At 59.6% G+C, this 57,508-nt stretch carries 50 protein-coding genes, 1 tRNA gene and 1 pseudogene (1 of these 52 only partly in view); 23 read left to right on the forward strand and 29 right to left on the reverse strand.

The annotated features are described in order from the left end of the window. On the forward strand, positions 1-818 hold the 3' portion of the coding sequence (locus tag PY649_RS15865; protein WP_285869498.1) for an RNA polymerase sigma factor. Its footprint begins 451 nt before the window's first position; the window shows 818 of its 1,269 coding nt (coding positions 452-1,269); its start codon lies off the left edge, out of view; the stop codon is at positions 816-818. Between the two features lie 106 nt (positions 819-924). On the opposite strand, the gene PY649_RS15870 is transcribed toward PY649_RS15865, so the two are convergent. Continuing rightward, positions 925-2,319, reverse strand: coding sequence for an MFS transporter (locus PY649_RS15870; RefSeq protein ID WP_285869500.1), 1,395 nt, complete (start codon positions 2,317-2,319; stop codon positions 925-927). A gap of 120 nt (positions 2,320-2,439) precedes the next feature. Here PY649_RS15870 and PY649_RS15875 point away from each other — a divergent pair, with 120 nt between their 5' ends. From PY649_RS15875 to PY649_RS15900, 7 genes are all read left to right on the forward strand, one after another. Then, complete coding sequence (locus PY649_RS15875) at positions 2,440-3,435, forward strand: LysR family transcriptional regulator (protein ID WP_285869501.1); 996 nt, start codon at positions 2,440-2,442, stop codon at positions 3,433-3,435. A gap of 158 nt (positions 3,436-3,593) precedes the next feature. Beyond that, positions 3,594-3,875, forward strand: a complete 282-nt coding sequence (locus PY649_RS35055) for a GNAT family N-acetyltransferase (protein WP_432761364.1) — start codon at positions 3,594-3,596, stop codon at positions 3,873-3,875. A 128-nt stretch (positions 3,876-4,003) separates the two neighbouring features. After that, positions 4,004-5,113: a hypothetical protein gene (locus PY649_RS15880; RefSeq protein ID WP_285869502.1), complete on the forward strand. Its 1,110-nt coding sequence runs from the start codon at positions 4,004-4,006 to the stop codon at positions 5,111-5,113. A gap of 394 nt (positions 5,114-5,507) precedes the next feature. Continuing rightward, complete coding sequence (locus PY649_RS15885; protein ID WP_285869504.1) at positions 5,508-6,077, forward strand: PE-PGRS family protein; 570 nt, start codon at positions 5,508-5,510, stop codon at positions 6,075-6,077. Positions 6,078-6,206: 129 nt separating this feature from the next. Continuing rightward, entirely contained in the window at positions 6,207-7,943 is a 1,737-nt protein-coding gene (locus tag PY649_RS15890; RefSeq protein ID WP_285869609.1) for a type I secretion system permease/ATPase, read from the forward strand. Then, positions 7,940-9,376: an HlyD family type I secretion periplasmic adaptor subunit gene (locus PY649_RS15895; RefSeq protein ID WP_285869505.1), complete on the forward strand. Its 1,437-nt coding sequence runs from the start codon at positions 7,940-7,942 to the stop codon at positions 9,374-9,376. The genes PY649_RS15890 and PY649_RS15895 overlap by 4 nt, the downstream gene beginning before the upstream one ends. Positions 9,377-9,489: 113 nt before the next feature. Continuing rightward, entirely contained in the window at positions 9,490-9,768 is a 279-nt protein-coding gene (locus tag PY649_RS15900; protein ID WP_285869507.1) for a transposase, read from the forward strand. A 1-nt stretch (position 9,769) separates the two neighbouring features. Here the strand turns inward: PY649_RS15900 and PY649_RS15905 are convergent, their stop codons facing one another. Continuing rightward, positions 9,770-10,510 (reverse strand): LuxR C-terminal-related transcriptional regulator, encoded by a 741-nt coding sequence (locus tag PY649_RS15905; protein ID WP_285869508.1) that lies wholly within the window; start codon positions 10,508-10,510, stop codon positions 9,770-9,772. A gap of 536 nt (positions 10,511-11,046) precedes the next feature. On the opposite strand from PY649_RS15905, the pseudogene PY649_RS15910 reads away from it, so the two are divergent. Then, a pseudogene (locus tag PY649_RS15910) lies at positions 11,047-11,190 on the forward strand (transglutaminase family protein); the annotation flags it as partial. A 61-nt stretch (positions 11,191-11,251) separates the two neighbouring features. Here PY649_RS15910 and PY649_RS15915 read toward each other — a convergent pair. The 11 genes from PY649_RS15915 to PY649_RS15965 form a co-directional block, all read right to left on the reverse strand. Further along, entirely contained in the window at positions 11,252-13,666 is a 2,415-nt protein-coding gene (locus PY649_RS15915) for a phosphoketolase family protein (RefSeq protein ID WP_285869509.1), read from the reverse strand. A 70-nt stretch (positions 13,667-13,736) separates the two neighbouring features. After that, the gene (locus PY649_RS15920; RefSeq protein WP_285869511.1) at positions 13,737-14,921 is read right to left on the reverse strand and encodes an acetate/propionate family kinase; all 1,185 of its coding nucleotides are present in this window, start codon (positions 14,919-14,921) and stop codon (positions 13,737-13,739) included. A gap of 199 nt (positions 14,922-15,120) precedes the next feature. Continuing rightward, positions 15,121-15,246: a cytochrome bd-I oxidase subunit CydX gene (gene cydX / locus PY649_RS15925; protein WP_285869512.1), complete on the reverse strand. Its 126-nt coding sequence runs from the start codon at positions 15,244-15,246 to the stop codon at positions 15,121-15,123. A 21-nt stretch (positions 15,247-15,267) separates the two neighbouring features. Further along, the gene (gene cydB / locus PY649_RS15930) at positions 15,268-16,422 is read right to left on the reverse strand and encodes a cytochrome d ubiquinol oxidase subunit II (protein WP_285869514.1); all 1,155 of its coding nucleotides are present in this window, start codon (positions 16,420-16,422) and stop codon (positions 15,268-15,270) included. Between the two features lie 5 nt (positions 16,423-16,427). Further along, entirely contained in the window at positions 16,428-18,029 is a 1,602-nt protein-coding gene (locus PY649_RS15935; protein WP_285869515.1) for a cytochrome ubiquinol oxidase subunit I, read from the reverse strand. Positions 18,030-18,110: 81 nt separating this feature from the next. Next, positions 18,111-19,802 (reverse strand): thiol reductant ABC exporter subunit CydC, encoded by a 1,692-nt coding sequence (cydC, locus tag PY649_RS15940; protein ID WP_285869517.1) that lies wholly within the window; start codon positions 19,800-19,802, stop codon positions 18,111-18,113. Next, the gene (gene cydD, locus PY649_RS15945; protein WP_285869519.1) at positions 19,799-21,544 is read right to left on the reverse strand and encodes a thiol reductant ABC exporter subunit CydD; all 1,746 of its coding nucleotides are present in this window, start codon (positions 21,542-21,544) and stop codon (positions 19,799-19,801) included. The genes cydC and cydD overlap by 4 nt, the downstream gene beginning before the upstream one ends. Before the next feature lie 3 nt (positions 21,545-21,547). Beyond that, positions 21,548-22,123, reverse strand: a complete 576-nt coding sequence (locus PY649_RS15950) for a GbsR/MarR family transcriptional regulator (protein WP_285869520.1) — start codon at positions 22,121-22,123, stop codon at positions 21,548-21,550. Positions 22,124-22,464: 341 nt separating this feature from the next. Then, complete coding sequence (locus PY649_RS15955; protein WP_285869522.1) at positions 22,465-22,992, reverse strand: arsenate reductase ArsC; 528 nt, start codon at positions 22,990-22,992, stop codon at positions 22,465-22,467. Positions 22,993-23,170: 178 nt separating this feature from the next. Beyond that, entirely contained in the window at positions 23,171-23,584 is a 414-nt protein-coding gene (locus PY649_RS15960; RefSeq protein WP_285869523.1) for a DoxX family protein, read from the reverse strand. A gap of 178 nt (positions 23,585-23,762) precedes the next feature. After that, on the reverse strand, positions 23,763-24,557 hold the full coding sequence (locus PY649_RS15965; protein WP_285869524.1) for a polysaccharide deacetylase family protein: 795 nt from the start codon (positions 24,555-24,557) through the stop codon (positions 23,763-23,765). Positions 24,558-24,811: 254 nt separating this feature from the next. Between PY649_RS15965 and PY649_RS15970 the strand changes: the two genes are divergently transcribed. Both PY649_RS15970 and PY649_RS15975 read left to right on the forward strand, forming a co-directional pair. Continuing rightward, complete coding sequence (locus tag PY649_RS15970) at positions 24,812-25,258, forward strand: hypothetical protein (protein WP_285869614.1); 447 nt, start codon at positions 24,812-24,814, stop codon at positions 25,256-25,258. After that, the gene (locus tag PY649_RS15975) at positions 25,255-27,222 is read left to right on the forward strand and encodes an AAA family ATPase (protein ID WP_285869525.1); all 1,968 of its coding nucleotides are present in this window, start codon (positions 25,255-25,257) and stop codon (positions 27,220-27,222) included. The genes PY649_RS15970 and PY649_RS15975 overlap by 4 nt, the downstream gene beginning before the upstream one ends. Before the next feature lie 230 nt (positions 27,223-27,452). Here the strand turns inward: PY649_RS15975 and PY649_RS15980 are convergent, their stop codons facing one another. The 5 genes from PY649_RS15980 to PY649_RS16000 all read right to left on the reverse strand — a co-directional run bounded on the left by PY649_RS15980 (position 27,453) and on the right by PY649_RS16000 (position 32,540). Continuing rightward, complete coding sequence (locus PY649_RS15980) at positions 27,453-28,769, reverse strand: alpha/beta hydrolase (protein WP_432761365.1); 1,317 nt, start codon at positions 28,767-28,769, stop codon at positions 27,453-27,455. Positions 28,770-28,915: 146 nt separating this feature from the next. Continuing rightward, positions 28,916-29,707, reverse strand: a complete 792-nt coding sequence (locus PY649_RS15985) for a hypothetical protein (protein WP_285869527.1) — start codon at positions 29,705-29,707, stop codon at positions 28,916-28,918. A gap of 134 nt (positions 29,708-29,841) precedes the next feature. Beyond that, the gene (locus PY649_RS15990) at positions 29,842-30,477 is read right to left on the reverse strand and encodes a hypothetical protein (protein WP_285869528.1); all 636 of its coding nucleotides are present in this window, start codon (positions 30,475-30,477) and stop codon (positions 29,842-29,844) included. Positions 30,478-30,548: 71 nt separating this feature from the next. Further along, positions 30,549-31,979 (reverse strand): DUF1254 domain-containing protein, encoded by a 1,431-nt coding sequence (locus tag PY649_RS15995; RefSeq protein ID WP_285869530.1) that lies wholly within the window; start codon positions 31,977-31,979, stop codon positions 30,549-30,551. Between the two features lie 288 nt (positions 31,980-32,267). Next, positions 32,268-32,540, reverse strand: coding sequence for a hypothetical protein (locus PY649_RS16000; protein ID WP_285869531.1), 273 nt, complete (start codon positions 32,538-32,540; stop codon positions 32,268-32,270). 141 nt (positions 32,541-32,681) lie between these two features. On the opposite strand from PY649_RS16000, the gene PY649_RS16005 reads away from it, so the two are divergent. Together PY649_RS16005 and PY649_RS16010 are read left to right on the forward strand one after the other, a co-directional pair. Beyond that, on the forward strand, positions 32,682-34,391 hold the full coding sequence (locus PY649_RS16005) for a tetratricopeptide repeat protein (protein WP_285869532.1): 1,710 nt from the start codon (positions 32,682-32,684) through the stop codon (positions 34,389-34,391). Positions 34,392-34,444: 53 nt separating this feature from the next. Then, the gene (locus PY649_RS16010) at positions 34,445-34,879 is read left to right on the forward strand and encodes a DUF2721 domain-containing protein (RefSeq protein WP_285869533.1); all 435 of its coding nucleotides are present in this window, start codon (positions 34,445-34,447) and stop codon (positions 34,877-34,879) included. Positions 34,880-34,958: 79 nt separating this feature from the next. Here the strand turns inward: PY649_RS16010 and PY649_RS16015 are convergent. The 4 genes from PY649_RS16015 to xylF form a co-directional block, all read right to left on the reverse strand. Then, positions 34,959-35,035 (reverse strand) — tRNA-Arg (locus tag PY649_RS16015). 168 nt (positions 35,036-35,203) lie between these two features. Then, positions 35,204-35,986, reverse strand: a complete 783-nt coding sequence (locus PY649_RS16020) for an ATP-binding cassette domain-containing protein (RefSeq protein WP_120704920.1) — start codon at positions 35,984-35,986, stop codon at positions 35,204-35,206. A gap of 15 nt (positions 35,987-36,001) precedes the next feature. Further along, a complete protein-coding gene (locus PY649_RS16025) occupies positions 36,002-37,330 on the reverse strand; it encodes a sugar ABC transporter permease (protein ID WP_285869534.1) in 1,329 nt (442 codons plus the stop codon). A 290-nt stretch (positions 37,331-37,620) separates the two neighbouring features. After that, the gene (gene xylF, locus PY649_RS16030; RefSeq protein ID WP_285869535.1) at positions 37,621-38,661 is read right to left on the reverse strand and encodes a D-xylose ABC transporter substrate-binding protein; all 1,041 of its coding nucleotides are present in this window, start codon (positions 38,659-38,661) and stop codon (positions 37,621-37,623) included. Between the two features lie 222 nt (positions 38,662-38,883). Here xylF and PY649_RS16035 point away from each other — a divergent pair, with 222 nt between their 5' ends. The 3 genes from PY649_RS16035 to PY649_RS16045 are packed head-to-tail and all read left to right on the forward strand — an operon-like array spanning position 38,884 to position 43,305. Then, the gene (locus tag PY649_RS16035) at positions 38,884-40,125 is read left to right on the forward strand and encodes an ROK family transcriptional regulator (protein ID WP_285869610.1); all 1,242 of its coding nucleotides are present in this window, start codon (positions 38,884-38,886) and stop codon (positions 40,123-40,125) included. Between the two features lie 10 nt (positions 40,126-40,135). After that, entirely contained in the window at positions 40,136-41,560 is a 1,425-nt protein-coding gene (locus PY649_RS16040) for a cytochrome c family protein (protein WP_285869536.1), read from the forward strand. Next, entirely contained in the window at positions 41,557-43,305 is a 1,749-nt protein-coding gene (locus tag PY649_RS16045) for a CRTAC1 family protein (RefSeq protein WP_285869537.1), read from the forward strand. Before PY649_RS16040 ends, PY649_RS16045 begins: the two co-directional genes overlap by 4 nt. Positions 43,306-43,385: 80 nt before the next feature. On the opposite strand, the gene PY649_RS16050 is transcribed toward PY649_RS16045, so the two are convergent. From PY649_RS16050 to iolG, 4 genes are all read right to left on the reverse strand, one after another. Next, positions 43,386-44,009, reverse strand: coding sequence for an ATP-dependent Clp protease proteolytic subunit (locus PY649_RS16050; protein WP_285869538.1), 624 nt, complete (start codon positions 44,007-44,009; stop codon positions 43,386-43,388). A gap of 44 nt (positions 44,010-44,053) precedes the next feature. Then, complete coding sequence (locus tag PY649_RS16055) at positions 44,054-44,413, reverse strand: SRPBCC family protein (protein WP_285869539.1); 360 nt, start codon at positions 44,411-44,413, stop codon at positions 44,054-44,056. After that, positions 44,410-44,724, reverse strand: coding sequence for an ArsR/SmtB family transcription factor (locus PY649_RS16060; RefSeq protein ID WP_285869540.1), 315 nt, complete (start codon positions 44,722-44,724; stop codon positions 44,410-44,412). Before PY649_RS16060 ends, PY649_RS16055 begins: the two co-directional genes overlap by 4 nt. 210 nt (positions 44,725-44,934) lie before the next feature. Then, positions 44,935-45,927, reverse strand: a complete 993-nt coding sequence (iolG, locus tag PY649_RS16065) for an inositol 2-dehydrogenase (protein WP_285869541.1) — start codon at positions 45,925-45,927, stop codon at positions 44,935-44,937. Between the two features lie 247 nt (positions 45,928-46,174). Here iolG and PY649_RS16070 point away from each other — a divergent pair, with 247 nt between their 5' ends. Beyond that, the gene (locus PY649_RS16070) at positions 46,175-46,435 is read left to right on the forward strand and encodes a hypothetical protein (RefSeq protein ID WP_285869542.1); all 261 of its coding nucleotides are present in this window, start codon (positions 46,175-46,177) and stop codon (positions 46,433-46,435) included. Here the strand turns inward: PY649_RS16070 and PY649_RS16075 are convergent, their stop codons facing one another. Together PY649_RS16075 and PY649_RS16080 are read right to left on the reverse strand one after the other, a co-directional pair. Continuing rightward, positions 46,436-46,906, reverse strand: a complete 471-nt coding sequence (locus PY649_RS16075; protein ID WP_285869543.1) for a hypothetical protein — start codon at positions 46,904-46,906, stop codon at positions 46,436-46,438. It lies immediately after the preceding gene. Positions 46,907-47,005: 99 nt separating this feature from the next. After that, on the reverse strand, positions 47,006-48,013 hold the full coding sequence (locus PY649_RS16080; protein WP_285869544.1) for a LysR family transcriptional regulator: 1,008 nt from the start codon (positions 48,011-48,013) through the stop codon (positions 47,006-47,008). A 272-nt stretch (positions 48,014-48,285) separates the two neighbouring features. Between PY649_RS16080 and chvE the strand changes: the two genes are divergently transcribed. The 6 genes from chvE to araD all read left to right on the forward strand — a co-directional run bounded on the left by chvE (position 48,286) and on the right by araD (position 56,628). Further along, positions 48,286-49,350 (forward strand): multiple monosaccharide ABC transporter substrate-binding protein, encoded by a 1,065-nt coding sequence (chvE, locus tag PY649_RS16085; protein WP_285869545.1) that lies wholly within the window; start codon positions 48,286-48,288, stop codon positions 49,348-49,350. A gap of 105 nt (positions 49,351-49,455) precedes the next feature. Beyond that, positions 49,456-50,994 (forward strand): multiple monosaccharide ABC transporter ATP-binding protein, encoded by a 1,539-nt coding sequence (gene mmsA / locus PY649_RS16090; RefSeq protein ID WP_285869546.1) that lies wholly within the window; start codon positions 49,456-49,458, stop codon positions 50,992-50,994. Continuing rightward, positions 50,991-52,205 carry a multiple monosaccharide ABC transporter permease gene (gene mmsB / locus PY649_RS16095; protein ID WP_285869548.1) on the forward strand — a complete coding sequence of 405 codons (1,215 nt, stop codon included), beginning with the start codon at positions 50,991-50,993 and terminating at the stop codon, positions 52,203-52,205. Before mmsA ends, mmsB begins: the two co-directional genes overlap by 4 nt. A 116-nt stretch (positions 52,206-52,321) precedes the next feature. Beyond that, positions 52,322-53,320 carry an AraD1 family protein gene (gene araD1, locus PY649_RS16100; protein WP_285869549.1) on the forward strand — a complete coding sequence of 333 codons (999 nt, stop codon included), beginning with the start codon at positions 52,322-52,324 and terminating at the stop codon, positions 53,318-53,320. Between the two features lie 65 nt (positions 53,321-53,385). Beyond that, the gene (locus PY649_RS16105; RefSeq protein WP_285869550.1) at positions 53,386-54,819 is read left to right on the forward strand and encodes an aldehyde dehydrogenase family protein; all 1,434 of its coding nucleotides are present in this window, start codon (positions 53,386-53,388) and stop codon (positions 54,817-54,819) included. 63 nt (positions 54,820-54,882) lie between these two features. Beyond that, positions 54,883-56,628 (forward strand): L-arabinonate dehydratase, encoded by a 1,746-nt coding sequence (gene araD / locus PY649_RS16110; RefSeq protein WP_285869551.1) that lies wholly within the window; start codon positions 54,883-54,885, stop codon positions 56,626-56,628. Positions 56,629-56,696: 68 nt separating this feature from the next. Here araD and PY649_RS16115 read toward each other — a convergent pair whose 3' ends face one another. Further along, entirely contained in the window at positions 56,697-57,446 is a 750-nt protein-coding gene (locus PY649_RS16115; RefSeq protein WP_285869552.1) for an SDR family oxidoreductase, read from the reverse strand. Positions 57,447-57,508: the final 62 nt, after the last annotated feature.

The following is a 57,508-nucleotide window of genomic DNA, read 5'->3' on the forward strand; positions in this document are numbered from 1 at the left end:
TTCTGCTGCCGGAGGCAACGATCGCTCAGCGCATTGTGCGCGCCAAACGGACCCTTTCGGAATCCGGGCTAGCCTATGAGACACCCCGCGGCGAGGAGCTCTCACGACGGCTCGCTTCCGTGCTGGAGGTCGTCTACCTGATTTTCAATGAGGGCTATACGGCAGCGCGCGGCGAGGACTGGCTGCGGCCGCAACTCTGTAACGAAGCATTGCGCATGGGCCGCATCCTTACCTCCATTGCACCGAACGAACCGGAAGCGCATGCGCTGCTGGCGCTGCTGGAGTTGAATGCCTCGCGGACCGCGGCGCGCACCGACGCGGCTGGCGAGCCGATCCTCCTGCTGGAACAGAACCGCGCCCTTTGGGATCAGCTGCAGATCCGACGGGGACTGCGGGCACTCGCACGGGCGAGGGACCTCGGCGGCGCGGGCGGTCCTTACGCCTTGCAGGCGGCCATTGTCGCCTGCCATGCGGAAGCCCGGACGGCCGAGGCGACCGATTGGGCGCGCATTGCCGGGCTTTATGGGGAGCTGGCGGCGGTTGTGCCTTCTCCGGTCATCGAACTCAATCGCGCCGTCGCGGTTGGCATGGCGGAAGGGCCGGTAGCGGGGCTGGCGATCGTGGATCAGCTTGCAGACGAGCCGGCGCTTAGGGGATATCACCTGCTGCCCAGCGTTCGTGGCGACTTGCTTCAGAAACTCGCTCGCTACGAGGAGGCGAGAGCCGCTTTCGAACGGGCCGCCGCGCTCGCCGGAAACCTGCGAGAGCGCGACTTGCTGATGCGACGTGCCGCTGAGGCGGCATCGCTGTCGTCATAGTGGTAGTCGCTCACAGGGCAGCTTCGGACCACCACCTTCAGGGCGATCGAAACTATCTGATCGCGAATACCCGCGCCCAAAGCGGCGCGGGTATTCGAATCGCCGGTTATTCTGCTGCTTGGTAGGCGCCAGAGCGCGATGTCCTTGGTCCGACGGCAGCAAGCAATGTGACGAGGGCAGCCAATATGGCAACGAAGGCAGTACCGGCGATGTAAGGATTCCAGCCGAGGCTCGGTGCCGCGCTGAAGACGGCGGATGCCGCGGCCAAGACGATGCCGCCCCCGATCTGGAAGGAGGCAAAAAGCATGCCTGAGGCCAAGCCTGACTGGTCTTCTCCGACGTCAGACAGCGCGGCGACCTGAATCGACGGATAGGTCATGGCATAGCCGACGCCCAGCAGTAGCTGCGAAATGGCTACGAGCACGATCGTATCGATCTGGCCGGCCGACAGTACCCAGAAGAGATAACTGATGGCCTGAAGTCCGACGCCGAATGTCATCAGTAAGGTCGTGCCCCGGTTCTGCCCGATCGTGGCGAAGCGAGGGGCGAGGAACATGACGCAGACGCCGCCGAGGGCGAAGGCGAAACCGGTGGCGAAGGCCGACCAGCCGACGACTGTCTGATAATAGAGCGTTGCGATGAACTGGAAGCCGACATAGGCTCCCTGGAACAGGGCAGCGATGGCATTGGCATGGCTGAGCCTGGCGCGCCGGAACATTGCAAGCGGCACCATCGGATCGTGATGACGTGACTCGACCAACAGGAACAGCAGGATCAGGATGAGCGCCGCAACGAGCGATCCCCAGGTCGCGAATGCCTGCCAGCCATCGGCGGCGGCGTTGGTAACGCCAAAGACGAAAAGCAGCAGGCCAGGGGTGATCGTCAAGGCGCCGGCCCAGTCGAAGCGGGGACGCGGACCGCTTCGCTTATGATCGGCAGGAAGGACGAAGGGGGCGACGATCAAGGCTAGGACGGCGACGGGAGCACCCATGACTAGGGTCGCGCGCCAGCTGATGAGGGTTGCTGCACCACCAAGTACCATACCGAGCACGAAGCCGGCGGCACCGGTGGAAGAAAATACGCCGAGCGCTTTGGCACGGGCGCTGCCTTCTCCGAAGACAGAGAGCAGCAGTGCGAGGGCGGCCGGCGCGGTGAAGGCGGCGGCAATGCCCTTGATGAGGCGCGCAGCGATCAGGGTCGGGGCGCTGTCGACGAAACCGCCGGCAATGCTGGCGGCGGCAAAGACGCCGAGCGACCAGAGAAACACGCGGCGGTGGCCGAAGAGATCAGCGACACGGCCGCCGAGCAGCAGAAAACCACCATAGCCAAGCACATAGGCGCTGACGGCCCATTGCAGGGACGTCGCCTGCATGCCGAGCTCTTTCTGGATTGCAGGCAGCGCCACCCCAATGGTGGAGACGTCCATGGCATCGAGGAAATTGGCGGCGCATAGCAGCAGCAACGCCAATCCGGCCCCGCTTCGAGTTTGGGAAGAATTCATCGGGATCGTTCCTTTCTATGCTGCCGCCTCTTGGGAGGTTGAAAACGGCAGGGAACGAGAAAATGTACAGCTTCTAACCCTATTGCAAATTGATAGTAACCATGTCAGGTATTACTGGTGATGATGAATGACGCCACGCTCCGAAAGATCGACCTCAATCTGCTGCTCGCCTTTTCCGTGCTCATGCAGGAACGGAATGTGAGCCGTGCTGCCGAACGCCTGCTGCTCGGCCAGCCCGGCTTGTCTGCCGCGCTGCACCGGTTGCGCGAGACGCTCGATGATGAATTGTTCGTGCGCGTCGGGCGCGGCCTGCAGCCGACGCCGCGCGCTCTTTCGATTGCGCCAGCCATCGAGGATGCGCTTTCAGGCATCGAGCGCGCCATACGCCCGCCGGCCGCTTTCGATCCGGGAAGCTGGCAGGGCGAGTTTCGCATCGGACTATGCGACAACCTCGAATCGTCATTTTTCGGGCCGCTGGCGGCGCGGATGCGGAAGCTGGCGCCTGGCGTTCGGCTGGTCAGCGTGGCGTTTGACAGGCGCGACGCTGCGCGTTTGCTGGACGAGGGAGCCTACGAGTTCAGCATCTCCGTACATGACGAACCAGCCTCCTGGCACATTCGCGCGCCTTTGTTCGAACAGGCCTCATTGTGTATCTATGACGCCCGGCATCTGACATGCTCGACGCCGCTGAGCCTGAAGCATTTCGCAAGCGCGCCGCATGTGACGGTATCACTTGAGGGCACCATATCGACCAACGTCGATGTCGCTCTTGCGCGCCTCGGGCACCGCCGTCAGGTGGTGGCGACGGTGCCGCGTTTTTCCGCCTTGCCGCCGACATTGCGCGCTATTCCGGCCATTGCGACAGTTCCGGAGTCCATCGCCCGCTGCATGGCGCCACTTCACGATCTGACAATTTCGGCCGTGCCGTTCGAGTTGCCGGCGGACTCGATTACAATGCTCTATCGGCGGGTCGATCAGGCCGACAGCCGTTCGCTCTGGCTGCGTCGCTTGTTCGTGGAAGTCGTGACGGAAGCGCTGGCGGCGAGCGGCTGCAGAATAGGCGTTTCCACGGCTGCCTGCTGCTTCGATCAGGTTCCTTTGGCTGAGGCGGTGTGAATCTGCGCAACTACGACCTCGTGCCGTTGCTCCGCAATCTCCATGGCAGTCCCGAGCGAATCGAAGAGGGCGCGACGGTACTCTCGTGATATGAATCACGGGCGTAATCATCGAATTAGAGGTGAAACTTTCGAGGTGAGGCAATGGGTTGATCGGGTTTGGCGGCGCTACGCTGTCGAAAGAATTCGATAGTCTCAACCTATCCTATCATATGGACCGGAAAACGGGGACACGGCTACGCGACCGAATTGGTGAAGGACGCTTTGCCGTTTTCATTCAATGATTTGCATGCTGACCTGGTCACCGGCCTCGTTCGTTCCGCCAGTGTCGCTCCTAGGCATGTTCTGGAAAAATACGGCTTCACTTTCGAACGCGAAATCATGTTGCACGGTACGCCCAGCAATCTCTTCGCGGTCGTGCCATACAGCCAAACGGTATGACCCCCAAATGGCTGTCATCCTGCCCATATGGGCGTAGACGAATTGCAGGCTCTTCTTTTTGCCCGTCCCATTCCACAATGGGGTACGACAATTCGCGCCACGCGTGAGTGTGCAAGGGGGAGACCGCGATGACGGAAACTCGTCTCACAGGAGAAGACCCGTCCAATGCGAGCATTGGTCAAAACGTGATCTCCGGAACCGGTGCAGGACATCTGGCGCTGGTTCCCACATGGATGCCTTTGGACATCGCGCCCAGCGCGAACGTCAATTCCGCAGGAAGCGGTGGCGATGGTATTGCGACCGGCATCATCAGCAGCAATCCCCTCGCCATCTTCACCCCATCCAACACGGCGATAGCCGGCCCTCATGCGACAGCGGACGCCTTTCAGGGCAATGGTGCGCTTTTCAATCAACACTCCACCGAAATGGCCGGCCTAGGCGGCGATGGCGGCAGCGGCAATGTCGCGATCGGCGGTACCGGCAGCAGTTCCGTCAACCATGCCGGAACCGGCGGCAACGGCCTCTTTTTTGGCGGTATGGTGAGCTCCGATGTTGCCGTCTTCGCGCCGGTGAACACCGCCGTCGCTGGTGGCCAGGGATCCATCGCGCATTCGGACCAAGCGAATGACGCAGTGTTTCTGCAGGGCGCGACCCAGATCGGCGGCATCGGCGGCTCGGGTGGCAATCACAATATTGCCGCCGGTGGCGGCGGGTCGGAGAGTGCGGCTTCAAACGCTTTACATTCGCTCATTCTCACCGGCGACAACTATGCCGGCCATGGTGGCGATGGCCATTTCATCGGCAGCATGATAGACGTGAACGTTGCCGTCTTTTCGCCGATCAACATCGCGGTCGGTGCCGCGGGCGGCTCTGCGGAAGCCCATCAGACGAACGATGTGATGTTCGACCAAGGTGGTATCCAGATGGCGGGTATCGGCGGCAACGGCGGCGGATTCAACCTATCGTCGGACACGATCTTCACCGGGAACAGTGTGGGTGGCGGCGGCGGATCAGGCTCTGCGAACGGTAGTTTCGTCGATGTCAGCATCGGATATTTCCATCCCATCAACATCGCAGTTCCTGCCGGCGGCACGGCCGATGCCCAGCAGATCGACCATATCCTGACCGATCAGCATACGCTGCAGTTGGCGGGCCTTGGCGGCCATGGCGGTGAAGGCAACCTGACGGATGCCCATTCGGCCCTCGTCGACGATATCCTCAATTTCATGCACAGCTAGATTGGCGCAGCCTTTTAGGAAACTGCCCTACCTATTTGTTTTTCCGCAGTTGCGGACGGAAGAACCGCTTCGCACATTTTTTGAAATGCTTCGGAAGCATGTTCGCAGGAACGCGCGTCAATCGTACCAATTCCGCGTTCTAACTCTCAATGGAAGCGTTCGTAGGCGGCATCGTCTCTTTCATCGACCCCGGCACCTGCATTCATTTCGGCATAGCCGTTTGGGATACATCCTCTTTCCCGGCCATACCCTATCCAAAGGGACGTCTCCTAATATCCGGCTGGATCACAGGTTGAATCGCGAGCACTCTCTGGAGGCGGTTTTATTGCCTGGTAATGACGTACCGGCATCGGCCGTGGGAGATATACGGACCGAATAGGAGAGGAGTGACACTATGCCTATTCCACTAATAACTGACACGATCAATTTCACCGATCCCACTGCAGGCAACGCAAATGCCGGCAATGGCGGCGATGGCAACGGCCATGGCGATATCAGCTACGATCCCAGTGCCCAGATCAATAACTACCAGTATGTGTATGGCGCGGACACTGATCTCCATAATGGCGATCACGTTCACCAGACGGCTGACTGGGACGCCGGCGGCGGCGGAGCTGGCGGACTTGCCCAAGCTTTTAACGCCGCGCTCTCCGCACTCACCGCCACCGGTGGAGCAGGCGGGAACGCCCAGTCCAACGGTAACGCGGGCCTTGGGAGCGGCGGCGACGTAGCAGCTGTTTCTGCAGCCACGACAGCCTCGCAAAGCACTACGTCGTTGATCGACCAGCATGCCACCATCATATCCGGCATGGGCGGCAATGGCGGTAACGGCAACACAGCCTTAGGCGGCAGCATCTCGGCTGCTTTGGTTCATACCGATACGCTCAGCACGTCCGTATCGAACGCTTTCGATCATTTCGATAATACCGACGGCAGCATCGACGTGCACCATCTCGGTAACTGATCGATTATGCCAGCCGACCCATGAATTTGGGTCCTGAGGATCGCGGGTTTCGGCCAGCGATCCTCGTATTTATGACAGTTCGACCAAGCGCATTCGCCTTGTCATAGTCCAAAGCTGCGAGATCTGATGATGTCAACAAGTCTTGCACAATCCCAGCGCCCGCAGACTCCACTGGTCATGGCCCTCCGGGCCTGCGCCGGGGCTTTCGGTTTGGTCTTCCTCTATAGTTGCGGCTACAACCTCTTTCTTCTCGCCCCTTCCATCTATCTCTTGCAGATATACGACCGGGTGATGTCAAGCCGCAGCACCGATACGCTGCTGATGCTGACGCTCATCATTTCCGTTGCGGTGGTGGTTGGCTCCACTTTGGACATCGTGCGCAGGGCAGCGCTTTCGCGCATCGGTAGCTGGCTGGATCATCGGTTGCGTCCGGATGTCCTGAACGCGTCGTTCGAATATGCCTCACGTGCCGATACCAGCGTGGCAAGCGATTGTTACCGCGACCTTGCCACATTACGTCAATTCCTCGATTCGCCGGCAAGTGCGCTCCTCTTCGATGTTCCCTGGGCGCCGGTATTCCTGCTACTGCTCTTTATGGTCCACCCCTTGCTGGGTGCGATCGGGGTTGTTAGCGCAGTTGCTCTTTTGTCGCTCGCCCTGCTGACGGAGTTGGCGACGCAGCAGCCGATCGCGCAGGCCAATCTTGCGCTGTCGCGGAGCTATATGCGGCTTGCGACGGCCCTTCGATATATTCAGGTGATCCGAGCCATGGGAATGCAGGATGGCGCGGCACAAATCGTCTACCGCGATGCCGAGGCGGCCAGAAGAGCGCAGGACACCGCCATGCATCGGACCGAGATCATTTTGGGATTCTCGAAGTCCATCAGGACGTTAACCCAAATTCTTGTCATGGGAGCGGCTGCATGGCTGGTACTCGAAGATAACAGCAGCCCCGGAATCATCTTTGTCTCGAGCCTGCTGCTCGGCCGCGGTCTTGCGCCGGTCGAGGGCGCAATCGGCGCTTGGCGCTCCTTTGCGTTTGCTCGCCATTCCTTCAATCGTCTCAATAAGATGCTGATCGTTGTTGCGTCGCAGGATGATGCCCGAACGATACCCACGCCCGACCCCAGCGGTCTCGTCTTGGACAATGTCGGCTATGCCCCGCCGTTTGTCGATCGGCCGATATTGAAAGGCGTCACGCTGCGCCTGATGCCAGGTGATTGCGTCGCGCTCATCGGCCCGTCAGGGTCAGGCAAGTCGACGCTCGGCCGGATCATGGCCGGCGTCCTGCACCCGACGAGCGGATGTACGTTTCTTGGAGGCGTTGACGTACAGGCGCTGCGCCTCTGTGGCAACACGCATCATGTCGGCTATCTGCCGCAGGATATCGAGCTTTTCGGCGGAGCCATCAAGGACGTTATCGGGCGCCTGGACGGCACGGATCCCACCAAGGCCATCGAAGCGGCAAAGCTTGTCGGGCTGCACGAAACGATCATGCGGTTACCGCACGGCTACGAGACCGATATCGGCGACGGGGGGAGCCTGCTGCTGCGCGCTCAGCGGCAACAGCTCGGACTGGCGCGCGCGGCTTACGGAAATCCGGCGCTTGTTGTGCTCGACGATCCGAATTCCAGTTTGGACTATGAAGGCGAACGCATCTTGTTCAATGCGATCGAACGCATGAGATCCAAGCGAATGATCGTCGTCATCATTACCCATCGGATGGGCGTTCTGCCCGTCACCAACAAGATCGCCATTGTCCGTAATGGCATGGTCAACGCGTTCGGAGAGAGCGAGCATATATACGATACCTACCTTCGTCCTCCATCGCCGGCGCCGACCCTGGAAGGAAGGGCTGTGCCATGACCGTCATCCGTGCCGCTCCGTCCAAATTCATAAGCCCGTCAAGCCCGAGCAGCCGGTCCGCCCAACGATTAGAGGCTGCCAAGAAGTTCTGGAGCTATTCACCCGTTCTTGATGCGGATTTCACGACTTTGGCGCCGGCGTCGCCGATGCCGGTGCTGCGTTCGGTGAAGCGAACGGGCAACCTGCTGATTTGCGTGTTTATCCTCGGTTTCGGAATATGGGCGATGCTGGCTCCCCTCAAGAGCGCTGCGGTCGCGGCCGGCGTCGTGGAGCCGGAGTTCAGCCGCAAGACCATCCAACATCTGGAGGGTGGCATCATACGGCAGATTCTCGTCAAGAACGGCGATTCTGTCATCGCGGGGCAGGTTCTGATCGAACTCGACGATACCAAGTCGCGTTCGGAACGCGACAGCATTCAAGGGCAGCTCTGGGACGCCGAGGGCATGCATGCGCGCCTGTTTGCCGAGCAGAACGGTAGTGATGAGATCACCTTTCCGCCGGACCTTCGGGCGTTGATGAACAGTAATCCGGCGGTCGAAGCCATTATGAGCGGGCAGCACAGGATATTCGAGACCCGCCGCCAGGTCATGCAGTCCGAGATCGCGATCACGCAGGAGAGGATGAGGCAGGTCCAGCAGGAAATCATCGGGCTCGGCGCGCAAAAGGCGTCGCTCGTCGACAGGGCCGAAATCTCGCGGCAAGAAATGGAATCGGCCACGAGTCTCGTCAGCAAAGGGGCGGAGAGGAAGAGCAGGATCTTCAATCTGGGGCGCGAGAAGGCTGACATCGATGGCCAGGCCGGCGAAGTGGACGCTCAGATATCGCGCGCCTATCAGGTGATCGGGGAGGCCCAGGCCAATCTGGTGAAACTGCAGAACGATCGGCTGAATGAGGTCGCCCAAGGCCTGCGCGACACGGAAAGCCAGATTCTGCAACTGAGCGAACGTTTGCGGGAAATCGACGATCAGCTTTCAAGGACCGATATCCGGGCTCCGGAGGACGGGGTGATCATGGACCTGCACGTTCACACGGCAGGTGGCGTGGTCGGCGCGGGCGAGCCGCTTCTCGATCTGGTGCCGCGCGAAGCCCGTCTTGTGATAACCGCACATGTGCGGCCGGAGGATATCAATTTGGTGCGTCCGGGGTTGGAAGCACAAGTTCATCTTCTACCTTATAATCAGCGGCGAGTTCCGCTGCTGAAAGGTACGGTGGACTATGTTTCCGCGGATCGCCTCGTCGATAAGCAGACCGGCCTGGCCTACTATGCTGCGACGATCCGTGTGACAGATGAACGATTGGCGAAGATGCACGATGTCGCGCTGGTTCCGGGCATGCCCGCCCAAGCATTGATCGAAACGGGCAAGAGCAGCGTCGCGTTTTATGCAATCAGACCGCTTCTGGACAGCTTCAACAGAGCGTTCCGCGAAGATTGAAGAACTCCAGAGCATACGGCTTGGAAATGCGACGCGAATATGGATTGGTACTCCCACCATTCCTTCCTGGCGCCTCTCAATTTCTCGCATGTCGCCGTCGAAGGGACGCAATGATGGGTAAGAGAAAATTCAATGATGACAGGATCATGGACATTCTGAAGGAGCATCAGAGTGGCATGACGGTGACGGATGTGTGCAGTAAGTACGGGATTAGCGAGCCGACATTCTATCGGTGGCAATCCCTGCAGCTCAGGAATGCCGGCTTCGACGTCAAAAGGCTGAGGGCCTTGGAAGAGGAGAACCGGAAGCTCAAGAAGCTATTGGCCGAAACCATGCTCGCAGCAGCGACGTTGAGCGAGATGCTTGAAAAAACATCCAAGGAAAGCGCGTAGCCTACTGCGCCGTCACATCATGGCCGTTGGTTAGCACCCGATAACCCAGACGGGCGACGACTTCGGTTCGGTTCTGGACTTGCAGCTTGCGCATAATGTGCTGCACATGCATTTTCACCGTGTGGCCCGACAGATTGAGCTTCCCCGCAATGACCTTATTCGAGCAGCCGCGTTGCAGCTCGGCAAGCACATCGGTTTCGCGCGGCGTGAAGTCGGCAAGATCCAGGCGATGCGCACGCGTCTCTATCATCCTTTGATCGTCATCCTGAGAGTCCGTGTGCCTAGGAAGGCCGTTCGTCAGCATGTCTAGCGGCTGCGGGCAGAATATACCGCCCGCGAGAACGAGCCGCAGCCCGGCAAGGGCGATCTCTATGGGAATTGAGGTCGTGAAAAAGCCGCGAATGCCCATTTTCAGCGCTTGAGATGCGATGGAAATATCATCCGAGCCCGACAGCAGCGCGATAGGCGCTTCGGAAAAGCGTTCCGCGATAGCCGTCAGATCGTCAAGGACACTGACGCTCTCCACGCTTCTGCCACCCAGATCCAGAACGACCAGGCGGACATCCATTCCGAGAGCCCTATCAAGACTCTCAGTAGAGACCATATCAACAAGATCCCAGCCGGCGAGTTCGTGCTCAAGAAGTTTCACGATGGTCGTACGGGCAAGTGTGTGATGGTCGATGATGATCACGGTCGGCGCATCGCGTCCGATCCGGCGTTTCGTTCGTGAATTGATGGACACGTGTCGCCCCCCAAGGTTAAATGCGCTCCATCTCGCGAGAAATATTATACCCGTTGTTGTGTCATGTCATGATAAAATGGGGATTAATCCGAGTGCAACCCATTGTGGCGAGACGCAAGAATTTCTCTAATCACAACTATGGGCTGCCGTTCTATAAACCCGTCAATTGACAGGGGTGCCGCGGCAGCTTTTCAAGGTGGCGCAGCTCGGACATCGGCAACCAGGACGCGATCGCAGCCGCGTGGCAATAGGCCGGGGGTCGAATTTGAGACGGTTGGTATTGAAAAATATGCATGTCCAGGCCGCCCGGCGTGATATCGGCGAAGGGATGACTTCAAGGGCGGGTGGATCGCTGAACCGCATATCTACACCCGGTCCCAAAGGCGATATCGACGAGCGTTTATGATTCAAACGCCGAATGATGGTCGCCATTTCTAGTTGTAACACGGCAAGGATGCATCTCCTGAGCGCGGTCTAGGTTGTGCAAAATAACACAAGAATCTGTGACGTCCTCTCAACAAGCTTGCTGGATTTTGAATACGGTTGATGCCCCACATAACACGCCGCGCATGGGCCGGATTTTGATGGCGAAGGTCGACGCCACCAATGTTGCCATGTCGACGGCCTTCGGGCCGGCGACACTTTTACGCTTCGAGGTGATCACGGGGGAGGTGCGTTAAGGCAAGGGTCTTATACGCCTGGTTCGTCACCTGCTTCCTTCCGCTGTCGGGTCAGGCCCGTTCAGGCGATACGTGTTCCATTGCCGTCATAAGGCCATTTCCAGTTGTTGATTTCCGGCATGTCCTCGCCGTATTGGCGAACATAGTGGTGGTGCGCTTCGAGTTTGCCGCGGAAAAGCTTGATCGCATCAGCCGCTTTTTCCTTCAATCCCGGCACGCGTTCGATCGCCTCGATGGCGAGATGGTAGCGGTCGAGTTCGTTGAGAACGGTCATGTCGAACGGTGTTGTCGTCGTCCCTTCCTCGATGAAGCCGCGGACATGAATGTTGTTGTGGTTCGTGCGCCGGTAGGTCAGGCGGTGGATCAGGTAGGGATAGCCGTGATAGGCGAAGATGACTGGCCGATCGGGCGTGAATAGCTCGTCAAAGGCTTCGTCGGTCAGGCCGTGCGGATGGTGTTCCTTGGACTGCAATGCCATCAGGTCGACGACGTTGACGACGCGGATCGACAGTTCCGGAATGTTCTGGCGGAGAAGATCGACCGCGGCAAGCGTCTCCATGGTCGGCACGTCACCGGCGCAGGCCATGACGACATCGGGCTCCACCGTGCTCTGTTCGTTGCCGGCCCAATCCCAGATACTGATGCCGGCCTCGCAATGTCTGGCGGCTTCATCCATCGACAACCATTGCAGTTCCGGCTGTTTGCCGGCAACAATGACGTTGATGCGGTCATAGGTCTTCAAGCAATGGTCGCCGATCCACAGCAGCGTATTGGCATCCGGCGGCAGATAGATACGCACGGTGTCGGCCTTCTTATTGGCGACGAGGTCGACGAAGCCGGGATCTTGATGGCTGAAACCGTTATGGTCCTGCCGCCAGACATGCGAGGTCAGCAGATAGTTCAGCGAGGAAACCGGTTTGCGCCACGGTAGCTCGCGCGAGACTTTCAACCACTTGGCGTGCTGGTTGAACATCGAATCGATGATGTGGATGAAGGCTTCGTAGCAGGAAAACAGGCCATGGCGACCGGTCAGCAGATAGCCCTCCAGCCAACCTTGGCACAGATGTTCGCTCAGCACTTCCATCACCCGACCGTCACGCGCCAGGCCGACGTCATACGGCTCGATTTCTTCCATCCAAACACGATCGGTCACTTCGAAGACGCTGCCAAGGCGGTTGGACTCTGTCTCGTCAGGACCGAAGATGCGGAAATTGGCATTGTCGGCATTGAAGGTCAGGGTATCGCGGAGATAATGGCCAAGGATTTCCGTCGATTGCGCCATCGTTCTGCCGCGCTCTTCGACGGTCACTGCATAATCGTCGATGGCGGGCATTAAGAGTTCTTGACGCAGGAGACCGCCGTTGGCATGGGGATTGGCGCCCATGCGTCGTTGGCCCGTCGGCGCCAGCGCGCGCAAATCGTCCTTCAGACGCCCGTCGATGTCGAAGAGATCCTCCGGATCGTAGCTTTGCATCCAGTCTTCCAGGATATTCCGATGGCCGGCATCCTCGCGGCAATTGGAAACCGGCACCTGATGCGCCCGCCAGAAGCCCTCAACCCTCTTGCCGTCGACTTCCTTTGGGCCTGTCCAGCCCTTCGGGCTTCTGAACACGATCATCGGCCAGCGCGGGCAGAAATTGCCGGGCGCACCGTGGCGGGCCTCATGTTGAATGGCGCGGATACGATCGAAGGTCTGTTCGAAGGTCGCGGCCATGGCCTGATGCATCTTGTGCGGTTCCGAACCTTCGACGAAGAACGGCTCGTAGCCGTAGCCGATGAAAAGATGGCGCAGATCCTCGTCGCTGGCGCGGCCGAGAAGGGTGGGGTTGGCGATCTTATAGCCGTTGAGATGCAAGATCGGCAGCACGGCACCGTCACGTGCCGGGTTGAGGAACTTGTTGGAATGCCAGCTAGCTGCCAGCGGGCCGGTTTCGGCTTCACCATCGCCGACGACGCAGGCCGCGATCAGATCGGGATTGTCGAAGACGGCGCCATAGGCGTGGACGAGGGCATAACCGAGTTCGCCGCCCTCATGGATCGAACCGGGCGTTTCCGGCGCGGCGTGGCTCGGAATGCCACCTGGGAAGGAGAACTGGCGGAAAAGTTTGCGCATGCCGTCCACATTCTCGGAAATATCCGGATAGATTTCACTATAGGTGCCTTCGAGATAGGTATTGGCGACCATGCCGGGACCGCCATGGCCGGGGCCACAGACATAGATGATATCGAGATCGCGATTGCGGATGATCCGATTGAGATGAGCGTAGATGAAATTCAGTCCGGGTGTCGTGCCCCAATGGCCGAGCAGGCGGGGTTTGATATGCTCGGCCTGCAGCGGCTCGCGCAGCAACGGATTGTCGAGAAGATAGATCTGCCCCACCGAGAGATAATTGGCCGCGCGCCAATAGCGGTCGATCAATGCCAGCTCGGCGGCATCAAGCACGCCGGTAGAATCTGCGGTTACCTGCTTTTCCATGTGATTGCTCCGATTCAATGTGGTCGAATGCGAAGCTAACGCCCATGGAGCGCGGTGGTTATGATCTGGATCACTCACCTGCCAAAATCGACAGGGCCTCATCGGCAATGATCTGCTCTTCGTCCGTCGGAATGACGAAAGCAGCAACGGAGCTTAATGATGTGCTGATGATGGGCGCGTTGGTTGCGTTCGCGTCATTGTCGATATCTACGCCGAGCCACCGCAGGCGGTCGCCGATCGCGGCACGAATTTCCGGCTGGTGCTCGCCGATGCCGGCGGTGAAGACGAGGCCGTCCAGGCCGCCAAGCGTTACCATCATGCGGCCGATCTCGCCGGCAATGCGCAGGCAAAACAAGTCGATCGCCTCTCGCGCTTCCGCACGCGCGTCCTTAAGCAAATCGCGCGTGTCGGCGCTGATGCCGGAGACGCCGATCAGACCGGAATGGTGGTAGAGCATGTCTTCCGCATCCTTCAGCGTCGTGCCCTTCGACCTAAGCAGATGCAGCAGCACGCCGGGATCGAGCGTGCCGCAGCGCGTCGCCATGGGGATGCCATCCAACGTCGAAAATCCCATGCTGCAATCACGGCTTTCACCGTTATCGAGGGCGCAGAGGCTGGCTCCGCTGCCAAGATGGGCGACAACGACCTTGCCGGCGGCCGCCTTGGGGGCGCGCTTCCGCAGTTCCGTGGCTATGAAAGCATAGGAAAGCCCGTGAAAGCCGTAGCGCTTGATGCCCTCATCGTGCAGCGCGCGAGGGAGAGCGAAGCGACGAACGAGATCGCTCTGGGTGGCGTGGAAAGCCGTGTCGAACGAGGCGGTCTGCGCGAGTGCCGGCCGTAGATGTTTGACTGCGCGGATCAGGCGCAGCGCCTGCGGCTGGTGCAGCGGCGCAAGCGCAGTCAGCCCTTCGATTTCGCGGATACTGACGTCATCGAGGCGCACCGGACCGGTGAACATATCGCCCCCATGGACCACACGATGACCGATGGCGCTTAAGGTGGAGAGGTCGAAATGCTCGCCGAGGATGCCAAAAGCTTCCTCCACGACTTCTTGCAACTGTTCGCCTGTGTCCGTTTGCAGAGAGCGTTCGAAAGATGTCGGACCTTCCGTCAAATGGAAGGAGAGGGGGCGGCGACGGAAATCGATCAGTCCCTTGCCGATGCGGTGCGCTTGATCCGTCTTGATTTCGAACAGGCCGATTTTGACCGTGGACGACCCAGCATTGAAAGTCAGCAGCAGGTTTCCGTTCCGCATAGTGCCAGCCTCATCAAAGGAATATCCGTCAATCGAGAAGTGAACGCGTCGGCTCGCACAAAGCGAGGACCGGCACCGTCAGCCTGCGAGAAAACACGGCGGCAAAAGGCAATTCGATTGCCGTTTGTTCCGTTGGAACTGGGCAGTCAGGCCAGGCGCGACGGCAAAGCCGCGCCCGGAGCAATTTGAAAGACCGGCCTCAGCGAGCCTTCTTCGTCAGTTCTTTCGCCCTTTTATTGTCCTCGACGATTTCATACCACATTGCGTTGAGGACGGCGAAGGCTGCGGCGAGAGGGAAGCCGAGAAGCCAGGCAAAATACCACATGTTCTTTCTCCTATCGTCAGATCAGTAGGCGTGGTGGCTCTTGTCGCTGACCGTCCCGGCGTCGATCTTGCCCCAGAGCACCCGGTATACCCAGGCGGTATAGAGCAGGATGATCGGCAGGAAGAGGACCGACACGACCAACATGATGAACAGCGTCATATGGCTCGAGGATGCGTCCCAGACCGTGAGACTGGAGCGCGGGTCAAGCGAGGAGGGCAGGATAAAGGGGAACATCGAGACGCCGACCGTCGAGATGATGCCGAAAATGGCGAGTTTGCTGAAGAGCAGCGGCGCCACTTGACGGCGGGCAAGCATCGACAGAAGGGCCGCGATCGGGCCGAGGAGACCGAAGACCGGAGCAATCATCATCCAGGGATGTCTGCCATAATTGGTGAACCAGGCGCCGGGCGCGCGATCGACGGTCTTCAATAGCGGATTGGACGGACCGATCGTGTTGATCTCGCTGGTGATGTGATAGCCGTCGATGCCATACCAAAGGGCGAGGCCGCCGAGAGCGAAGAGCACGATAGTTGCGAGCGCTGCCAGGCTGCCGTAACGGCGAGCTCGATCGGCGACGACGCCGTCCGTCTTCAACTGCAGCCATGCCGCGCCATGCATGGCGAGCATGGCGACGGAGAGCAGACCGCAGAGCAATGCATAGGGATTGAGCAGTTCAAAGAACGAGCCCTCGTAATAGATCCGCATGTCGTCGGCGAAGCGGAACGGCACACCCTGCAGGACGTTGCCGACGGCCACGCCGAAGATCAGGGAAGGAACGAAACCGCCGATGAACAGCGCCCAGTCCCAGCCTGCCTTCCAGCGGGCACTCTCGCGCTTTGAGCGGTATTTGAACGCCACCGGCCTGAGGATGAGCGCGAAGAGGACCGCGAACATCGCCAGATAGAAGCCGGAGAAGGAGACCGCGTACAGCGGCGGCCAGGCGGCGAAGATGGCGCCGCCGCCTAGGATCAGCCAGACTTGGTTACCTTCCCAGGTCGCGCCAATCGCATTAATGGCGATGCGCCGCTCGGTATCGGTCTTCGCAACGAAGGGCAGGAGCGCACCGATACCGAGATCGAAGCCGTCGGTCACCGCAAAGTTGATCAGCAGAACGCCGAGCAGTACCCACCAGATGATGCGCAAAGTTTCATAGTCGATCAGTTGATGCAGGATCATGATGGTTACTCCGCAGCAGAAACGAGGGTTTCGGAAACAAGGTCGGCTTCCGGCTCGTCGTCCGGTTCCGGGCCATTGCGAATGGCTCTGATCATCAGGCTCATCTCAATGACGATCAGCGCGGTGTAGATCGCGGCGAAACCGAGGAGAGTGAGAAGCACGGCGCCGGCCCCGAGATTGGAGACGGCGGCGGCGGTCGGCAGCACGCCCTCGATAATCCAAGGCTGGCGGCCGAACTCGGCGACGATCCAGCCGAACTCGATGGCAACCCAGGGAAGCGGGATGGCAAAGACGGCGATCCTGAGCAACAGGGGGTAACGGTCGAGCTGGCGGCGCGCGGACAACAAGAAGAAGGTCGCCGTCAGCAGGATAAAGAACATACCGAGACCGACCATGACGCGGAATGTCCAGAAGAGGGTGGGCACATTCGGAATGGTATCGCGCGCGGCCTGATCGATCTGCGCATCTGTCGCCTGGCGCGGATCGTCGACATAGCGCTTCAGTAGCAGGGCGTAGCCGAGTTCATGGCCGATATCTTCGAAGGAAGCGCGCGCCTGCTCTATGGAGGTATCCTGCGCTGTGGCACCGGCAGCCGCGGGCTGGGCGGCGCGGATCTTCAATAGTGCGTCGTAGGCCTTGATGCCGTCGCGGATGCGGGTCTTGGCCTGTTCCTCGAGCTGGTTGATGCCGGGAATTTCGGTGGTCAGCGAGCGGGTACCGATCAGGCCCATGACCCACGGGATGTGCACGGCAAAATGGGTTTCGCGTGCCTGCTGGTCCGGGAAGCCGAAGGCGGTAAAGGCGGCGGGTGCCGGCTGGGTCTCCCACATGGCCTCGATCGCCGCGAGCTTCATTTTCTGGTGCTCGGTCGAGAGATAACCGCTTTCGTCGCCGAGAACGACGACCGACAGCGCCGAAGCCAGGCCGAAGGAGGCGGCAACCGTCATTGAGCGCTTAGCGATCTCTATGTGGCGGCCTTTCATCATGTACCAGGCCGAAACTCCGAGCACGAAGATCGAGGCGCAGACATAACCGGCCGACACGGTATGGACGAACTTTGCCTGGGCGACGGGATTGAAGACAACATCGAAGAAGCTCGTGATCTCCATGCGCATGGTCTGCGGATTGAGCGCCGAGCCGACCGGATTTTGCATCCAGCCATTGGCGATGAGGATCCAGAGCGCGGAGAAGTTGGAGCCGAGCGCGACCGCCCACGTAGTGACGAGGTGTCCGACCTTGGAGAGCCTGTCCCAGCCGAAGAAGAACAGGCCGACGAAGGTCGCCTCAAGGAAGAAGGCCATCAGGCCCTCGATCGCCAGTGGCGCGCCGAAGATGTCGCCGACGTAATAGCTGTAATAGCTCCAGTTCATGCCGAACTGGAATTCCATGACGATGCCCGTTGCGACGCCAAGCACGAAGTTGATGCCGAACAGCGTGCCCCAGAATTTGGTCATCTGGCGCCAGATCTGGCGTCCAGTCATCACATAGGTCGTCTCCATGATGGCAAGCAATACGGAGAGGCCGAGCGTCAGCGGCACGAACAGGAAGTGATAAAGCGCAGTCATGGCGAACTGCAGGCGCGATAGCGCCACGATGTCGAGTTCCATAGTCATTCTCCCACGGTCCCACGGGGGTTGGTCTGTACGGCGCTATTCGACGCGCCGTCTTTTCACGGTCAGTTTGCCGCCTCAGTCCGGTCGCAGCCGGTCCAGGATGGCATCGAATTCTTGTTCGCCACGTCGCGCCATCGCTGTGATGCGGCCATGTTCGAGCATGGCGATACGGTCGGCGATCGCGGCTTCACGGCGGATATGCGTGGCGATGACGAGGCTGCGGCCGGCGGCGTTGGTGGCAATCTCTCCCAACACGGCGCGGGCAGTCTCGGCGTCGAGCCCTTCAGTCGGTTCGTCGAGCAGCCAGAGCGGCGTGTCGCGCAGGAATAGACGGGCCAGCGCGAGCCGGCGCGATTGACCGCCCGACAGGCCGGCCCCGCCTTCGCCGAGACGCGCCGAAAGCTTTTTCGGCAGTGTCTGGATATCGTCGAGAAGGCCTGCGGCCTCCAGCGCCTGACGAAGCCGTTCGTCGCTTGCGAGCGGGTCGGCGAGCAACAGATTGTCGCGGATCGTATCGTCGAAAAGCTCAGTGCGCTGTGTCAACGTCGTTGCCCTGAGGCGGGTGATCGTTCCGGACGCCGGGGCAATTTCGCCGGCAAGCAGCGCTAGCAGGGTCGATTTTCCGGCGCCGCTTGCGCCGACAAGGGCAAGTCGCTCGCCGGCAGCCAGCGACAGGGAAAGGCTTTTGATCGCCGGATGCCACGCTTTCTCGTAGGTCGCGCTGACTGCCTGCAACTGGAATGCATAGGCTTCGGGTGGCTGCATGATTTCAGAGGCTACATCTTCCGTCGCCAGGCGCGGGGCGATACGTCTGGCGGCGAGCAGCGTGCGGCCGAGCTCCAACGCCCCGCGACGCAGCGCCGCAAACGGTTCTGTCGCAGCGAAGGCTATCAGCAAACCGAAAGCGGCGGCTGGCGCACCGATGGCGCCGTGTTTTGCCAGCGCGGCCACGGTCAGGAGCGTGGCTGTCAGCAGAAGCGTCGAGGCGAGCGAAAAGCTGGTATTGACGATATTTTCGATCCTGTTCAATTCATGATCCGCTTCGGCGAGCCGCCGGTCGGTATCGTCGATCGCGACGCGTTGCGCCCGCAGGCGGCCGGCCATGGCAAGATCTGTCTGGCCGGCGACCAGGTCGATGACGCGCGCCCGCAGCGCTTCCATCGCATGGGCGCGGCGGCGTCCCGGCTTCATTGCCATCCGGCCGGCGATCAAAGGAATACCGAGGCCGATGGTAACGAGCCAAAGGCCGACCAAAATACCGAAGATCGGCTGCATCAGGCCCAGCGCAACGCCGATAGCGAGAGCTGACAGCAGGGCGACGCCCGCCGGTAGCAATACGCGCAGGTAAAGCGAATCCAGCGCATCGATATCGGCCGTCAGCCGGAACAGCAGCTTGGCCGGGCGGCGCATCATATCGGCGGCGCTGCCGGATGCTGCCCAGCCGCGAAAGAGCCTCTCGCGCAAGGCCGCGAGAACGCGCAAGGTCACGTCATGGGTCACCAGTCGCTCGCCATAGCGCGCTGCCGTACGGCCGATGGCGAGCAGGCGGATGCCGGCCGATGGCGCGAAGACGTCGAAGACGATGGCACTCGTGGCCGAGACGCCGGCAAGCGCGGTCGCGGTGATGAACCAGCCGGAAAGGCCCAGTAATCCGGCGCCCGCCAGCACGGCCAAAGCCGATAGCGCGGCGCCGAGGCAAAGACCGCGTCCACGCTCGGCATGAAACAGGCGGACGACCGGCAGAAGCGTTGAGAGGCTCCGTTTCATGCGGCAATCCCCTTGCGTTGGGTTTCGAGATGGATGGTGCGGTCGAGGCGTGCCGCAAGCAGCGGATCATGGGTGGCGACGATCAGCGTCCGGCCCTCTGCCAGCGCCAGCAAAGCCTCGGTCACATCGGCTGCTGTTGCGGCGTCGAGGTGGGCGGTCGGCTCGTCGGCGAGGATGATGTCGGCGTCGTGATTGGCGGCCACGCGAGCCAGCGCCAGCCGCAGCGCCTCGCCGCCGGAGAGGCCGAGGCCGCCTTCGCCGACCGCGGCTATCTCGTTCGCAGCGACCACGCCGTCCAGGCGCACGGCGCGAAGGGCATCCTCAATGGCGCCATTGTCGATACCGGCGCGCCCCAGGCTGACATTTCTCTTCAGGCTGCCAGAGAAAATATGTGGCCTCTGTCCAACCCAGGCCATGCGGGAGCGAAGGGCGGCAGCGCTGTTCTCGGTCAGCGCGACGCCGCCGATCTTGATCGTGCCGGCTTCCAGCTGCGCAAGCCCCGCAATCAGGGAGAGGATGGTGGTTTTGCCGGAGCCGCTGGCGCCCCAGAGCGCGACATGGTCTCCGGCTGCAATGTTGAGATAGAGGTTGTTGATTATTGCCGGAAGATCCGGTGCGTGACGGAAGACCAGTCCGTCGATCTGCACGGATGGAGCCGCGGGCACGCCCTTTACGCCGTCTTGGTCGGCGGTATCGAGGATCGCAGGTCCTTGCGACGATAGGGCGTCGAGTGCTGCAAGCGCCGCTTCGCCGTTGGCGCGATCGTGCCATACGGCTGAGAGTTCGCGCAGGGGCTCGAAAAAGGCCGGTGCGAGCAGAAGGATGAAAAGGCCCTGCGTAAGAGTGAGCCGACCATTCCATGTGCCGATGTCTATCGAACCCAGCAGGCTGAAGCCGATATAGACAGAGGTCGCGGCAACGCCGAGGGCGGCGAAAAGCTCGAGAACAGCGGAGGATAGAAAGGCGATTTTCAGCACCGCCATCGTGCGGTTTCGCAACGACTCCGCATCGGCGCGCAATCGTCCAGCCGTTATATCGACGGCGTCAAGCGCCCGGATCGTGGCGAGGCCGCGCAGGCGATCGAGCAGAAAGGCGTTGAGGCCGCCGGTTTCGGCCAGCTGCTTTTCGCTGGCGGCTTTGGCGCGCCAGCCGATCAGGGCCATGAAAATTGGAATGAGCGGCGCCGCGATCAGCAGTATAAGCGCCGCAACCCAGGAAATCGGAAGGATGCAAGCGAAGAAGACGAGCGGCACCGTGCTCGCCTTCATGCGTATCGGCTGAAAGCGGGCGAGATAAGGCACCACCGCCTCGGCCTGTTCGCCGACGACGCTCGCCGCCAAGCCCGAGGCCGGCCTGCCGGTATCGAGGGGCGATCGGGCTGCAAGTGCCGCGACTGCGCGATTGCGTCGTGATGTGAGCTCGCCTCTCGCCGCGCGAAAAGCAATGCGTGTTCCGGCGGCATCGACGGCAGCACGCACGACGCCGAGCGCCAATATCGCAAGTGCTGCAAGTGCCACCTCCGTCGTGCTGCCGCCATCGCTTATGACACCGACGCTGAAGGCGAGGAGAGCTGCTTGCGGAATCCAGATCAGCGCCGCAATAGTCTGCAGGCTCGCGGCAAGCCTAAGCCCTGCCGGCTTTCGTTTCGCTGTTGCAGGATTTCGCTTCGCGCTTGGGGCGGCGTCGCCCGCCGTGCGTGTTTCTTCCTGACTGATGTCAGGATCGAAGAAGGCAGCCGTCATTATTCAATCCTCTTTCGCCGTCTTGGAACGCCGGCGGCCGAGCGAGACGACGCGGTCCTTGGTCTCCAGCAGCTTCGTCACCTTCGAGCCGAGCAGCAGCAGGGTCGCAAGCCGCTCGGTCTCCAGCTGCCTGACGTCGTCGTACCAATTGGTCAGCCGCTCGATCAGGCCGTACATTTCGTTCATACGCCCCTGGGCATAACGTTCGGCATCGCTCGCCGGCTGCTGCATCAGGGTTTCACGCAGCATCGAGAGCGTCGGATCGACCTCGCGCTTCTTGCGCTCTTCGGCGAGCGTGCGCAGGATCTGCCAGACATCGTCCGGCGTCGTAAAGAAATCGCGGCGGTCGTCCGGCTTGTGCCTGAGCAGCACGAGATTCCAGGTCTGTAGTTCGCGCAGGCTCATGGAGACATTCGAACGGGAAATGCCGAGCGCTTCGACGATTTCGTCAGCGCAGAGCGGCGCCGGGGAGACGAAAAGAAGGGCGTAGATCTGTCCGACGGTGCGGTTGATGCCCCAGCGCGAACCCATCTCCCCGAAGTGAAGCACAAAGGACTGTACGAGAGGCGGAAGATTCATGGCTGCATCCTGTTGTCAGTGATTTCAGAAATTTCTGAAAAAACTGTAAGTCTTTCTGTCCTGTTTGCAATCGATATGTTGCCCATGCGTCAATCTGTGTGAGCAAACTCTCGCCTATGCTGTGATTATGCCGGACATGGAGCGAGCAGGCTTTGACTGAAATCAAAGCTGTCGCCACCAACCACTCTTGCGTGGCTACGACTCAACCTGTCGACATACGCGGCGACATCATGAAAGCTATGGTCGATCATTTAGAGGGGCGCCGGAGGCGCTTCGCCTATGGGCTCTCCCACCAAGCGCGCGCCATCACTTATTCGGCTGGCGCGGCGAACCGGAGAATATCAGCCCGCTTTGGCTGATGATGTCGATCCTTCCATCTGCCCGATCTCGTGCAGATGCGCTTCCAGCGCTAGCCGGTCGATCGAGGCGATTGGAAGGTTGACCAGGAGCATGATCCGATTTTTCAGATAGCGAGCGGCCCGCGCGAAGGCGCGCGCCTTTTCGACTTCGGTGCCTTCGACAGTGGAGGGGTCCTCGATGCCCCAATGCGAGGAGGCGGGATGGCCGGGCCATACCGGGCAGGCCTCACCTGCCGCATCGTCACAGACGGTGATGATGAAATCCATCTGCGGCGCGCCCGGCTTTGCGAAAACATCCCAGCTTTTCGAGCCGAAGCCGGAAGAGGGATATCCAAGGGCATCAAGTGTCTTGGTGGCCCAGGGATTTATCGTGCCCTTGGGAGAGCTGCCAGCCGAAAAAGCGTGGAAACGGCCCTTGCCCTCGGTGTTCAAGATCGACTCTGCCAGGATCGAGCGGGAAGAATTGCCCGTGCAGAGGAATAGAACATTGTAGACGCCACTATCGCTCATTGCGCTTTCTCCCCCATGTATCGTTTTTGTAAAGAAGGTGACGGTCACAGTAGCTAGGCGTCCGGATGGCCGGCATCGCATCCCCTTTCAGGAAGCGCGCCGACTGCCAGAAGCATTAAAGTCACAACTATACATGATAAAAGGACAAATGCGTCACGCTAGAAGGAATTAGCGGTGATTAAATCTCGGCATTTGACTGAAGCATGCCGACGCGAACAGCAAATCTTTCTCCAGGACCGTGAACTGCCGCAAAGAGCAGGCCGGCGAGAAAGACGAAGTGATCGATGAAGAAGCCGAATTCCGCCTGGTTCCCGCTCCAGCGGTTTGGTCCGTGGAAGCTGAAGGCAAGGAAGATGACGTAGATGCCGGCTGCCAATGCTGCCTCCGAGAAGAAGGCTCCCGTCAGCAGGCAGATCGCCAGCGCGCTTTCGAAGAAGGCAGCGATCCAGGCGAGAAACAGCGACATCGGGAAACCGGCCGAGGCAATAAAGCCGGCGGTCGATTGCATGTCGGCGAATTTGAAGGCGGCCGCCATCACGAAGACGGCGCCGAAGATCAATCGGGCCAGGCAGATTGCGATTGTCTTGCTCATGTCGATATCCTCCGCTTTTTGACTATTCGGCGATCCGCGATTCCGCATCGCCGTTCTGACCCAAGGACGAAGGATAGGCCACGTTCCCGACATGACGGGGAAAAAATGTTTTTGCGTTGGAGGTCGGATCGCGCGATCCGAACTCTCATGAGGTCCGGTTCGCGTTTCCGCACCAAAATTACTTCGCCGATGAGCGAGCGGAAATTCCGGTATATGGGTTCGGGTCATATTGCTTTATGTCGCCAAACACATAGCCCCGTTGCTTTAATTGCTGAATGAGGGCCTTGAGCTTTTCCTTGCCGTCGAAACGATCCTGAAACATCTCATCATGCATCAAGAGGATCATCTCATTGCGTTTCATGAACCGGCCATAGGCGAAGAGATGATCGATTTCGCCGAGCAGGAGATCGACGGATTGTACCGGCTTGCCGTCTCCCGAATGCGCCCATTCGAAGTCCCATCCGTAGATCAGGAACTTCATCGCAGCCACATAGTCGTAATCGACCACTTCGCGCTCGTAGCGGGCAGGGTCCATCGACAGATCGTCCTTGGAATAGTTGATCAGGCGAAAGACGTCGCGTCCGGGCAGGCGGGCATAGACCCAGGGCGTCAGGCCAAGCACGGCATTGGCCTTGAGCATGTCCGCAACGACGGCGTCGGTGTTGGAGTAATAGTCCCTATAGTGATTGTTCGCGTGGCTGTAGCTGTGGTTTCCAACCGTGATCAAAGGCAGGGCCTTGGCGCGCATCAACAGCGCCCTTTGCTCGCCGCTGGATTCGACATGAAGCCCGACCATGAACATCGCCGCCGGCACCTGTTCTTCGGCAAGCACATCCAGAACATTCGCCGTCCCCGACAATGGCCCGTCATCGAAGGTGAGATAGATAACCCGCCCAGCCGCATCGGCCGGCAAGGCGCTGCAAAGCAAGGCGAGCGCCGCCAGTGTCGTGCGAAGGTATTTGCCAATTGACATGGATAGCGCCCCTCGTTTCCCGGCTCGTTATCGCATGTCTATAGCGGCTGTTCCATTAAGACTGCTTAATAGTCTCCTCATCGGGTCGGCGAACCGGCGCATGCTTTCAAGGCGCGATCGGCCTTTTCCTCCGCAGCATCACATGGTGGGTATAGGCAACGATGATTTTCCGTCGGTCGCAGAATGTGGATCACAATCTCCGAGGGGAGGCGCCGGCGCGAAGATATCAAGGTTCGAGCCGGCGAAGGTGATGGATGCGCAAGTCAGTTGGGATTCCGGTCGCCAGGAACTCTATGGGGAGTGTTCGTTCGGACGGCTTCCATGCTGTTGAAAAGTTCTTGAATGAGCTGCGTTATCCGCTCCGGGGAAGTCCCCTTGGCGCGTTCTTCCTCGATCCGGCGTCTGACAAGCATTTCCAAGTTCGTCATGTCTATCATCTCCGTTATCCGGCGCGACAGAAGTGTCATCCTCAAAGGGCGGAGGGGCAAGTTACAGTTTTTTCATGGATGTTTAGGGGGTGGGGATGGATAGAAGGCTGCTCGTACTGCGGTGGAGATGGAGCGGTGCGTGCGCAAAAGTTGTTGGCGGCACAGCACAACGTCGTATTTTTCTTCCCTACAGCAGCAAATACTGCCACCATAGCGAGAAAATTGATTTTTCTTCCGGATATTGTTGCGAAAACCAGGTGTGATTGCAAATGAAGTTAATTAAAGCGCACGTAACCAACTTTCGTTCGGTGGAAGATTCCGAGCCATTCGGGATTGAACAGGTCACCTGTCTTGTGGGGAAAAATGAGGCTGGCAAAAGCGCCTTGTTGCTGGCACTTGCTGCACTCAATCCACACCCCAGCACCCCTGTGGTATTCGATAAGGAGCGCGACTATCCTCGTCGACATCTCACTGCTTACGAGACGCGCCACAACGGGCGCGATGCGGTAGCGGTTGAAACCGAATGGGCACTGGATGCGGACGATATAAATGCTGTGGCCGCTGTGCTTGGTGACGGCATCATGACGTCTCAAACGATTACTGTTCGTCGAACTTATAATTCCGCAGGCACGATCTGGACGCTGGACGTCGATCAGAAGCGCGTAATCGACAATCTTCTCGCGTCGAAGGGATTCGATGATGCTCAACTTTCCGCGCTGAAGATTGCCACTTCTCCTGCAGAGCTTGCCAAGAAGATAGAGGCAATACCCGAGCTCACGGAACCGCAAACTAAGCTGGTTGTGTGGTTGAAGCAGCAGAGTACCTTTCTGGGTGCAGTGCGTAGCTGCTTGGAGCCGCACTTTCCGACGTTCATGTATTTCTCGAACTACGACCGGATGGAAGGGGCTGTCCAGTTCGAACTGTTGCAGCAGCTCAAGGCAAGCAACCAGCTTCAGCAGGACGAATACAGCGGTGCACGCCTCTTTTTGGAATTCATGGAATACGCTGGTGTCCCGCTGGAAGACATCCTGAAGGTAACGACGTATGAAACCTTCAACGCGAAACTCCAGGGAGCTTCGAACAACATAACGGATCAAATCCTGGAGTACTGGACGCAAAACCCGGATCTGGAAGTCCGCGTCGATGTCAGTCCGGGCAAGACGGGAGACAGACCGCCGTACAATGCCGGGACGGTAGGTCGTGCCCGCATATATAATCATCTACATCGCGTCGATACACCATTCTCCGAAAGAAGCGCCGGGTTTGTGTGGTTCTTCTCTTTCCTGGTCAAGTTTGCGCAAGTGAAGGCAAGCGGTCGGCCAGTCGTCTTGCTGCTCGACGAGCCGGGACTGACATTGCATGGAAAGGCGCAAGGCGACCTGCTGCGCTATTTCGATGAAAAGCTCGCGCCGTACCATCAGATCATCTACTCGACCCATTCGCCGTTTATGGTCGCGCCGGACAAACTGCTATCCGCGCGAGTGGTTGAGGATGTGGTCGATACCTCAGGTCCACGCCGTACATCCAAGGGAACAAAGGTTCGCAGCGACGTTCTGTCGAAGGATCCCGATACGTTGTTTCCATTACAGGGCGCGCTGGGATACGAGATCACGCAATCCTTGTTCGTCGGCAAACACACATTATTGGTCGAGGGCGCTTCAGACATATTGTATCTTCAGGCGTTGTCAGATGCTTTGAAGGCGCGGAAGCGGAGCGGACTCGATCCAAGATGGACGCTTTGTCCAACTGGCGGAATTGGCAACGTCAAGGCTTTCGTATCGTTGTTCGGTGGCAATAAGCTAGATATTGCGGTTCTTGCTGATCAGACAAAACCGGACACCAAGAAAATCGAGGAATTGCGACGCAGCCAAATTCTTCAGTCTGGTCGTGTGTTCACGATCTCCGACTTCACCGACAAGGAAGAGTCCGACATCGAAGACTTGTTTGATCCCATGCTGTTCGCTTCAATCCTGAACGGCTGCTATAACTTAACTGGAACGAGCAAGCTCACAGCGACATCTCTCGACGAAGCCGACCAGGCCACCGCAAGATTGGTCAAGAAAGCCGAAGCAGTGTTTCGCGTTCTCCCCGAGACGGTTCCCATGTTCGATCATTTCACACCGTCGGCATGGTTAATCCGAAATCTTGAGATCCTGGACGGCACTGGCGAAGAAGTTGAATCCAGTCTGCGACGAGCCGAAAAGCTGTTTCAAACGTTGAACGGCCTGCTCGTTTAGGACCAAGAGACGCGTGCCAGCCGGGTCGGGACGGCGACCGATGTGATTGGGATGTGCCACTTCTACATCGTGGGGGCAACATCTTAGTTGGGTGCGTGAAATTGAAGCACGACGTCTACCCGATGTAAGATGTGTTGAGCCAGAATCTTCGGCAGTGCCGCTAAAAGTTGCCGCACTCCGACGTAAGGGAATGCGAAGCAACGATGTAGCGCCCGCGATCCCCCTGCCGGCTACGGATTACAGTTTCCCACCGTTGTCTGGCTGGTGGTTCCACACTTGCTTTTAGCGATATCTGATTTCGGCTTGCCGGCAGAGCCGACAAGCGTGCCGGCATAGTTGCCGTAGTTCTGCCGGGTGTTCTGATCGACGATCGCCGCGGGCGCGGAAACGATCAGCCCTGCGGCGGTCCCGACCGTCTGCGCGGCTCCGGTCGTTGCTACCAGGATATTGTCGCCAATCCCAACCCTGCTGTCGGTCAAGATCTGTCCGTTGGACAACCGTCTGCCGATCAGTTGCACGATCTCGGGAGACTCCGCGAATTTGGTGTGGTGGAGACTGTCACCCTCCTTGAGCTTCGTGAGATCGATGACAGTAATATTGTTTGCTATCATTTCTTCCTTGTAGGGCGACTTCTCCGGATCGATCGCCCCCAGCCTGTCGACGTCGCCCCAGAGGCGGCGGGAGACGGCAAGCGCGCGGTCGTCGCGGGAAACAAAGAGTGTGAAGCGCGGCCGTTGTTTGCCCATATCGGCGATCTGTGAGCCGAAAACGTCGACGTCGACATCCGGCGCCGCCAGCATGACGTTCTTGAACTTTGCCGGCAGCCCGCCGTTGCGAATGGCCATCTGGCGCAAGGATTCCAGCGCCAGCCAGTTGCCCATCGAGTGAGCCAAGATCGATACTTCCTTCACCTGGGGATCACGCGCCAGATACTGGAACAAATTTTCTACTGCGTTTCTCGTATAGTTCGTGCTTTCGCGATCGTAACCGTAAGCCAGCAGGCTCCCGCGTGACGGCCATGTCGCGAGGACGGGCACGCTATGCGCACCAGAGTCGTGGACGATCTGCGCGAAACGGAAGACCGCGTCGTCAAACCGGTTGTTGAATCCGTGTATGAAGACGAGAACGCTGCCGTCCGGGCTCTTGCGCACCTGGGCGCTCAGCCACTTTTCAGCGGTGCCGCGGTCTATTTCATCAGCCTTCAGCGTTGCAAAATCCGTCGCCGGATTTGGTGGCAACCGTCGCGGCCAATCTACGTCTCCCGGCTTATGGGCCTTGGCTGGTGGAATCGAAACTGTAATGTCCGCGAAGTTCGCGGTGCGGGAGCGCTCGCCGTTGAACATCTCGCCGGGCGATTTTGCGCGACTGCGGGTCGTCGCGACAAGCATCTCAACCTGACTTGCCGAAGGACTGGCCGCGACCGGCGCGAGCACTCCAGTCGGGTGGCCCGCACAGGCGCTGAGCAAGGCCATGAGAGCGACGACACAAGGGAAGTGGGACCACGAACGCCCACCACGTTTGGTGTTTCGGGAGAGATGCCGCATCAATCTAATCACCTAGTGTCGTTGCAATTTACAGTCGGCACATATTGCCGTCCCCACTTCTTCAGGGGCCGGCGGTCGTCGGTGCGTCACTCGAATGCGCTGGGGTCGTGTCCGTCCCCAGCGGTTGATACGGCGACTGTCGCATCAAACTAGAAATGCATGACCAGCCCGAGGATCGGCCCCTGTTCGACGACGTCGAACTCGAAGCCATCGTTTTTGAAGTCGACGCCGATAGCCCGGTATCCGGCCACAGCCGAGATGGTCTGATTGAATTTGTAGCCGACCGTCGCGGCAACGTCCCAGTCGATGTCGGCGCCACCGCCCCCGACCAGACCCCATCCCGCTAGAAAGACGTTCGGTGTCAGGGAATAGGATCCCTTGAGCCCGCCAACGGCGTCTACCCAGGTGTCTCCATCGCTCCTTGATCTGCCGTCGAGAAATCCACCACTCAACGAGATCTTGGTATCGACAGACCAGATACGAGCGCCTCCAACCACGTCGAGATTGCCGGCTGAATCTTCCAATACGGAATATCCAACCCCCAGCAACCCGCTGAAGACTTGCGAATCGAGGTTCGCCTTGTCGGCGAAAACGCCGAACGGGGTCCCTTTGCTACCGGATATCTTCGTGTACAGGAGATCGCCGAACACGCTGTATCGGTCGTAACGGGCCTCTCCGATAGCCATGGCGCCGAAGTCGAGGTGGTCCCATATGTCGCCGAACGAGGCGTCGACATGAACAGGCGGCAGGCCGAATTGCCCGACGTCACCCGATATTCCCGCCGCCCAGAAGTAGGGGGCGAAGGTAAAGGTCCAGCCGCTCTCGGTCTTGATCTGCGCAGGCGCGGCGGAAACCGTCTGGGCGAGGTCGGCGGCAAATGCGGCGCTGTTCAGCAACAGCGCCGCACCGAAAGAAATTATCCAAGTAAGTCTAGATCTCATTGCAATCCTTCCAGGCGGTCCTTCCAGGCTCCGAGAGCGGTTCAGCTTTTCACGGAATGTCAGAACCGCTCTATCTATTTGTTCTTACACAATTTTCGGACGGAAAGCCCCTGCGCGGCTTTTCTGAAATCGCCCTAGTAGCACGGCGGATATGGATAGTAGCCACATACCGGCCGGCCGTAGGCAGCTGCCGCTCCCGCGGCTGCTCCGGCATACCAGGCGCCCCGGTACGCGGCTCTGCGCGCCGCCCCCGCGAAGGACAGCGGCGTGAACGGCATCCCGATGATGTCTATGAACGCCGAAGCCGGGCCATCCGCGCTGGTAATGTTCCCTTCGAGAACGTCGACGGCGAAAGTCAGCGTGTCGCCCTCAAGCGTCGGCGACTTCAAGGTGACGACGACATCTTCGACGGATCCGCCGGCTTTGCCCAGAACCGACACGGTTGCGTTCGGCGGGTCATTCGCGAAGCTGTCCGAGCCCTTGGTCCACTCTTCTATCAATTGGGACGTCAGCGCATGGCCCGCGGCGCGAACCGGACGGTCGGCGAACATGATGGAGTTCGGCGAGACACCGGTAAAGACAAGCTTCCCGTCGGCAAGGCGCGCGCCCCTGGAGTTGATCACGATCAGAGCCGGTTCGATCTTAGGCTTCGCGCTGCCAATGGACTTCGTGGCGGGAGCGGAGATTGCGTCCTCTGCCAGGGCGGCTCCGGTGGAAAGGGCGAGTCCCGCAAGAGTCATCGCCGCAAATACGATGTTTCTGAAGGTCATGAGAATTCCTCCTTCGAAATGGATAGGACTGACGAGACCCATCGTCCGATGGGGACGATGGGTCGAGCAGGCTAGCCGACCTCTTTCACAGCCGGGATAGTCCAGGTACCGTCGAGGATCGACGGGTCGTTCTCGTTAGGCCAATACAACCTCATCATTAGGTAGAACTTGCCCTCCGGCGCAGGCAGCCAGTTCGATTCCTTGCCGGCTCCGGGCGAGTCGTGCTGCAGGAAAAGGTCCAACGAGCCGTCGGCGTTGTACTTCAGGTCCTGGCGGGGACTGATCGAGTAGCGATTGATGGGATTGGCGACGAAGAAGTAGTTCTCGTCGTACATGGTGACCGACCAGAAGCCGGAGACCGGCGGCGTCTTACCCTTCTCGAAGTGGAGGACGTAGTTCTTCTTGCCCTCGTACGCACGATGATCGGCGTCCCTTTGGGATGTCGGATAGACGGCGTCCTGGGGCCGGTTGGCGCCGAGACCGATCGCCGTGACGAGCGCCCGCATGAGATAGTCGGTGCCGTAGAGGCCGGTCTTCGTCGTGAACGCCCAGCCGTCGATGTTCTTGACCTGGTCGTTGATCTTGAACTGCAGCATGATGCGATCGAACCCGACCGTCGGGATCCGGTCACGGAAGTCGGCCTTCAACTTGCTGGCATCGAAGTCCTTGCCTGCGACCAGCCCAATCTGTTCAAAACGTTCGAGCGCGGGAGCATCCGCGTCCGACGGCGGGTTCGTTTTCATAAGTTCTGCGAGAAGAGTGAAGTATTCGACCGCACTCAGCCGGTTGACCTGGTCGCGCACCGCCGTTTTCATGTCGATCGAAGGGTCGACCTTTCCGGGTGGAGGCGTGTAGTCCTTGCCATAGGCGCTCAGCGGGACCAGCTTGAATTCGTCCTGCAGCTTGTGCACCTCGGCGTAGTCTTCCTTGGTGCCGGTGCAGTAGATGCGGCCCAGCAGCCAGACCATGTCGGTCGGAGACTCGTATTTCGTCACGCCCTCCGGCAGAGTTCCGGTCCAACCGGGAGCTGTGATGGCGTAGGTCTGCGGTCCTGTGCCCGTCGTCCGCTTGCCCGGCACCTGGAACACGTTCGTCCATCCGTCGAGCATCGGCAACAGGAAGTACCGCCCCTTCATGTCCGGCACGCTCAGCACATATGGCTCCTTGCCGACGTCGAAGAAGGAGGTTGTGTAAAGCGTGTCGGCATTGGGTGCCGTGACGTCCCTGAAGGAGGCGTTCGGGTATTCGCGCAGTTTGATGATATGGCCCATCGGGCCGCGGGTGCCCTTTACCTCGGGAACATTGGTAACAACCCGGCGGGTCATCTCCATTGTCACCAGCGGATAGCCGTAGATGTATGCGTCGGTTGCAATCCAGAAGTCTTCGAGGCCTTCCCCGATATGCAGTCCCCCTTCGCCGAGTTGGGCGCGAGCGGGCGAGATTGCCGTTCCGGCAAGGAAGCTGAGGCCGGCGAAAGTCAGGTTACGACGGGTGATCTTCATCTTGTGAGCTCCTGCTGCGGTCTAGGAGTTGCAGGATGCTGATCGAACCACGAGTTGTGGAGGTATCTTACAGTACTTTACTGTTCGACGTGGGGTAACCTCGCCTGATTTCCGGCCCGATCCGTCGAAAGTTCGTACCAATGCAATATCATTCTGATGTCACCGGGATGCATCAATCGGGTTCTCTTTTGATCGGTGTCGACTGCAACTGGGGACGACTAAGGGCGGCCTGATGACAGCGCCACCAGCTCACCCGCAGGTCGTTTTGCGAGAGTCCGGACCCATGCATCAGCCCGGTCGACGCTTCTCCTGCAGTGCAACCTCTATTTCCTTGAGTAGTCGTTCGACGATGTCCTGCCACTCGGCCCGCCTTTCCGAACGGACCGTCGGAGGGAACTGATCGACGTTGGCGAGAGCGGCTTCGGCGACCGCGAGTTCCTCGCACAGATCGACGAAGGTCTGATCTGTTTCGAGCGTTCGATGGATGGTGAATTCATGCTCGGAAAACCGGCGAAGTACCGACGACAGAATTGCTTGCCTGCTTTCCGTTTGAGTCTTCATATCTCCACCCACCTCTTAATTAGTATACTCGGAACTCTTGCCGCGCCCATAAACGACATGTAATTAACATGAACTATCAGGGGTAAAGTTCTGAGCGGTCGAGCCACCATGAGATGTATGGCTCGGCGGGAGGCGTTCGTGATGGAAGCGGAAACCCAGAAGGGTGCCGAAGGCCCCAGCATCCCTCCAGGCGCCTGCCGCGCCCAGCTTGCCCGAATTCTCGACAGTGCCGATTTTGACGCCACCGATCGCGAACGGCGATTTCTAAGCTTCGTCGTGAACGAGACGTTGTCCGGGCGCGGTGAACGCATCAAGGCCTACTCGATAGCCGTCGAGGTATTTGGTCGCGACGCCTCCTTCGATCCACAGGCAGATCCCATTGTCCGTGTTGAAGCCGGCCACCTGCGGCGGGCGCTCGAACGCTACTACCTGACCGGCGGACTGGCCGATCTCATCCGCATTAGCATACCGAAGGGTGGCTACGTTCCGTCATTCTCCCTGCATGGCACTGGGCGTACCGACGTCGTCCCTGAGCCTCCCCCCAGTGCGACAGTAGGACCGGCACCGGCAAGCATAGGCTCCACGCTGCCGATCATGTTTGCAACGGCGATATTGGTGGCTGTCGTGTTAGCGCTGTTGTGGTGGGTCCATGCTCCTCGATCCGTCGCGAGTAGGCCGGAAATCCCACGCCTGGCGGTCGAATGGTTTGAGGACCTGTCTGACAAGGGAGATTCCGCGGCCCTGGCCCGCGGTTTCACGCAGGAGGTTGTCGGCGGACTTTCGAAATTCAAGGACATCGTCGTCGTTCAATCTCCCAGCCCGGAGGTCGCGCGACAAGTTCGATACGTGCTGCGGGGAAGCTTATATATGTCCGCCGAAGCTTTCCGATTGCAGGTCATCCTCCGCAGCAATCCGGACGGAACCGTTCTTTGGGCCGAGAGCTATGACGGTCCAGCCACGGTTCACGATCTTCTGAAATCCCAAGCAGACATTGCCGGCAACGTCGCGACGGCCCTGGCGCAGGCGTACGGTGTCATCTTCCAGGCGGATGCGAAGCTGGCGGTTCCCAACCCTCCAGATGACTGGGCCGCATACGCCTGCACGCTTTCCTACTATTCCTACCGCGCGAATTTCGATGCGGCGGTTCGATCGTCGGTTCACTCTTGTCTTGAGAAGGCAGTCGAACGTTTTCCCGACTACGCGACCGCCTGGGCGCTTCTGTCGCTGATCCTCATTGACGAGGCGCGCTTCGGCTACCCGATCGATCCGGTCAGGTCGCCGGCATTGATCGAACAGGCCCTTGCCGCTGCCCGCCGCGCGGTGGAGTTGGAGCCGTTGAATGTGCGTGGCCTGCAGGCGGAGATGTTCGCGCTCGATCTGAAAAAGGAAGTCGATGCGGCAATGCAGGTGGGCAAACGGGCGTTGTCCATCAATCCCAATGATACTGAGCTAATGGGCGAGTATGGGTATCGCCTAGCGCTGTCTGGGAAATGGAGCGAGGGGTGCGCCCTGGTGACGAGGGCGCGGGAACGCAATCCGGCACCGCTTGCCTACTATGAAGCGGGGCTTGCCCTTTGCTCGTATTTCAGTGGAGACCACGAGCAGGCCGCCGCATGGATCAGAAAGGCGAACGTCCCGGGAAATGCTCTTTATCACGTGATCGCCGCTGCGATTTTCGCCGAAGCAGGTTATCAACCCGATGCCAATCGTGAGCGCGACTGGCTCGTAGAGCATGAGCCGGCTCTGGTGCAAAATCTCAGGCAAGAAGTAGCGTTGCGCTTTAACCGTTCCGAGGATATTGCCCTTTTCCTGGGCTCGTTGAGGAAGGCTGGCTTGCAGTTTTCAGAGTGACAATCAGGCGGCGCCGCAAAGGCGGGCAAGTCAACAATAGTAAGGGAAGTGTAATGCTGACCGAAGTCGCAACCGCCGAACAGATTTCCCGCGTGATCTCTCAAGCGACTGCCCCGGCTTTCCTGCTGGGCGCGGTCGCGGCATTCATCTCGGTCTTGATCACGCGCATGAACCGGATCGTGGACCGCAGTAATTTTCTAGGCGCTCTCCCTGAAGACCACCCCGGCCGCAATAATCTAAAGCTTGTCCTTCCACGATTGAAGCGGCGCGCAAGGCTGCTCAATAAGGCCATAGAATGCGCAGTGATAAGCGGGATATGCACCACCGTGCTTGTCATACTGGCATTCGCCAGCTCGTTTTTGAACCTCAGACATGAATATGGCGCGGCCATCATGTTCTCAATCGCGCTTATGTTCTTCGCCGCTTCCTTGGTGGCATTGCTACTCGAGGTGCGGGCCGCACAGCACGACTTAGATTTTTATGTATAAGGGGAGGTTGTGCCGCGTTTGTTGCTATGACGAAAAGCGGCCAGCGCGCCATATCAACTTCAACGGCAGCTGAATTAAATGGCGCACCCGACAGGATTCGAACCTGTGACCTTTGGAATCGGAATCCAACACTCTATCCAGCTGAGCTACGGGTGCATGCCTTAGGCGGTTTGACTCGCCTGTCCGATGTGGTGGTTCTTAGCCTAGGAAGCGTTTGGCTTCAATGCGGAAAATGCGGGAAATCACATATCGGCTTCTGCGAATGAAAAAGGGCCGCGATCGTTTGAGGTCGCGGCCCTGTTTGTTTGCTTGAGAGTATCGGGCTTAGCTTTTCATCGCGCCGGGGCCGGGGATGGCTTTGGGGGGGACCTTGCCGAGGATGATCATGCCGAGGACTTCGTCCTTGGTGACGTCTTCGGTGCGGGCATGGCCGACGACCTGGCCGTTCTTCATCACCGAGACGCGGTCGGCGAGGTCGAAGACATCGTGGATGTCGTGGCTGATGAGGAAGATGCCGATGCCGTCCTTCTTCAATTCCTTGATCAGGTCGCCGACCTGCGCGGTTTCCTGGGGGCCGAGAGCCGCCGTCGGCTCGTCCATGATCAGGATGCGGGCGTTGAAGAGGATGGCGCGGGCGATCGCCACCGACTGGCGCTGGCCGCCGGAGAGCGCCTTCACCGGCTCCTTGAAGCGCTTGAAGTTGGGGTTCAAGCGGCCCATCACCTTGCGGGCCGATGCTTCCATGGCGACGTCGTCGAGCGTGCCCCAGCGGGTTTGCAGCTCGCGGCCGAGATAGAGATTGGCGGCGGCGTCGACATTGTCGGCGACGGCCAGTGTCTGGTAAATCGTCTCGATGCCGTATTTCTTGGCGTCGCGCGGCGTGCGGATATCGGCCGGTTCGCCATTGATCAGGATTTCGCCGCTGTCGCGCTTGTAGGCGCCGGAGAGGATTTTGATCAGCGTCGATTTGCCGGCGCCGTTATGGCCGAGCAGCGCCACGACTTCGCCGGGGAAGAGGTCGACCGAGGCGTTGTCGACGGCGTGAATGCCGCCGAAGGAGATGGAAATGTTCTTCATTTCCACAAGCGGAGTGGTTTGATCCGTCATGGTTCAGAATTCCTTTTACTTGGCGCGCGAGCGGTAGACGATGTCGAGCCAGACGGCGACCACCAGGACAACGCCGACGACGACGTTCTGAATTGGCGTATCGACATTGGCGAGACCCATGCCCGACTGCAGCGATTGCATGACCAGGGCGCCGATCATGGCGCCGGCGACCGTGCCGCTGCCGCCGGCAAGCGACGTGCCGCCGATGACGGCCGCGGCGATGGTGAAGAGCTCGTAGGTCGTGCCCTGCGAGTTGACGGCCGAGTTGAGACGCGCGGTGGATATAGCGGCCGAGACGGCGGCGAGGAAGCCCATCAGCGCGAAGATCCTGACGATGACCCATTTGGTCTTGATGCCGGCGAGCTCGGCAGCTTCCGGGTTGCCGCCGATTGCGAAGACATAGCGGCCGAAGCGCAGGCGCGTGGCGATGAAGGTCATCACGATGCCGATGAAGACGGCGATGAGGACGGGAACGGCGATGCCGTAGGGAATGTCCAATCCCGTCTCCGGCCAGGGAATATTGTGATCCGTGGCGTAGCGCTTGGCGATGCCGATCGGCCAATCATAGCTGTTGAAGAGATAGACGGTGCCGAGGACGAGCAGGGAGCCGAGGGCGGCAAGGAAATATTCCGCCCAAAGCGGACGGCGCGGAAAGTGAAAGCGCTTTCTTTGCTGGCGCGAGCCGATGATGCCGGCGATGATCAGCAGGCAGGCGGCCACACCCACCACCCAGCTCCAGGTCGCGCCGATCGAACCGGTGGCGCCGCCGCCGCCCATGACGACGAAGGTGGAGTCCATCGGCGCTACCGTCTGGCCGCTGGTGACATACCAGGCAAGGCCGCGCCAGACGAGAAGTCCGCCGAGCGTGACGATGAAGGAGGGGACATTCATGAAGGCGGTGATCGCGCCCTGGAAGGCGCCGATGGCCGTGCCGATCGCCAGGCCGCAGATCAGCGTGATAATCCAGGTCCAGGAACTGTCGAAGCCGAGATATTGCGGCAGCCACTTGGCCTGCATGACGCCCATGATCATGGCGACGAAGCCAAGCAGCGAGCCGACCGAAAGGTCGATGTTGCGCGTGACGATGACCAGCACCATGCCGGTGGCGAGGACCGCGATTTCGCAGGTCTGCACCGAAAGGTTCCAAAGGTTTCTGGCGGTGAGGAATTCCCGGCCGTCGAATATCCGGAGATAAAGATCGAAGCCGATCCAGATGATCAGCAGCGCTCCGATCATGCCGAGCAGGCGGGTATCGATTTCGGTGGCACGCAGGAAGCGGGTGATTGCTCCGGCTTCTGCGTCGCGGGGACCGCTCGATGTTGTGGACTGTGTCATGTCGGCCATCGCTTTGCCGTTCTCCACTGTTGGGCGCGGTCTGCGATGCCTCCAAGGCTATCGCTGGCAATACCGCGCCGATCTCAAAAATGCGTCATCGCCGTGCGGCCGGTCTTCGTTCCGGTCCCGATGACCGCCATCCGGCGGGCCAATGGGATATGCGATGGCGCAGCACGATGCGGGAAGCGTGGGTCTCCGATTGCAAGGGAGAGTTGTCTGCTCCTGATCCGCATTCGACGCCGCAACGGAGTGCCGCTGCGGCGTCGGTATTATGATCGGGTCAACCGTTCAAGGACAGCTTATTTGCAGGCTGCGACGGCGCCGGCTTTTACGCCCTGGCAAGCTTCAGCCTTGGTGATCCAGCCGGCGTCGATGACGACGTTCAGGTTGTCCTTGGTGATCGGCTGCGGAGTCAGGAAGACAGATTTCATCGGGACGTGCTTCGGGCCGCCGGTGAAGGTCTGGACGCCGCTGATCTGGTCCATGGACTTGCCGTTGGCAAGGTCGATGGCGATTTCGGCGGCGCGCTTGCCGAGCTCACGCGAGTCCTTCCAGATGGAGACGGTCTGCGTGCCGAGCGCGATGCGGTTCAGGGCTGCCTTGTCGGCGTCCTGGCCGGAAACCGGAACGGAGCCGGCGAGGCCCTGGGCGTCGAGGGCGGCAACGGCGCCGCCGGCGGTGCCGTCGTTGGAGGCGACGACCGCGTCTACCTTGTTGTTGTTGGCGGTCAGGAACTGCTCCATGTTGCGCTGCGCGTTCTGCGGCAGCCAGCCGTCCGTGTAGGCTTCACCGACATTCTTGATCTTGCCGGCATCGATGGAGGGCTTCAGCACTTCCATCTGGCCGGAGAACAGGAAGTCGGCGTTCGGGTCGGACGACGAGCCCTTGATGAAGACGTAATTGCCTTCCGGCTTGGCCTTCAGGATTTCGCGAGCCTGCATGCGGCCCACTTCCTTGTTGTCGAAGGTGATGTAGAAGGCGGCCGGATTTTCGATCAGGCGGTCGTAACCAACAACCGGAATGCCTTCGTCGGCAGCCTTTTCAACGGCCGGGCCGATGGCGTCGGAGTCCTGAGCGAGAATGATGAGGGCGTTGGCACCCTGGGAAATCAGGGATTCAACGTCGGTCAACTGCTTGGAAGCGGAAGATTGGGCATCAGCGGAAATATACTTGGCGCCAACCGCAGCGAGTGCCTTCTTGATGGCAGCTTCGTCGGTCTTCCAACGCTCTTCCTGGAAGTTTGACCAGGAAACGCCGACGACGAGATCCTTCGCGAAGGCCGCTGTCTGCATGGTCAAAACGATGGCCGCACCAGCAGCCAGCTTGATTAAAGCTCTCATATTATCCTCCCGAGTGAATGCGACCGCACGTGCCCTGAGCTCCCGCCGGCCGCCGCGATAACGCTGACGAGAAAGGTTCGGATTTTTTTCTCGACAGTCGAGAAATTTAGTGTCAGAGATTTTTTCCACTGTCAACACCGCACTGCCAGGTTTAATCGGCCGCTGAAGACGAACGGGCTATAGTTGCGGACAGGAGGGATGGAATGAGCGGGAGGCTTGATGATGCTGGCCAAATCGAGCACCGAATTGGTCCGCCAGAAGAACAGTGTTCTGGTGCTGACGGCGCTGCGCCGCCACGGTCCGCTCGCCCATACTGAACTTTCTGATTTCACCAAGCTTTCGTCGGCGACAATATCGGTCATCACCACCGATCTGGAGCGGGCGCAGATCATCGAGAAGGCGGAGCAGCAGGCAGCAAGCGGCCGCGGCCGCCCGCGCGTCTTGTTTTCGCAGCGTCGCGATTGCGGCTATCTCATCGTCGTCATCATTTCATCGGATGCCGTTCAATATTCGCTTGTGGACTATGCTGGCCGGTTGATCGACCGCTTCACCGAGGACAGGCAGCAGACCGTCCCGAACGTCGCCTCTTTCGTGAGAGGGCTGCGCGATGCCTTGAACCGGATTGTCGTCCGTTCGCGATTGTCGCGCGACAAGGTCGTGATGATTTCCATCAGCAGCAAGGGCCTGGTCGAGAGTTCGGAGCCGGTGTTGCGCTGGTCGCCGATCTTCGGGCGCGAACAGATCGATTTTGCCGCGGTGTTGCGCGGCGAATGGTCGGCGAAAGTCATCCTCGGCAATGAGACTCTGCTCGTCGCCGCTGCGGTCGGCCGCCAGGAGGAGAATAAGAAGGGCCGTGACTTCCGGGCGCTTGCCGCACTCTCGCTCGGCCACAGCATCGGCCTTGGCGTGGTGCGCCGCGGCAACGAAGGAAGGCTCGAAATATCGGCGCCGAATTTCGGTCATATGCTGCATATGCCGGGCGGGGGCCTCTGCCGTTGTGGATCGCGCGGCTGCATTGAGGCCTATGCCGGCTTCTACGCCATTCTGCGCACGGCCTTCGACGTGCCGCTCGACACGATCCCCGCGAAATTCGTGCCGGTCGCCGAACTCGACAAGATCGCTACCAGCGCCCGGCAGGGCAACCGCCGCAACATCCACGCCTTCAGGCAGGCGGGCCTGGCGCTCGGCAACGGCCTCTCGCGCGTCCTTAGCCTGCACGAAAGCATGCCGATCGCGATCACAGGGCCGGGGACGCGCTATTACGACTTGCTGCTGGAGGGCATTTCCGAGGGGCTGGCGGAATCGCATGTCGTGCGCATGGAGGGCATGCCGGAGCTGCGGGTGATGGCGGACGAACCGACGCTGGTGTTCGAAGGGCACCTCAACCGCGCGCTGGCGATGATGGATGACGATATCGTCAGATCCGGAGTTGCCATTTCGGAATTGAATGAGCAGACTGTGTGAGGAGGGGACTATGAAACGAATGGCACTCATGTGCCTCTGTCTTGCTGCGACGGGATTGCCCGCGATCGCGGCGCAGCCTTGGGAGGAGAAGACCGCCGCACTCGGCCAGGCCGGCGCCGAGGTTTCGGGCCATCAGACGGTCGAGCAGCTCAAGAATCTCATCAAGATCGGCGAGGCCCTGTTTACAGCGCGCTTCACGGTGGAAGACGGGGCAGGGCGCCCCGGCGCCACGCAGGCGATCGTGCCGACCAAGCGCAAGCATCCGGTGATGAACGAATTCAGCCGTACGGCCGGCGTCGACGCCAATGCCTGTTCCTCCTGCCATAACATGCCGTTTCCAGGCGGCGCCGGCGATTTCACCACCAATGTCTTCGTGTCAGAAGGGTTCGAGAGCGCGGATTTTGACACGACCGATCCGCAATTCTCCAACGAGCGCGGTACCAACAGCCTGTTTGGCGATGGTCTGGTCGAGCTTCTGGCCCGTGAGATGACCGTCGATTTGCAGCGCCAGCGCGGCGAGGCGATTACGCTTGCGGCGAAAACCGGCCAACCCCAGCGCGTCGCGCTCGAGACCAAAGGCGTCAAATTCGGCTGGCTGACCGCGCAGCCCAATGGCCTGGTCGATATGCGGGAGCTCGATGGCGTAGACATGGATCTCGTCATCCGGCCGTTCAGCCAGAAGGGCGTGATGACGTCGCTGCGGCAGTTCACCGTCAATGCGCTGAACCAGCATCACGGCATGGAGCCCGTGGAGCGCTTCGGCGGCCGCTGGACAGGGACCAGGGATTTCGATGGCGACGGGCATGCCGATGAGATCAGCGACGGCGACGTTTCGGCGCTGGTCGCCTGGCAAGCAACCTTGCCGGCGCCGGTGCAGAAAGTGCCGGACAATGCCCAGTGGCGCGACATGGCGGCCGCCGGCGAAAAGCTGTTCGACGGCATGGGTTGCACGGCCTGCCACAGGACGAGCCTGCCGCTCGACAGTCTTTCCTTCTCGGATCCCGGCCCGAACGACGTTGCCGGCACGCTGAACGTCTCGCAGGTGAAAGACCCGGCTGTCTACGACCTGTCGCAGCTCGACTGGACGAAGAAGCTGAAACGCAATGACAAGGGGCAGGTGCTGGTGCCGCTGTTCGGCGATCTCAAGCGCCACACCATAACCGATAGCGGCGTCGACCAGCTTGGCAACGAGCTTCTGGCGCAGCGCTTCGTGGATCGCAATATCTTCATGACGGCGGAGCTTTGGGGCGTGGCCTCGACGCCGCCCTATGGCCATCGCAACGACATTACGACGCTTGATGGCGTGATCCGTGCCCATGGTGGCGACGGCCGCGCGGCTCGCGACACCTATGTCGGCGCGTCCGACGAGGATCGCGCTCGCATCATCGCTTTCCTCAAGACGCTGGTCATCGAGCAGGCAGGGGTGAAACAATGAAGAAGATAGCAGCCCTCCTTGCCGTCGCCGGCTTGATTTCAATTTCGTTCGCGCCCGGCAGCTTCGCCGAGGACACGCCCGCGCCGGCGCCTTTCCTGATGGATGTCCCGCATTTTCAGGAGGAAGCGGTCGCCGCCGGCATAGATCATCAATATACCGGCGGCTGGGAATATTTCGTCGGTGGCGGCGTCGCCAGCTTCGACTGCAATGGTGACCGCAAGCCCGACCTTATGTTGGCCGGAGGCACCAGTCCGCTGGCGCTTTATGTCAATGAAAGCGAGACGGGCGGTCCGCTGAAATTCAAGGAGAAGCCGATCAATCTTTCCGACAAGGATCTCCGCTCCGTCCTCGGCGTCTATCCGATCGATATCGACAATGATGGATATACGGATGTCGTGCTCTTGCGGCTCGGTGAAAATATCATCCTGAAGGGCGGTCCGAACTGCACCTTCGAAAAGGCCAATCACACCTTCGCCTTCGATGGCGGCAAGGACTGGACGGTTGCCTTTGCGGCCACCTGGGAGGCCGGCAACAAATTTCCGACGCTGGCTTTCGGGAACTACGTCGACCGCTATGCGCCGGGAACGCCTTTCGGCACCTGCAGCGACAATGTTTTTGATCGTCCCGTAGGCAACGACAAGCCGGACTATTCCAATCCGCTGCCCTTGAAGCCCAGCTATTGTACGCTGTCCATGCTATTCACCGACTGGAACCATTCCGGGCAGGATTCGCTGCGGGTTGCCAATGACCGGCAATATTATCGCGGTGGGCAGGAGCAGCTCTGGGACATCGCGCCGGGGCGGCTGCCGCGGCAATATACGACCGCAGAAGGGTGGGCCCCTTTGAAGATCTGGGGCATGGGCCTTGCTGAGGCCGATCCGAAGGCAGATGGCAAGCCGGAATATTTCATCACATCGATGGGTGATAACAAGCTGCAGGAGCTGGACGACGAGGCTGATAATGACAGCCCGACCTATCGCGACACCGCCTATGAAAAGGGAGCAGCCGCCTATCGTCCCTACACCGGCAACGACCATAGGCCGTCGACGGCCTGGCATGCGCAGTTCGCCGACATCAACAACGATACCAACATGGATCTGTTTCTGACCAAGGGCAATGTCGAGGCCATGCCGGATTTCGCCAGCAGCGATCCCGACAACCTGCTGCTTGGCGGTTTCGATGGCAAGTTCGCCGAGAAGGGTGACGAGGCCGGCATTGCGCTTCCCGGCAAGGGGCGTGGCGCCGTGGTCGAGGACTTCAATAATGACGGCATGCTCGACATCCTCGTCGTCAACCGCATGCAGCGCGCCTTCCTGTTCCGCAATCTCGGCGCCAAGACCGATTGGGGCTATCGCCCGCTCGGCAATTGGACCGAAATCGAATTGGACAACGGCCCGATCAACCATATGGGTATCGGCGCTACCATCAATGTTCGGGCGGGCACGCAGACGCAGGTGCAGCGCGTACAGGTCGGCGGCGGCCACGCGTCGGGCCATGTCGGCTTCACGCATTTCGGCCTTGGGACCAATGAACGCGCGGTGGTGCGCGTGCAGTGGCCGGATGGGGAGTGGAGCCAGCCTTACCGCATCTTCGCCAACCAGCATGTGGTCATCAAGCGGGGCACCACCTCGGCCAAATACTGGTTTGCGCCGCCTGCGAAAACCGATCAGGTGGCTGCGCAACCGGCTGCCGCTGCGCCGTTACCCGCTGTGCAACAGACGGGCAGTCAACCCGTGACGAAGTAGAAAATCAAAAAAAGGAGAAGGCCGGGCAATCCGGCCTTCAAACCAATTGCGAAACTTCGGTCGCAGAGCCGCCGTTGAAATCAGTCCAGCAAGCCCACGTGCTGATCTTCTGCGCGAACGTGCAGAATACGGTCGATCAATCCCCGTTCCAGAGCTTCTTCCGCCGTCATGAAGTGGTCGCGGTCCATGGCGCGTTCGAATTCGTCATACGAACGGCCACAATGTTCTGCATAAAGCCGCGTCACGCGGTACTTGGTGCGCTTGATTTCCTCGGCATGGATGAGCATGTCGGAGGCCTGGCCCTGGAAGCCGCCCAAAGGCTGATGGATATGGATACTGGCGTTGGGCAAGGCGACGCGCTGACCCGGTTCGCCCGCCATCAGCAGGAACGATCCCATCGAACGGGCAGTCCCCATGCAGAGCGTGTGCACTGGCGCGCGGATGTAACGCATGGTGTCGTACATGGCGAAGCCGCTGGTCACGACGCCGCCAGGCGAATTGATATAGAGGCTGATCGGCTTCTTCGGGTTTTCCGCCTCGAGAAACAGCAGTTGCGCGCAGACCAGGGCCGAGACGTCATCGTTCACCTCACCATTCAGGAAAATGATCCTTTCGCGCAGCAGACGGGAATAGATGTCGAAAGACCGCTCTCCTCTGCTGGATTGTTCAACGACCATAGGGACGAGTTGCATCGCTTCGCGCATCGGCGAACTCCAATGTTATTGAAATTGTTGACAGATCTTGCGTGTCAGGCGGCGCGCATAACGGAGAAGCCGTTGTTGTTCGCCGCAGCTTTTGCAGTCCTTCGAAGCCTCAAATCATCAAGCTCGTGGATGATGCGCAGGCTCGTACCGCCGTTTGCGTTCGGAGCTATCCTGATCGTCACGGTGCTTTCGAGGAATGGTGGCGCGTCATCGCGCAGCCTGTAGCGGACCTCTTCGCCCGGTGTAACGGATATCGCGTCGGGATTGGCCAAGGCTTCCTTCGGCAGCCAGTTTTTCCGAAGTTCAGGGCTGCTGACGGCGCGCCAGACCTTTTGTGGAGGCTCGTCGAGGTCGTATTCGAGTTCGATACCGTTTTCCCGCACGGGGGTCTTCAGGTCGTTCATTGGTCCATATCCTTCAGCAAGACCTTGAGAGCTTCGATCCGGGCAGGCCAGTAGGCGCGGTATTTCGCCAGCCACTGGGCGATGAGGGCGAGTCCCTCCGGATCGACTTCGTAATTCACGAAACGTCCCCGCCGTTCTTCTCTGATCAGCCCGGCGCTCCGCAGAACCGCAAGGTGCTGGGACATCGCCGGTTGGCTGATTTCCATCCCTTCGCGCAGGCCGCTAGCGTTCATGCTGCCCGCAGCCAGCTTTTCAAAGACGGCGCGGCGGGTAGGGTCCGCCAAAGCCCGGAATATCTCGTTCTCTATCATGGCGACAGATAAGCACAGACTTATGTGATTCGCAAGAGCTTTCCGCAACAGCCGGTAGTCGATGAGCCTCCGGGGCGACAGGTTCTCGAACGCTTGCGAAAAATCACGGTCATGCGCTGCGACGGAGCGGCCAAAGAAAAAGTCCGCCGCGAAGTAATTCGCGACGGACTCATTGGACGAAACCGTATCCCTTGGGGACGGGCCGACTGCTTAGCCGAGCTTGACCAGTCGGCTTTCCTTAACGGATTGAACCGCCGCGTCCGCAAGCTTGAGCGCTGCGAGGCCGTCGGCGCCGGATGGCGTGATGGCAGCGCCCTTCTCGACAGCGGCGATGAAGCTCGCGATCTCGTTGGCGTAGGCCTCGGTGTAGCGGGTCATGAAGAAGTCGTGCAGGGGCGGGCGGGTGTAGCCGTCGCCGTTAGCGACTTCGATCGAAAACGGCCGCTGGTTTTCGGCTGCGACCATGCCCTTCGAGCCATGGATCTCGATGCGCTGGTCATAGCCATAGGTGGCGCGGCGGGAATTGGAAATGATCGCCTGCCTCCCGGATGCCGTCTGCAGGATGACGGAGACGCTGTCGTAATCGCCTGCGTCGCCGATTGCCTTGTCGACGAGGACCGCGGCGGTGGCGGTGACGGCGACCGGCTCCTCGCCGAGCAGGAAGCGGGCCATGTCGAAATCATGAATGGTCATGTCGCGGAAAATACCGCCGGAACGCTTGATATAGTCGACCGGCGGGGCGCCTGGATCGCGCGAAGTGATCGTCACCATCTCGACCGTACCGATGCGGCCGTCGTCGATGGTCTTCTTGACCGCCATGAAATGCGGGTCGAAGCGGCGGTTGAAGCCGACCATCAGCTTGCCCTTCGCTTCTTCGACCACTTTAATGCAGGCCTTGACGCGGGCGACATCAAGATCGATCGGCTTTTCGCAGAAGATCGCTTTGCCGGCCCGGGCGAAGCGCTCGATAAGATCGGCATGGGTGTCGGTCGGCGTGCAGATCACGACGGCGTCGATATCCTTGGCGGCCTCGATCGCTTCGATGGTGCGGACCTCGCAGCCATAGGCGGCGGAAATCGCCTCCGCAGCGGACGGAAACGCATCTGCCACTGCAACGAGCTTGGCATTGGCATCGCCACTGACGGCCTTTGCATGCACCTTGCCGATGCGCCCGGCGCCAAGCAGACCAAATCTGACAGTCATCTTCACCTCCCTGATTCGGAACAAATGAACCGAATATCAATCATTATGGAATTTTCATTCCATTTTCCGATGGCAACGTCAAGCCGCCAGCGTTTCACAATTCCGAAATTCATGTTGCGAAACTGGCATATCCTCAAATCGCGTTCCCGCGCCAGATTCGATTGGCATGATCTTGTTAGAAAACCGCTTCGCACTTTTCGAGATCATGCGCTAAAGACAAGCTCTCTCCAACAGGCGAACGAGACCCATGCAGCTGATCGATCCCAATCATCCTATCTATAAGCCGCTTTGGGTGCGGGTTCTGATCGTTGCCGTCTGCTTCAGCTGGGCGATTGTCGAGGCCTTTGGTCCGCAACCCTTCTGGGCCGTCCTTGCGGGGGGCCTTGGCGCCTACGCCGCCTGGATGCTGCTCCTAAACTTCAATCCTCAGCCGCCCAAGGCCGAGGCCGAAAGCGCTGCTTCGAGCGACGAAGCAGAAGACGATGAGCCGACCGACGAGAAGAAGTAGCTATCGCGCTACACGCCGTATGGCCTCGTCGATCAATTGATTGGCGATCATCATGCGTGTCGTCGCCTGCTCGCGAAAGGGCGGAGCGACGCTGTCTGGATGATTGGCCTTGGCGAAAGCGCGACGTTTTTCGTGGAGAGACTGAAGGGTGCTTTGCGAGGTGAGCGCCAGCTCGGCCGCCACCTCTTCCCGTGAGGTCCGCGCCAGATAATCCGGCATTACGGGCGGCTCCGGTTCTTTCTGTTCCGGCTCCACTGTCGGCTTCGGCAAAGGGATCTCGTTGCCGAGATTATCGACGTAGGCATCGTCCGGACGAGCAGATGCCGGCGGCTCACCTCCGAAAACGGTCGCGGCAAAGCTTATATTGAGGCCACGGATGCGGTGCGCCGCCTCGTCCTTGCCTGACTTATCTTCTTCTTCCGCGTCGAGACGATCGAGGACGGATTGAAACAGCGATTGCCCGAACAACATGCTTGCCTCCAGAAGCGTCTGGAATAGCCACGCAAGTTGGCGCGGAGCTTATCGCCGCAAGCATGATCCTGAACCGGAAGCGGCCGCCCTCAGGCAGACTCAGGCCAGATCGAGGTTCCTGCTTTCCTGCAGGATCATATCGTGCAGTAGCCGGGCGCTGGGGGGCATCGCGCGCTCACGGGCGGTAATCAGGCTGTAGGGCTTCACTTCAATATCGAAATCGATCGGCAAAATGCAGGATTCGCCGGCCTGCGATGACTGCCCGCACATGAAGTGCGCCATGTCGAGCGCAACCGGGGCGATGGCGTCCGTCTTGCAGACGATGGCAAGCGTCAGGAGCAGCGATGAAGTGTTGATGATGTTTTCCGGCAAGGGCACGCCGGCCGTGACGAAGATATCCTCCACCTTGCGCCGAAGCAAAGTGCCCGGAGGCTGAAAAACCCAATCGTACCCTGGCAGATCCTGAAGGCTGGCAACGCCCTTCTTCAGTAGCGGATGACCACTGCGGACCATAAGACAGGCTTTCTCCACACCGATCTCATGGGTGGTGAACAGGCGCGGATCAAGCTCATCCGGAATGCGGCTGATGATGAAATCGTGGCGAGCGGCGAGCAACTCGCGTGCAAGCACGTTGCTGGTCTCCACCTGGATATTGATCTCGATACCGGGATAGGCGCGCGTCACAAGCTGGATCGCCGGTACGACAAGGCTGATCGCCGGCGCCGTCACGGCGCCTAGAAAAACCGAGCCGCCCTTGCCGGTCCTGAGCTCGCCGATCTCGCGGCTCGCCTCGCGTAATTCGAGCAGGATCTTGCGGGCGCGCTTGGCGAGCGCCATGCCGAAAGGCGTCAGCACAACGCCGCGGGCGACACGCTCGTAGAGCGGGCTTTTGACGATCGACTCCATTTCCGAGAGCATGCGCGAAGCCGCAGGTTGTGAGATGTTCATAGACTCAGCGGCCGCCGAAATCTGCCCGTGATCCTCGATCGTGACGATCATACGCAGGTGATTGAGCTTCAGACCGGCCTTGAGCAGGGTGTCGTCGCGAAAACTGTCCGAGTGAATCTCGATGCCTTCGCTGGAATAATCGCTATATATTTTCTCCATGGCGGCCAAATTTCCCGTTCGTCGGCAAAAAAGTACTATTTTTTAACATTATACCAAACTAGGTATATGTTGCGCCAGTTATTCTATTTGACAGTTATACGAAATCGTACGAGTTTGCCGCTCGTGCGCTGGGTGCAGCTCATGCACGTGAGAGCGTGGAGGAGACCTACTTCGGTTCTCACAATTAGAAGTAACCATTCCTTCTACGGAACCTGCCGCAGACTCGGGCGGGCGTTTTTTCGTCCGCCGCATTGTTAACAAGGGAGAGAGTAATGAAATCCATTATCTCATTGATGGCCGGCGCTGCGCTCGGCGTCGCTACGCTGGTTGCCCCTGCCTTCGCGGCGGACAAGGGCACCGTTGGTATCGCTATGCCGACCAAGGCTTCGGCTCGCTGGATCGATGACGGCAACAACATCGTCAAGCAGCTCCAGGCCGCCGGCTACGGCACCGACCTGCAGTATGGCGACGACGACATTCCGAACCAGCTGTCTCAGATTGAGAACATGGTCACGAAGGGCGACAAGGTTCTCGTCGTTGCTTCGATCGACGGCACCACGCTGTCCGACGTTCTGCAGAAGGCTCACGATGCCGGCATCAAGGTCATCGCTTATGACCGTCTGATCCGCAACAGCCCGAATGTCGACTACTATGCGACCTTCGACAACTTCAAGGTCGGCGTCCTGCAGGCGAACTCGATCGTCGACGCTCTCGGCCTCAAGGATGGCAAGGGTCCGTTCAACATCGAACTCTTCGGTGGTTCTCCGGACGACAACAACGCCTTCTTCTTCTATGACGGCGCAATGTCTGTTCTGAAGCCCTACATCGACAGCGGCAAGCTGGTCGTGAAGTCCGGCCAGATGGGCATGGACAAGGTCGGCACGCTGCGTTGGGATCCGGCAACGGCCCAGGCTCGCATGGATAACCTGCTGTCGGCTTACTACACCGATAGCCATGTCGATGCAGTTCTGTCTCCTTATGACGGCCTGTCGATCGGTATCCTCTCCTCGCTCAAGGGCGTTGGTTACGGCAGCGGCGGCGTGAAGCTGCCGATCGTTACCGGTCAGGACTCCGAAATTCCGTCGGTCAAGTCGATCATCGCCGGCGAGCAGCACTCCACGATCTTCAAGGACACCCGTGACCTCGCAAAGGTCACCGTCGACATGGTCAACGCTCTGATGGAAGGCAAGACGCCTGAAGTCAACGACAGCAAGACCTACGACAACGGCGTCAAGGTTGTTCCGTCCTACCTGCTGACCCCGGTCGCAGTCGACAAGACCAACTACGAGAAGATCCTCGTCGATGGCGGTTACTACAAGGCTGACCAGCTGAAGTAATCTTCCAACATAATGGTCAGGGCTCGCTTCAATGCGAGCCCTGGCTTTGATATTTAAGACGATCGCGCGGTCTGCTATGTTCGACCGCGGCGTTGGAATTGGACTATGGACGATACCATTCTCGAAATGCGGAACATCACCAAGTCGTTCCCCGGTGTGAACGCCCTGGAAAATGTCAATCTGAAGGTCCGTCAGGGCGAGATACATGCTCTGGTCGGCGAAAATGGGGCCGGCAAGTCGACCCTGATGAAGGTGCTTTCAGGCGTCTACCCGGCCGGCACCTATGAAGGCGACATCTACTACGATGGCGCGGTCCGCCAGTTCAAGACGATCAGGGATTCCGAACATATCGGCGTCATCATCATCCATCAGGAGCTGGCACTCGTTCCGCTTCTGTCGATCGCCGAGAATATTTTCCTGGGTAATGAGGTTGTTGCCAATGGCATGATCAACTGGCAGGAAACCTTTACCCGCACCAAGCAGCTTCTTTCCAAGGTGGGCCTCAGGGAATCTCCGAATACGCTCGTGACCGACATCGGCGTTGGCAAGCAGCAGCTCGTCGAGATTGCCAAGGCCCTGTCGAAGAGCGTCAAGCTGCTCATTCTCGACGAGCCGACGGCATCGCTCAACGAAAGCGATTCCGATGCGCTTCTCAACCTCCTCATCGAGTTCCGCAACCAGGGCATCACCTCGATCATCATCACGCACAAGCTCAACGAAGTACGCAAGGTGGCCGATCAGATTACTGTGCTGCGCGACGGCATGACCGTGAAGACGCTGAACTGTCACGAAGAAGAGATCAGCGAAGACATCATCATCCGCAACATGGTCGGCCGCGAGCTGGCGGATCGTTATCCGCCCCGTTCGGTTCCGATCGGCGAGACGATCTTCGAAGTGAAGAATTGGAACGCCTTCCACCAGCAGCATCGCGATCGCCAGGTTCTGCACAATATCAACGTCAATGTCCGCAAGGGCGAAGTGGTCGGTATTGCCGGCCTGATGGGTGCCGGCCGCACCGAATTTGCCATGAGCGTGTTCGGCAAGTCCTATGGTCACAAGGTCAGCGGCGAAGTTTTCGTCGACGGCAAGCCGGTGGACACCAGCACGGTGCGCAGGGCGATCGATGCCGGTCTCGCCTATGTAACCGAAGACCGCAAGCAACTCGGCCTCGTGTTGTCGAACAGCATCCTGCACAATACGACGCTCGCCAATTTGCTCGGCGTCTCCAAGGCTACCGTCATTGACGACGTTCGCGAGCTGCAGGTGGCCACAAACTATCGCGCCAAGCTGCGCATCCGCTCCGCAGGCGTCTTCCAGGAGGCGGGCAACCTGTCCGGCGGCAACCAGCAGAAAGTGGTGCTGTCGAAATGGCTGTTCTCCGATCCGGATGTCCTGATCCTTGACGAGCCGACGCGCGGCATCGATGTCGGCGCCAAATATGAAATCTATTCCATCATCAACCAGCTTGCCGCCGACGGAAAGGGCGTTCTGATGATCTCATCGGAGATGCCTGAGCTTCTCGGTACCTGCGACCGCATCTATGTCATGAATGAGGGTCGAATCGTTGCCGAGCTGTCGAAGGCAGAGGCAAGCCAGGAGAGTATCATGCGCGCTATCATGCGCTCAGGGGAGAAGCACCAATGAGTTCGGCCAACCCAGCCACAGCCACGGAAACCAGCAACGTCGTTTCCATCGGCGACCATATCCGCAACAATATTCGCGAATACGGCATGTTGATCGCGCTCGTCGTCATCATGCTGCTGTTCCAGTATCTCACGAACGGCGTTCTGTTCAGGCCGCAGAACCTGACCAACATCGTGCTGCAGAATTCGTTCATCGTCATCATGGCGCTGGGCATGCTGCTGGTCATCGTGGCCGGGCATATCGACCTGTCCGTCGGCTCCGTCGTTGGTTTCGTCGGTGCCGTTGCCGGCGTGCTCGTCGTGCAGATGCATATGAATCTTGCGGCCGCGACGGTCATTTGTCTTCTGATGGGTGCCGCGGTCGGCGCCTGGCACGGATATTTCATCGCCTACCACCGCATTCCGTCGTTCATCGTCACGCTCTCGGGCATGCTGGTTTTCCGTGGCTTGACCTATGCGATCATCAACACGACCGGCAACGGCAGCAGCATCGGCCCGTTCCCGCCAGCGTTCCAGATCGTGGCAACGGGCTTCATTCCCGACTTCATCGATATGGGCACCATCCGTTCCACGTCGATTTTCCTGACCATCGCTATCCCGATCGTCATGTTCCTCCTCTCATGGCGTCGCCGCAATGTTAACGAACAGCATGGCATCGACGTCGAGCCGTTCAGCTTCTTCCTTGGTCAAAACCTGGTTGTAGCTGCTGCAACGATCTTCATCGGCTACCAGATCTCCTCGTATCGCGGTTTGCCGAATGTTCTGGTTCTCATGCTGCTGCTGATCGCTCTCTACAGCTTCGCCACGCAGCGCACCACGATCGGACGCCGCATCTATGCGATGGGCGGTAACGAGAAGGCGACGAAGCTTTCGGGTATCGATACCCGCCGCCTGACGTTCTACACTTTCATCAACATGGGCATCCTTGCCAGCATCGCCGGCATCATCATTGCCACGCGCCTGAACTCGGCAACCGCCAAGGGTGGCGACGGTCTGGAGCTCGACGTGATCGCGGCCTGCTTCATCGGCGGCGCTTCGGCGTCAGGCGGCGTCGGCAAGGTGACGGGCGCCGTCATCGGCGCCTTGATCATGGGCGTGCTTAACCAGGGCATGTCCATCCTTGGCTATCAGACGGACTCGCAGAAGATGATCAAGGGTGCGGTCCTGCTCGCAGCCGTGTTCATCGACGTCTACAATAAGAACAAGGGCTGATCGCTACGCGATCAGCCGAGGCTTTAAAACCAAATCCATGACAGAGTCCGGCTCTCGACGAGAGCCGGAACGGTGATGTGCATCCGATCTCTGTCTGTTAGGAAAGGATGAAAGACATGCTCATCTCCCAGATCAAGGGTTCGAATGGCGAGATCGTCGTTGCGGTCCGCAATGGGCCCCGCGATGTTGCCAAGGCCGTCCTCAACGGCGGTAGCGTTTACCAGCTTGCAATGGAAGCTGCCGACAGCGGCAAGTCCCTCGTTTCCGTCATAGAAGCGCATGGGCTCGGCGAAGCGATCGATCTGGAAAAAGCCTATGCGGAAGGTCGTTTTCTGTCGCCGATCACTCATCCGGATGCCGCTCACCTGCATCTGACCGGCACCGGCCTGACGCATCTCGGTTCCGCCGCGACCCGCGATTCCATGCACAAGAAGACGACGGAAGCCGCCGAAGAGACGCTGACCGACTCCATGAAGATGTTCAAGATGGGCATCGAGGGCGGCAAGCCGAAGGCCGGCGAAAAGGGCGTCCAGCCCGAATGGTTCTACAAGGGTAATGGCTATGGCGCCGCTGCTCCGGGTGCAGCGCTTGTCTCTCCCTCCTTCGCGCTCGACGGCGGCGAAGAGCCGGAGATGGCCGGCATCTATGTCATCGCCAAGGATGGCACGCCGTTCCGCATCGGCTTTGCGCTCTCGAACGAATTTTCCGATCACGTCACCGAGCGGATCAATTACCTCTATCTCGCCCACTCCAAGCTGCGTCCGGCAAGCTTCGGTCCGGAAATCCGTATCGGTGCCGCACCTGAGGACATCAGGGGCACTTCACGCATCAAGCGTGGCGACAAGGTGATCTTCGAAAAGCCCTTCCTCTCGGGCGAAGCAAACATGTCGCATACCTTCGCGAATCTAGAATACCATCACTTCAAATATGGCCTGTTCCGCGTTCCCGGCGACGTCCATGTCCATATGTTCGGCACGGCGACGCTCTCCTTCGCGGATGGCATCAAGCCGGAGGCGGGCGATGTCTTCGAAATCGAGGTAGCAGACTTCGGCCTGCCGCTGTGTAATCCGCTCGCTGTTGCCGCCGAGGAGAATGTAGCGGTTCGCCAGCTCTAATTGTCGAGGCCGGCTGCCTCCGCGCGGCCGGCTATTTCCAAGAAGATCCAGGGAGGCATGAAGCCATGACCATTCATCAGAATCTGATCGCCGGCGAATGGACCGGCACGACAGGCGCCGAGAACATCAACCCATCTGATACCAACGAGGTTGTTGGTCTCTATGCCAGCGCCAGCGTCCAGGACGTGGCGGATGCCATCGCGGCGGCCAAGGCCGCCTTTCCCGCCTGGTCGCGTTCGGGCATTCTTGAGCGCCATACCATCCTGAAGAAGGCTGGCGACGAGATCATGGCGCGCAAGGATGAGCTCGGCGCGCTGCTTGCCCGCGAAGAAGGCAAGACCTTGCCCGAGGCAATTGGCGAGACGATCCGTGCCGCCCAGATCTTCGAATTCTTCGCCGGCGAAGCGCTGCGCCTTGCAGGCGAGGTCGTTCCCTCGGTCCGCCCCAACATCGGCGTCGAGATCACCCGCGAGCCGCTCGGTGTTGTCGGCATCATCACGCCGTGGAACTTCCCGATCGCCATTCCGGCCTGGAAGATCGCGCCGGCGCTTTGCTATGGCAATACCGTCGTCTTCAAGCCGGCCGATCTCGTGCCCGGCTGTTCCTGGGCGATCGTCGATATCCTTCACCGCGCCGGTCTGCCGAAGGGCGTGCTGAACCTTGTCATGGGCAAGGGTTCGGTCGTCGGGCAGGCGATGCTCGACAGCCCAATTCTTTCCGGCATCACCTTCACCGGTTCTGTCGGCACCGGCAAACGGGTCGCGCTTTCATCAGTCGAACATGGCCGCAAGTACCAGCTCGAAATGGGTGGCAAGAACCCGATGGTCGTGCTTGACGATGCCGACCTCACGGTTGCCGTCGAGGCCGCTGCCAATTCCGCATTCTTCTCGACCGGCCAGCGCTGCACGGCTTCGTCGCGCCTGATCGTCACCGAGGGTATCCACGACAAGTTCGTGGCGGCTTTGACCGAGAAGCTGAAGGGGCTGAACGTCGACAATGCCATCAAGGCCGGCACCCATATCGGTCCCGTCGTCGACGCCAAGCAGTTGAAGACCGACACGGACTACATCGAGATCGGCAAGCAGGAGGGCGCCAAGCTCGCCTTCGGCGGCGAACTCATCAACCGCGAAACGCCCGGCTTCTACCTGCAGCCGACGCTGTTTACCGAAGCCTCGAACCAGATGCGCATCAGCCGCGAAGAGATCTTCGGGCCGGTCGCTTCGGTCATTCGTGTGAAGGATTACGAAGAAGCGCTCAGCGTTGCCAACGATACGCCGTTCGGCCTGTCTTCCGGCATTGCCACGACCAGCCTGAAGCACGCGACGCATTTCAAACGCAATACCGAAGCCGGCATGGTGATGGTGAACCTGCCGACGGCGGGCGTCGATTTCCACGTACCTTTCGGTGGCCGCAAGGGCTCGTCCTTCGGTCCGCGCGAGCAGGGCAAATACGCCGCCGAGTTCTTCACCACGGTCAAGACGGCTTACACGCTGGCCTGATCATCGATTTCAAGGCCCAGGCGCGAGCGAGGCGGGCTGGGCGACGCAAAGGGTACTGAGACTATGAAGAAGAAAGCAGAATGGCCGCGCAAGTTGCGGTCCTACGACTGGTTCGGCGGCACCGGCAAGAACGCGATCATGCACCGTTCCTGGATGAAGAACCAGGGCTTGCCGGCAGACACGTTCGACGGCCGGCCGATCATCGGCATCTGTAATACCTGGTCTGAACTGACACCCTGCAACGCACATCTGCGGGATCTCTCCGAGCGCGTTAAGCGCGGCGTTTACGAAGCCGGCGGTTTCCCAGTGGAATTCCCGGTTTTCTCGACTGGTGAAAGCACGCTGCGCCCGACGGCGATGATGTTCCGCAATCTGGCGGCGATGGACGTCGAAGAAGCGATCCGCGGCAACCCTGTCGACGGCGTCGTGCTGCTCGGCGGCTGCGACAAGACCACCCCGAGCCTTTTGATGGGTGCAGCCTCCGTCGACATCCCGGTCATCCTCGTTTCCGGCGGCCCGATGCTGAACGGCAAGTGGCGGGGCAAGGATGTCGGCTCTGGCACGGCGGTCTGGCAGTTTTCGGAAATGGTCAAGTCCGGCGAGATGACGCTGGAAGAATTCATGGATGCGGAGCAGGGCATGGCCCGCTCGGCCGGCAGCTGTATGACGATGGGTACCGCCTCGACCATGGCGTCGATGGCCGAAGCCCTCGGCATGACCTTGCCGGGCAACGCCGCCATCCCCGCCGTCGATGCGCGTCGCCGCGTCATTTCGCAGCTTTCCGGCCGCCGAATCGTCGATATGGTCAAGGAAGACCTGAAGCCTTCCGATATCCTGACCAAAGAAGCCTTCGAAAACGCCATCCGCGTCAACGGCGCCGTCGGTGGTTCGACCAATGCCGTTCTGCATCTCCTGGCGCTTGCCGGCCGCGTCGGCGTCGATCTGTCGCTCGACGATTGGGATCGCCTTGGCCGTGAAGTACCGACCATCGTGAACCTGCAGCCTTCCGGCAAATATCTAATGGAAGAGTTCTATTATGCCGGCGGCCTGCCCGTCGTCATCAAGGCGGTCGGCGAGATGGGGCTGCTGCACAAGGATGCAATCACCGTCACCGGCGATAGCATTTGGGCCGGCGTCAAGGATGTCGTCAACTACAATGAAGACGTCATCGTGTCGCGCGAGAAGGCGCTGACGCAGTCCGGCGGCATCGCGGTTCTGCGCGGTAACCTGGCTCCAAAGGGCGCCGTTCTGAAGCCGTCCGCGGCTTCGCCGCATCTGATGCAGCACAAGGGCCGCGCCGTCGTCTTCGAAAGCATCGAGGACTACCACGCCCGCATCAACCGTGAAGACCTCGATATCGACGAGAACTGCATCATGGTGCTGAAGTATTGCGGTCCGAAGGGATATCCGGGCATGGCCGAAGTCGGCAACATGGGTCTGCCGCCGAAGGTGCTGAAGAAGGGCATCACCGACATGATCCGCATTTCCGATGCGCGCATGTCCGGCACGGCTTACGGCACCGTTATTCTGCATACGGCTCCGGAAGCTGCCGATGGCGGGCCTCTGGCGCTGGTTCAGAATGGTGACATGATCTCGGTCGACGTGCCGGCGCGCACGATCCAGCTCGAAGTCTCCGACGAAGAACTCGCCAAGCGCCGCGCCGCCTGGGTTTCCCCGGTCAAGCCGCTCGTCGGCGGCTATGGTGGCCTCTACGTCAAGACCGTCATGCAGGCCGACACCGGCGCCGACCTGGACTTCCTGGTTGGCCCACGCGGCTCGGAAATCCCGAACGATCGCGATAGTCACTAGACCTTGAACTCGTAAATTCGCTACGCCATAGGCAATCCCGGCACTCACAAGGAGTGCCGGGAGAGCTATCATACCTGAGCCCAGCCGCCATCGACGCACAATTCGCTGCCCGTCACGTAGGCCGAGTCATCGGAGGCGAGAAACAGGACGGCTTTTGCGATCTCGTCGACTGTGCCGCTGCGATGCATCGGAATTTGGGCGTGCACCTGAGTCTTCGTCTGCTCGATCATCTCCTCGCTTACCCCGGCTTTCCGCGCTTGATCGGTATCGATGTAACCAGGCGCCATGGCATTCACACGGATACCCTTTCCGGTCAGCTCGACGGTGAGCGAGCGTGCCAGCGAGCGGATGGCGGCTTTCCCCGCCGAATAGACGCTGACATATGGACGACCCTGTGTGCTCAGGGTTGAGGTGTTCAGGATTATCGAGCCGCCGGAAGTCATGAGCGGCAGAAGCTTCTGCACCGTAAAATAAGTCCCTTTGAACGTGTTAACGATCGTGAAATCGAATTCCTCTTCCGACATGTATTCAAACATGTTCGGTCGTGCGCCGCCGGCGTTCGCAAAGACAATATCGACTCGACCATGCTTCCTGTTGACAAAATCGCGAAGCGCTTCGATGTCCGACATCCTGGAAATATCACTGCGGATCGCGTCGGCACCATGCCCGATGCTTTGTGCCGCGGCGTCAAGTGTTGCCTGATCGCGGCCGGTAATAACGACCTTCGCGCCTTCGCGTGCAAACAGCTTGGCTGTTGCCAGTCCTATTCCTGAGTTGCCGCCGGTGATGACAGCGATCTTATCGTCCAATTTACCCATATCGTCTCCAATGCGTCTCTGAATGCGCCCGACTTAAACCGCACTATTGCTGGAGTGGCGGG

Source organism: Rhizobium mayense (genome assembly GCF_030272705.1).
GTDB classification, from domain to species: domain Bacteria; phylum Pseudomonadota; class Alphaproteobacteria; order Rhizobiales; family Rhizobiaceae; genus Rhizobium; species Rhizobium mayense.

Excerpts from the sequence above, each read along its gene's own strand:
- PY649_RS15960 (WP_285869523.1), bottom strand. The coding sequence starts at position 23,584 with ATGAGCAAGACAATCGCAATCTGCCTGGCCCGATTGATCTTCGGCGCC.
- PY649_RS15880 (WP_285869502.1), top strand. The coding sequence starts at position 4,004 with ATGACGGAAACTCGTCTCACAGGAGAAGACCCGTCCAATGCGAGCATT.
- PY649_RS15870 (WP_285869500.1), bottom strand. The coding sequence starts at position 2,319 with ATGAATTCTTCCCAAACTCGAAGCGGGGCCGGATTGGCGTTGCTGCTG.
- PY649_RS15975 (WP_285869525.1), top strand. The coding sequence starts at position 25,255 with ATGAAGTTAATTAAAGCGCACGTAACCAACTTTCGTTCGGTGGAAGAT.
- PY649_RS15920 (WP_285869511.1), bottom strand. The coding sequence starts at position 14,921 with ATGCGGAACGGAAACCTGCTGCTGACTTTCAATGCTGGGTCGTCCACG.
- cydX (WP_285869512.1), bottom strand. The coding sequence starts at position 15,246 with ATGTGGTATTTTGCCTGGCTTCTCGGCTTCCCTCTCGCCGCAGCCTTC.
- PY649_RS16050 (WP_285869538.1), bottom strand. The coding sequence starts at position 44,009 with ATGCGCGAAGCGATGCAACTCGTCCCTATGGTCGTTGAACAATCCAGC.
- PY649_RS16005 (WP_285869532.1), top strand. The coding sequence starts at position 32,682 with ATGGAAGCGGAAACCCAGAAGGGTGCCGAAGGCCCCAGCATCCCTCCA.
- PY649_RS15895 (WP_285869505.1), top strand. The coding sequence starts at position 7,940 with ATGACCGTCATCCGTGCCGCTCCGTCCAAATTCATAAGCCCGTCAAGC.
- PY649_RS16025 (WP_285869534.1), bottom strand. The coding sequence starts at position 37,330 with ATGGCCGACATGACACAGTCCACAACATCGAGCGGTCCCCGCGACGCA.
- mmsA (WP_285869546.1), top strand. The coding sequence starts at position 49,456 with ATGGACGATACCATTCTCGAAATGCGGAACATCACCAAGTCGTTCCCC.
- PY649_RS16080 (WP_285869544.1), bottom strand. The coding sequence starts at position 48,013 with ATGGAGAAAATATATAGCGATTATTCCAGCGAAGGCATCGAGATTCAC.
- cydC (WP_285869517.1), bottom strand. The coding sequence starts at position 19,802 with ATGAAACGGAGCCTCTCAACGCTTCTGCCGGTCGTCCGCCTGTTTCAT.
- PY649_RS15875 (WP_285869501.1), top strand. The coding sequence starts at position 2,440 with ATGATGAATGACGCCACGCTCCGAAAGATCGACCTCAATCTGCTGCTC.
- PY649_RS16020 (WP_120704920.1), bottom strand. The coding sequence starts at position 35,986 with ATGACGGATCAAACCACTCCGCTTGTGGAAATGAAGAACATTTCCATC.
- PY649_RS16115 (WP_285869552.1), bottom strand. The coding sequence starts at position 57,446 with ATGGGTAAATTGGACGATAAGATCGCTGTCATCACCGGCGGCAACTCA.
- PY649_RS16010 (WP_285869533.1), top strand. The coding sequence starts at position 34,445 with ATGCTGACCGAAGTCGCAACCGCCGAACAGATTTCCCGCGTGATCTCT.
- PY649_RS15950 (WP_285869520.1), bottom strand. The coding sequence starts at position 22,123 with ATGAATCTTCCGCCTCTCGTACAGTCCTTTGTGCTTCACTTCGGGGAG.
- PY649_RS15990 (WP_285869528.1), bottom strand. The coding sequence starts at position 30,477 with ATGACCTTCAGAAACATCGTATTTGCGGCGATGACTCTTGCGGGACTC.
- PY649_RS15965 (WP_285869524.1), bottom strand. The coding sequence starts at position 24,557 with ATGTCAATTGGCAAATACCTTCGCACGACACTGGCGGCGCTCGCCTTG.
- PY649_RS16040 (WP_285869536.1), top strand. The coding sequence starts at position 40,136 with ATGAAACGAATGGCACTCATGTGCCTCTGTCTTGCTGCGACGGGATTG.
- xylF (WP_285869535.1), bottom strand. The coding sequence starts at position 38,661 with ATGAGAGCTTTAATCAAGCTGGCTGCTGGTGCGGCCATCGTTTTGACC.
- PY649_RS15970 (WP_285869614.1), top strand. The coding sequence starts at position 24,812 with ATGCGCAAGTCAGTTGGGATTCCGGTCGCCAGGAACTCTATGGGGAGT.
- PY649_RS16075 (WP_285869543.1), bottom strand. The coding sequence starts at position 46,906 with ATGTTGTTCGGGCAATCGCTGTTTCAATCCGTCCTCGATCGTCTCGAC.
- cydB (WP_285869514.1), bottom strand. The coding sequence starts at position 16,422 with ATGATCCTGCATCAACTGATCGACTATGAAACTTTGCGCATCATCTGG.
- PY649_RS16105 (WP_285869550.1), top strand. The coding sequence starts at position 53,386 with ATGACCATTCATCAGAATCTGATCGCCGGCGAATGGACCGGCACGACA.
- PY649_RS16070 (WP_285869542.1), top strand. The coding sequence starts at position 46,175 with ATGCAGCTGATCGATCCCAATCATCCTATCTATAAGCCGCTTTGGGTG.
- PY649_RS15985 (WP_285869527.1), bottom strand. The coding sequence starts at position 29,707 with ATGAGATCTAGACTTACTTGGATAATTTCTTTCGGTGCGGCGCTGTTG.
- chvE (WP_285869545.1), top strand. The coding sequence starts at position 48,286 with ATGAAATCCATTATCTCATTGATGGCCGGCGCTGCGCTCGGCGTCGCT.
- araD (WP_285869551.1), top strand. The coding sequence starts at position 54,883 with ATGAAGAAGAAAGCAGAATGGCCGCGCAAGTTGCGGTCCTACGACTGG.
- PY649_RS15890 (WP_285869609.1), top strand. The coding sequence starts at position 6,207 with ATGTCAACAAGTCTTGCACAATCCCAGCGCCCGCAGACTCCACTGGTC.
- PY649_RS15900 (WP_285869507.1), top strand. The coding sequence starts at position 9,490 with ATGGGTAAGAGAAAATTCAATGATGACAGGATCATGGACATTCTGAAG.
- PY649_RS16035 (WP_285869610.1), top strand. The coding sequence starts at position 38,884 with ATGCTGGCCAAATCGAGCACCGAATTGGTCCGCCAGAAGAACAGTGTT.
- PY649_RS15955 (WP_285869522.1), bottom strand. The coding sequence starts at position 22,992 with ATGAGCGATAGTGGCGTCTACAATGTTCTATTCCTCTGCACGGGCAAT.
- PY649_RS15915 (WP_285869509.1), bottom strand. The coding sequence starts at position 13,666 with ATGGAAAAGCAGGTAACCGCAGATTCTACCGGCGTGCTTGATGCCGCC.
- iolG (WP_285869541.1), bottom strand. The coding sequence starts at position 45,927 with ATGACTGTCAGATTTGGTCTGCTTGGCGCCGGGCGCATCGGCAAGGTG.
- araD1 (WP_285869549.1), top strand. The coding sequence starts at position 52,322 with ATGCTCATCTCCCAGATCAAGGGTTCGAATGGCGAGATCGTCGTTGCG.
- PY649_RS15995 (WP_285869530.1), bottom strand. The coding sequence starts at position 31,979 with ATGAAGATCACCCGTCGTAACCTGACTTTCGCCGGCCTCAGCTTCCTT.
- cydD (WP_285869519.1), bottom strand. The coding sequence starts at position 21,544 with ATGACGGCTGCCTTCTTCGATCCTGACATCAGTCAGGAAGAAACACGC.
- PY649_RS16060 (WP_285869540.1), bottom strand. The coding sequence starts at position 44,724 with ATGATAGAGAACGAGATATTCCGGGCTTTGGCGGACCCTACCCGCCGC.
- mmsB (WP_285869548.1), top strand. The coding sequence starts at position 50,991 with ATGAGTTCGGCCAACCCAGCCACAGCCACGGAAACCAGCAACGTCGTT.
- PY649_RS15885 (WP_285869504.1), top strand. The coding sequence starts at position 5,508 with ATGCCTATTCCACTAATAACTGACACGATCAATTTCACCGATCCCACT.
- PY649_RS16000 (WP_285869531.1), bottom strand. The coding sequence starts at position 32,540 with ATGAAGACTCAAACGGAAAGCAGGCAAGCAATTCTGTCGTCGGTACTT.
- PY649_RS15935 (WP_285869515.1), bottom strand. The coding sequence starts at position 18,029 with ATGGAACTCGACATCGTGGCGCTATCGCGCCTGCAGTTCGCCATGACT.
- PY649_RS16055 (WP_285869539.1), bottom strand. The coding sequence starts at position 44,413 with ATGAACGACCTGAAGACCCCCGTGCGGGAAAACGGTATCGAACTCGAA.
- PY649_RS16045 (WP_285869537.1), top strand. The coding sequence starts at position 41,557 with ATGAAGAAGATAGCAGCCCTCCTTGCCGTCGCCGGCTTGATTTCAATT.